Below are 57,671 nucleotides of genomic sequence, written 5' to 3' on the forward strand. Positions count from 1 at the left end.
GCTTTAGATGTGCCATATATACCTGCACCAGGACCTCCTGCGGTCCAACCTGCATTAGAGGTATAATTGATGATAGAAGGGTGTTCTCCTTTTTTTAGGTAAGGTATAGCTGCTCTTGATGCAAAGAAAACTGAGTCTAAGTTTAGAGCCATAACAAACCTGTAAAATTCAGTTGTCATTTCTTCGAATCTAGATCTACCACCTAGACCACCAGCATTGTTCACTAGGACGTCTATTCTTCCATATTTCTCACCAATTTTAACTATGTTATCTGTTACAAGATCTTCTTTTGTTACATCAAAACCAACATATTCAGCTGTTATTCCTTGTTTTGTTAGTTCATTTACTCTATCAGCACCTGCTGTATCATCAATACCATTTAAAACAACAGTATATCCATCTGATCCCAATCTTTTTGCAACTTCAAAACCTATTCCGCCTGTGGCTCCTGTAACAATTGCTACTTTTCCTTTATTTTTACTCATTTTTATGTGTTTAATTTTTATTTAATTTGTTTTTCTATGTTTATATTTAATATTATTAATTTTTAGGTTTTAATGGTTGTATTTTAGGACATAATATCCAAACAGCTAATAATGCTATTATTGCTAATGCTCCACCTATTAAAAATGCAGGTGTATAGTTACCACCTTTAGTGATAAAAGTAACTAATAGCGTAAGCCCAGCTGCACCAAGTTTAGCTGCCATACCAGAAAAGCCTGAAAGAGTACCTACTATTTTTCCGCTAAAGAGATCACTTGGTAATGTTTGTATATTTCCAATTGCAATTTGAAATCCAAATAACAAAATAGCCATAATTACAACTGCAATTAATGCTGCTGTATTTCTAGCATTATTAATTTCTGATAAATAGGCAAGAGCTGCAATTCCAGAATCTGTAGGTGCTCCATATTTCGGCAATAAACGTTCTTCTTTTGTTGCTTCTGCTTTTGGTGTTTTCCAAACAGCAGATTGATATGCTTTCTTAAATGTAGGGTTAGATTTAATTTGATTAATATTTTTTCCAGCAATGTCTTGAATAAAATTTTTATCCGCTTTTAAGTCTTTAAATGCGTCATTATCCATTATCTTTTTAACTTGTGGATCAGCCATTGTTAAAGCAGCAGATTTCTCAACTCCAAAAACTCCTAAAATTTGAGGTGCACCAGGGTATTTTAATAGAATAAAACATGGAATCATTATGATACATCCCAATGTAATAACATACTTACGAGTCTTGTCTACAGTCCACGAAGAATTAAGTTTCTTTTGGGCAAGTAAACCTCCATACCATGCACCAATCATTGCACCTACATAAGGAACCCAAGCTGAAAATGCAATTTCTTTTACATTCATACCAAATACTTCAGATAGATATATAGGAATCCAAACTATAAACAACCACCATATAGGATCAAGTGCTGCCGAAGCAATTATTACACCCCAACTTTCTTTATGCTTAAGTAATTCTCCTGTATCAGGTACATAGCCATCATCATGATTACCATCTTCATCAAGATCTTGATTTTTTTGACCAGAGAGGATGTATTTTTTTTCGTCATCTGTTAGCCAAGGATGAGTTTTTGGTCCAGATTTAACAATATATAACCAAGGTAATAACCATAATAATCCAAGCAATCCTACCACTATAAATATTGACTTCCAATCTAAGTATGCAGATAACAGTCCAATTACTGGATAAGCTATAATACCACCAATTGCTGCCCCTGAATTAAAAACTCCTTGTGCAAGTGCTCTTTCTTTGGTAGGAAACCATTCTGCATTAGCTTTTGCCGCCCCTGGCCAGTTACCAGCTTCTGCTAAACCTAATATTGATCTAAAAATAGAAAAGCTTAACATTCCTTGAGCAAAGGCGTGCAGCATAGTTGCAACGGACCAAACCCCAATAGAGATGGCAAACCCAATTCTAGTGCCTATCCAGTCAAAAATTTTACCAAAAAGTGCTTGACCACTAGCATATGATATTATAAATACCGTAGATATTGTACCAAATATAACTTTATGTCCATCCTTATCCATTTCTGGGAATAAGTCTTGGGCAATGTCAGACCAAAGTGCACCAAAGGCTTGTCTGTCTATATAATTAATAACTGCAGCCAAAGCAACAAGTCCTACTACCCACCATCTTAATCCTTTTACTTTCATATTTTTTAATATATAAAAGGAGTGTATAGAATGTATAAATAGATGAATAACAATGATAATTTGTTACTTTTCTAATTATTTTTACTTCCCTCCTTAATGTGTTTTTTTATAAAAAGATACTACGTGCAATAGGTATCTCTTTACTATCATTTTTTATTTAATATTATAGCAATATTGATATAATGCATTGAAGTGTTCCTTCATTTTTTGTTTACCCAATTTTGGATCTTGTTTTTTTATAGCTTCATAAATAGCTGTATGTTCTTTAATTCCTTTAACAGTTTGGTCTTTATCACAGACGTGGTATTTTTCGAAATCTATAATTATCTGCGGTGTTATAGTTAACATAAAAGTGTTAATAGTACTATTGCCACATGCTTTTGCAATTGCTAAGTGAAACAATAAATCTTCCTGTACCGCATCTTCATTACTTAAAGCTTTAGCTTCGTAAGCGTCTAAAGCAGCCTTAATATTTATTAAATCCTCTTCTGTTCTCCTTAATGCAGCTAAACGAACCGTTTTTAATTCTAGTAAAATTCTAGTTTCTACTAGAGATTTAAAGTCTTGATTTTCTAATCTTAAAATGTCATCAATCATTCCGTTTAAAGCAATAATACCTATTTTAGCTACAAATGTTCCGCTTTGTGGAATTGATTTTAGTAAACCATAAAATTCTAATTTTTGAATAGCATCTCTTACGTTACTTCTACTAACTTCAAATTTTTCAGATAGCATACGCTCTGAAGGTAATTTATCCCCAGGCTCCAAATTTTTTAAGTTTATTAAATCTCTAATATTGCTAATTATTGAGTTTAATATTTGCTTATTATCATTTGTAGTTTGTACATCTAACTTCATAATTCAAAATTTTAAATGGCTTTAAATTGACGTCTAAAATAGTTAAGTTTAATGAGTGTTTTTCTATTTTTAATAGTTTTGTTAACACCAGGACTAACTAGGAACTGGTGCTAACAAAAACTAGAACTAACTCTACGTTTTAAACGTAACTTCAACTTTATATTTGATTTATTACTCTGTTATTTCTAACTCATAATATTTAACTTTAGCATAAGAGTTTTCATCTCTTGATTGAAAATAATTACCAGCTTTAAAATAGTTTTCAAAAACACCCCATCTTTTCATATGAATATTTTTGTATACTTTAAATTCATTATTATTTAGTGATACTATCATTTCTCCATCAGACACTTTAACTTCTATTGTAAATTTGCCAAAACCTACATTTTCTTTAAAAGTATGTCCTTCATCATCTGTCCAAGCTGTGTCATGTAAAATTTCTGTATCTGTTAAACTTAAGCTTATTAATTTTTTTGTTTTTACTCGTACTTTACCATTTTGCCAATATATTTTTAACATTGGAGGCGCATTATTGTCTTTTTGACCAATAAGTTTTTTTTGTTCATTGGTTAACCTACCGTGTATTTGCATAATAATGGTCTTGTGATATTTACCATTCCTATCTCTAGAAATATCTTCAACAGCAAGTTTTCCTTTTAAGCCTCTACCTTGTTTAAAAGTCCAGTTTACATTATTATTGCCTGGTTCCATTTGCTCCCTTAGTTCTGTTCTAGAATACTTAGTGTTAGCTGTTGTAGCAGCAGTAGGATATGCATAGAAAACAAGCGCACCAGAAACAGAATCATTATACATAAATGGCTTTAGTGTTTTGTTTGTGGCATAATTTAGTATCTCTGGTGGCTCTACTTCTATGGGTTTGCCAATAGGTAAGGTTACTTTCCAATGGCTTAAATCTATTTTTGGTAATCTGTATTTTTTCTTCTTATTTTTCTTTTTTAAAATTTTAGTATCCGATTCTACTACGCTACTTTTTGTTGTTTGGCAAGCAGCGTTAGTAGTAAGAAATACAATTGATATTATGGTTATTATTTCTCTTCGGAAATTCATTATTTTATATATTATGGTGCAGGTATAATACTAACATTATCTAAGTAAGTATCGCCAGTACTTACATTATCAATCCAAATAGCAATTTCACCTGTAGCATTTGCTTCAAATTCAAATGTAACTTCTGTAAAGTTATTTTTACCTAATGCCACATCACCATCAGCCTCAGCAATAAAACCAGTAGCTTCTAATTCATTTGCATTATCCATCCATCCGTTTAGGATACCAACTCTAACTTTATCTCCATCATTTTTAAGTGCGTAATGAAAAGTTACAATATATTTAGCGTTAGGGGTAACGGTTAAAGCTTGATAAGAAGCTCTGTCATTACCAGCGCCAGTTGCAGGGTATTTAGCACCTTGAGTTTTACCAGAAGTATTGTCAAAAGGAACAGTATAGGCACCATCACTAGTAGTTTGGTGTACTGTTGCCCCTATAATTCTCCAACAATTAGTACCGTCGTTTTTTGGGGTTTTAGGTGTACCATCTGATTGAATAAATATGCAGCCAAGTGTGTCTCCACCTTCATCAGTACCGTCTTCAAAAGCCCATTCTGATATTACTGGTGTAATTACAGTAGGAACTATAGGTTCTACCACCGTAACTGTTTCTGTGTACACACTTTTTACACCTAAATTATCTGAAGCAGTTAAGCTTACTACAAAATCACCTTCTCCAGGAAAAGTATGTTCTGGTTCTGCCTCAGTAGATGTTATTATTTCTCCAGAACTATGTGTAAATTCCCAACTGTATTGCGTTGCGCTGTTAGATTGATTACTAAAGCTATACGTTTTCCATGCATCATCTGAACCAGTATTTTGGGTAGCAGCAAAAAATGCAGTAGGAGGGGTAGCGTCTTCTATGGATGCAGTATCAGCTATATCATAATCTAAATCACAAGATGAAAAAGATATGGTTAGTAAAAAGATGGCAGTCAATAGTCCTGCTGTACCTTTTAATTTATTTATTTTTCTATTATTTTTCATAATTATATGTTTTAACTATTGTTTTTAGTAACCAGGATTTTGTGTTAATACACCTTTACTTAATCCAATTTCTCTTTGTGGAATAGGTAATAACAAATCTGTAGAAGAAAAACTATAGCCATTTTCTGTGGCAAATGCAGATAATACATTTGTTGCTTCTCCCATTCTAATTAAATCAAATAAACGCTTGTTTTCAAATGCAAGTTCTACACGTCTTTCATTTAATAATTCTTCCTTTGTAATGACTCCGTCTTCATCATCATTTAAACCAGCTCTTTCTCTAATTGCATTAAAAGATGCAAGCGCACCGCTGTTAGATGTAGATTCACCACCACCTAATATTGCTTCAACATGCAGTAAAACAACATCAGCATATCTTAAAACTATCCAATCATTACCAGATGCTTGTGCATCAGCGCTAAATGTTCTACCATTATCTCCACCATCTTCACCATTAGGCAAGTATTTAATAGCTTGGTTTTCTGTAGGTTGAAAAGGATCTATTCTGTAGGTATGTTGCGTTCTATCTCCTCCCATTTCTTCTAGAGCAGCAACTACATTTGTAGTAGCATAGTTAACGCCACTTGTTCTCCCAACAGAGTTTAACCATTCTGCTGAAAAATTTTGACTGTTATTGTTATCGCCTTGCTCGTAACCAATAGCAAAAATGATTTCATCATTACGCTCAGAAAAGAATATATCACTGTAATTATCTAGTAGGGTAAAACCTCTAGCAGGATCTAATATCTCTTCACATAATAATTGTGCTTGAGCGTAGTTTGGTGTTGGTAGAGTTAAATAGACCTTAGCTAGTAATCCTTGAGCTGCAGCTTTAGATGCTCTATCTTTAAAAGAATCATCTAAATTATCTACAGCAGTCTGTAAATCTGAAACAATTAGACTATAAATTTCAGAAGAATTAACTCTAGTAAAAGCAGTTTCAGTATCTAAAGGAGCAATAACATTTGTAACTAAAGGTATATCACCATATAGACGTACAAGGTTAAAATAAGCATATGCTCTTAAAAATTTTGCTTCACCTTCTAATTTTCCTGCAGCAGCATCAGATGCAGCATTTATGTTGTCTAAAACTATGTTAGCTCTAAATATTACATCATAAAAGCTTCTGTAATAATCTGCAACAATACCATTTGTAGATTCTATAGCAAAGCTTTCAAACTGAGCAGCTTCACCTTCCTGGCTTTTAGACCTTGTATTATCACTACGCATTTCTGTTACGTAAAACTCTACTTGAGTTGCGTGATTTAAGTTAGAGTTTGTAATTTTAGCTGCGTTTACACCTTGTAATCCGTCATAAATATTAATTACGGCAGCCTCTAGTTCTTCATCATTAGAATAAAATGCTTCTCCACTTGTTCCAGTTTTTAAGTCTGGTGATAAAAATGAATCTTCACAAGATGTAGATAAAATTGTAATGACTATTAATGTTAAAAATTTTAGTTTTTTCATGATTATATATTTTTAAATTAGTAGTTTAAAATTCTATGTTAATACCTGCTGATAGTGTACTAAACACAGGAGAACCAGCTCTTTGGTAACCATAAGTTGTAGCAGATGTTGTATTAATAGACTCTGGGTTAAAACCAGTATAATTATCTGCTGTTAGGTACATTACATTTTGTGCAGAAAGATAAATTCTAGCGCTTCTAATTTTTAATTGAGATGTAACATCTTTACTAAAGTTATATCCAAGGTTTATATTACGTAATGCTATATATGATGCATCTTGTATAATATCATTTGTAAATATTTTTTGTTTGATAAATTCTTGGTTTGGAGTACCTAAAATATAGTCTCCGGTAGGACCAGTAACAAAATCTTGAGAGCTATTAAAATGGTTAAAAATATATTGATCTCCCATATTTCTTATTTCAGCTCCATGACTTCCTTGGAACATAAAACTAAAGTCAAAATTTCCTATTTTAAAGTCATTAGACATACTCCAAACAAACTCAGGGTAAGGATTTCCTAAAATTGTTTTATCATCATCATCTATTATACCATCACCATTTAAATCTTTTACATATACATCTTGTGCTTCTGCTCCTACAGGGTGAAAAGGGTTTTTTAGAAATTCTAAAGGAATATCTCTTTCTACAACCCATCCATAAAATGATGAAATAGGGTTACCTTCTAAGTTAATCCATTCTGCAGCTCTTTTAGAATCTACATTTTGAATTTGTCCGTTGGAGTCAGCAAAGTCTGTTAATTCATTTTTATTAGTAGATGTAATAAAAGTTGTAGTCCATTTAAATTTAGGGCCAGCAACATTTCTTGTTCTTAATTCTACTTCTATACCAGAGTTTTCTACTTCTCCTATGTTAACAAGAGCATTTGTAAAGCCTGTTGTAGATGCAATAGGGTTGTTTAACAGTAACTGGTCACTAGTTCTTTTGTAGTAATCTACAGAACCAGATAATACATTGTTAAAGAAACCAAAATCAACACCAGGATTAAACTCTACTTGTCTTTCCCATTTTAAATCTGGATTAGATATGTTTAAAGGGTTAGCAGCATTTGTAACAGCTCCGCCGGTTACACCAGAAGCAATAGAGTTGTCTATTAAAGATAAATAAGGGTAATTGTTAATTAAGTTGTTTCCTGTTCTAAAAGAGTTATTACCAGTTACACCATAACTAACCCTAAATTTAAGGTTGTTAATTACATCACTATTTTTTAAGAAATTTTCTCTAGAAATGTTCCAACCCAAAGAGCCGGCAAAGAAATTACCATATTTATTATTTGGTCCAAATACAGATGCACCATCTCTTCTAAAGCTAAAAGAAGCTAAATATTTATCTGCATAAGCATAATTTACTCTTGTAAAAAAAGATAATAAAGTACTTTCGTATTCTTCTTCATATTCGTTTGTAATATCGTCTTGGTTAATGTAACGAGAACTATCATCTGTATAACCTTGAGAACTAATAGTTTCAAACTCTGTTTTATATTTTTCGCCAGAAGCACCTAAAACAACACCAAAGTCATGCTTATCAAATGTTTTATTGTATGATAATACGTTATCTAAGGCTAAATGCTGTGTTCTTGTATTTGTGCTATCTAATTGTGCTGCACTAGCACCGTTTCTGTTAGATTCTACACCTTGCCATCTTTGTTGTCTGTATCTTTGGTAATCTCCAGATAACGTTGTTTTAAAGCTTAAATCGTCGTTAATTTTGTATTTAGCGTAGAAGCTTCCTAAAATTTTACTTCTGTAATCTCTTCTATCTCTTTCTAATACTTTAGCAGCAGGATTTGTATTAGAGGTATTACTAATGTTTGTGCCACCACTATCTGCATTAACAGGAGCCCCAGCATCTAAGTCATATCCATCAAAATGGTATTGTAAAGCATAATCACCTACTTGTACGTCTGCCCATTTACCACCATCTTGTACTCTGTTTACAAATTGTATTGTGTTTTCATCGTGGTATACTGGCAACCAAGATGGTTGTCTTAATATATCGTGTGTAGATCCATCAAAACGTCTACGTTCTGTGTAAGATGGAGTAGCACTAAGACCAACTGTTAAATTATCTGTAACATCATAATCTAATCTAAGTTTTACACTGTACTTTTTAAAATCATCAGTTAATAAAACACCTTCATCATGATTGTAGTTTAAGTTTGTGCTAAATCTTAATTTATCATTACCACCTCTAATACCTAAAGAATGATTTGTAATAATACCACCATCAAAAATAATATCTTGCCAGTTTGTATCTACACCTATTAGTTGCTTGTATTTAGTACGATCTGATAGGCCATGCGTAAATTGTAATTCTGCAGCAGCAGTAGCCGCGACAGTAGAGTAATAAGCATCACTTTGTCTAGCAGTTTTAACACCAGTTAAAGTAGAGTAACTAAATCTAGTTTCTCCAGATTTACCAGATTTTGTTGTAATCTGAATAATACCATTACCACCTCTAGAACCATAAATTGCACCTGAAGCAGCATCCTTTAAAATCTCAAAAGATTCTACATCATTCATATCTAAAGAACCTAAGTAATCGTTTGGTACAACAACACCATCTACAACAACTAAAGGACCAGAGTTACCAGTAATAGAACCCGTACCTCTAATTCTAATAGTAGGGTCAGAACCAGCTTCACCTTCTGTAGCTTGTATGTTAACACCAGATACTTGCCCTACTAAGGCATCATCTACCCTAGAAACGGCAATCTGACCTAAATCTTCGTTTAATACCTTAGAAATAGACCCTGTTAAGTGAGATTTTTTTTGTGTTCCGTAACCAATAACTACAACTTCTTCTAGTTTACTAGCATCTTCTTCTAATGATACATTTAAGTTTTTTTGATCTGCAATTGTAATAGATTTTGTAACAAACCCTATGTAAGAAAACTGTAGTATGTCTCCTTTTTTTACTTTAAGTTCATAATTACCATCAAAATCTGTTGTAGTTCCTGCAGTAGTGTTTTTAATAATAATGTTAACACCAAGAATAGGTAAGTTGTCTGCCGTAGAAACGACCTTTCCTTTTACCGAAAAACTTTCTTGTGCTAAAGTTATAACACTGTAAAAGAGTGTTATGACTAAAATTAGCTTTGTTTTTAAGTTCATAATTAATTGTTTAGTTTAATTGAGTTAATATGGTGCAGTACTTAAAAAACCATTATCTCTAGGCCTAAAGCAAAATATTATTACTTTTGCAAAAGAATATGTTTTTTATACTACATATTTAATACTTCCCTCCAAAGAAGTAGTTACTAAAAAGGATAGGCGTGCACCTGTCCTTTTTTTTGTGCTCATCTTAATTTGGTTAACCAAACTGGTTAACCAGTTTATACTTTTCGAATATATGCAAAAATTTTGTTAAAAAAAAATTAAATGCTCATTAATAAGTTTTTTTGTAAAACTCTCTATATTAGGGCTAAAGGCATTTTATTTTTTTCATATCAATAAATTATGTTAATTGTAAGTGTAAGGACCTACCCAATTAAATTCTTTATTATTTATTGTGATTGAATGTGCTGTAGATTTGTCTGGGTTTGTATTAGATAAAATAAATAGTTTAGATTGTTTGTTGTTATTTGTAATACGTATTGCGGTATAGTCTTTACTATTTAAAAGGGTTTCTATTTTAGCTATACTACTATATGCATTTACAGAGAACTCTGATACAGGACTGTAGCTACCATGTGCTTCTATGGCATTTACGTATAATGCATTTTTAGTATTATTTTTTCTGATGATTAAAGTAGGATCTCTTCTTAAGTTATACTCTGGATCGTTAGCACCAATTCTAGCAAAAATAATTTTGTCTGTTGCTTGTGTAGCAGATGTTAATGTATAAAATACATTATTGTGCATCCAATTAAATTTTAAATTACTATTTGGTGCATCTGCTAAAGCCTCTACAAATAAATGTTGGTAACCATTTTTGTCTCCCAATGTTTTTAATGTAGCTTGTTGTGTATACTTAAAGTTTGTTTGCATTATTTGACCTTTGTAATAAAAAGGCAAATCGTACTTGTTTGATGAGCTACCAGTAACATTAAAAATATCTAAAACAAATGGCTCATTAATAAACAAAGAGTCTGAAACTATAGCCAAAGTTCTGTGTAATTCTGTGTTAGGATATGCGTTATTTTCTTTAGCGCTAACTACTGTAATTTTTTTAGAAACATTAAATAAGTATTGGTTAGAATGGTTTTTACTACCTAAACTATACTTACCATTAAAATGAGAAGTTTGGTTTTGTATAATGGTATTATGTGCTATTGTTTGTTTTGCCCAAGTAGTATTTTCTTTTAAGTAATTACCACCACCTTTTTGTTCTATGTTAACAAATCTTGCTAAACCATAATCTTGTACAACCTCTGTACCATCATTAAACATAAAAAAAGATAATTTGTCATAATGACCGTGACTAAGACCTTGTGCTGTATATTTAAATATAACTTCTAAATTGTTGTTACGCAATACACTAATGCCACCTTGTTTACCATTGGGACCATCTGTTAAAGTAATAGATTTTTTTGTAAAAGGTTTCTCTAAATTATTTTTTAAACCTAATGCAACAGCTAAACCCGTATCATCTAAATTAACTTTATTTTGTTTTTTAGCAATACTTAGTAGTTCTGGGTTGTTGCCTCCGTAATGATAAGCAATATCTACAGCGGTTACTAATTCTCTAGAGTAGTAAGACATTCCTTTTTGCGCATCATTAATTGTGTAAAACTCTCCGTCTTTATCAGTAAGGTTTATTAATGCTTCTACTGCTTTTGTTAACACTGCGTTTTTATGCTCAAAAATTTTAAGTTCTGGTTTTTTGTTTTCTAATGCTTGTGCAAAAATTAAAAACGGGTACATAGCATATCTTTGGTAATAAGGACCTTCAGTATAATATCCGTCAGGAGAAAAAGGCTCATCTAAATTTGCTAAAAAGCCAACTTTTTGATCTTTATTTTTTATAAATCCACCATCATCATCTTTTAAATTAGCAGCAATAGAATCTGTTTTTAATCCGTAAAGTGCTTTTTGCAAAAGCTCATCATTATCCATAACCAATGCAATCATCCCAACTGCAACATTACCCCAAGTACTGTGGTTATGTACTCTATTAAAAAATTGAGGATTTTCTTTTGATATAAAATTAGCAAACGGAATAAATAAATCGTTTTCTAAATGTTCTCTTTCTTCTTTAGATAACCAATTGTAAATACAATCGTAAGCTTGACTAGCATATACCAACCAATTAGAGTCATTTAAACATTGCCAAAAAAGTTTACCTCTTGCATAAGACCTTTCTTGTGGGTGTAAAGGTAGTGTAGGGTACAACTTTGCATACTCTAAAAACATATCTCTAACGTATACTGCGTATTTCTCATCATCTAAAATTTGATAAAGCACACCAGCTTTTTGTAGTATTAGAAAGTTTTTTTTGTGCTGTTCATGTGTATAACCGCCAGAAAAATCTTTTGGAACAGGAACGTCTATACCTTTACTAATTTCAGCATCTACTTCTTGTTTAACATCTTCTAAAGTTTTGTCAAACAAAGGAATTGTTCCTAACTGAGCTTTAATATTTTTTACACCTTCTTTAGTTAGTATTAAACTTGGGTGATTAGTTGTTGCTTGTTCTGTTGCTGTTGTAGCAGTTACTTTATCTTTTTTACAAGCAAAAAGACTTAATACCAATACAAAACAGATGTATTTTTTTAAAAACATTAGTTAGTTGTTTATAATTAAGCCTAAATTTTTACCATCTGTAGCCTTACTAGCAAGATCAGAGTTGGTAGATAATGCATAAGAACCCTCTTTAAAGCCAGGATCTAAGGTCCATAAGTTTTCTACATTATATTTTTGGTCTCCTGTAATTTCTAAACCTTCAGACTTGTAAAAATTATTATTTAAAATATTTACAATAGGTTCACCAACCACCAAATGCATTTTTAAAGACTTGGTTTTATTAAAAATATTATTAGTAATGGTGTTTACTTGTACTCCATAAAGATTAATTGCGGCATTATACTTGTTTCTTTTACCGTAACCAATAGCATCAAAAGTATTGTGGTCTAATTCTAAAAACGGCCCAAAAGTACTCTCGTCCTTGCCGCCTCTATGTAAACTTAAAACAGCACCATTTACATTGCTAAAGCTATTATTTTTTAAAATTACATACTCAGCATTATAAATTCCAATATCCTCTGTCTCTTTGTCTAATGCCAAAACATTACCACTAATAGTATTAAATTTAGAGTTTTTAATACTAATTGTATCTGCAAATGTGTTTTTGTAAACCATTACAGCATCAAAAGAATGGTTAACATCTAAATTTACAAAGTCACAATTATCTATAAACAATTTGTAATTTTTGTTCATAGAATATTTACTGGTCGTAATAACAGAATTTCCTGTCCTGTCAGGGGCGTTTTCACCATCAAAATTAATTCCTTTTAGATTTAAACTACCTCCATTTTTAATTTCAAAAAGTGTTTTCTTTTCAAATAAAATAGTTGGTTTTTCTGTTGAGTTAGAAACAAAACTCAAAGGATGATTAATGGCTATTGTTTTAGATAACGTGTAAGGTTCGCTAGCGCTAAGTTCTAATACATCTCCTGCTGAAGAGTTATTTACTGCCTCAAACAAAGTGTTTAAACCAGCTTTTACTTTTATGGTTTGTCCAGAGCCAAAAGCAACTGTTGTATCTTCTTTAGAGTACCAATTTACGCCAGTGTTTTCTTTTTTTAGAATAGCAGCTGGTAATGTAGCTCCAGTATTTAAATTAGTATTAGTAGGAACCAACAAGCCATCTGCATTCTTGTTCCAACTTATTTCTTTAGCCTCAAAACCAGTTTCACTAATTGGTTTAATATTTTTACTTATGATGTTATTTTTAAAGGCAATACCACTTATGTCATCATAAACAGTAAAAATATTATCTTTATTTTCATTATAAAAAATGTTGTTTTCCATAACACAGTTTTCTGGTGGAGCACTACGTTCTGCATCACTACCAGCGCAAAGTTGTATATGATTACTGTTTACAAAAGTGTTATTTTTTATAACAGCATCTTTTGCTTGATCATATCTGTTAATAGGGGAGTTGTAAATTCCGTTCATTATTACAAACGCACCTCTAAAGCGATAACCAGTTAATCCAATACCATAATTATTAACCACAGTTTGTTCACCATTTATTACTCTTATACCACCGGTACTAGGTTTGTTGTTACCAATAAAAATATTACCATCTACCATTGTTCTATTTCCGTGGCGCATAGTAAGTGTACCTGTACATTCGTAAAAAACGTTACTTTTATATGTGTTTTGACAAGATTTGTTTGATATTATTTCATGTTCACCATTACATCTATCAAAATAATTATTTTCTACAATAGTGTTTGAGTTTGTTCTAGAAAAGTGACTAGTTCCTATACGTAAAGTTTCTCCGCCGTTAGAACCTAAGTTTTGTCTAGGGCCAAAATAATTATGGTCTATTTTATGATCGTTTTCTTGACTTTCCTTTGTATTTAGTCTCACCGTCATAGTTACACCTCTGTTTTTTTTACCAGAAAGATGATTATGATCTATTCTATTGTTTTTACCATAAATTGCAACCCAAGTATCTGGTTCATGACGTTCTGGGTTACTAAAGTTATCTATAACACATTCTGTTAGCCTAACATTATTTGCTAGTGTTTTAGAATCTTCTTTAAAAGAGATTACTTCATTAGTAGGAGTATAACCATTTTTAAAAACTAATCCTTTAATAATTAGGTGTTCTCCAGAAATACGTAAATTAGATTGTCCTTCTAATGTAACTTTTCCTTTTTCTTCTACAGTCAAAGTAATAGGCTTTTCTGCAGTTCCTTTAGCAGCAAAAAGAAGCTCGGTATTATTCCATACACCATTTGCTAGTGTTAGTACATCGCCAGGTTGTGCTTTTTTTACTGCAGAGTTAAATTGTTCTACATTAGATATTGTATTCTTTTTTTCGGTACAAGATATAATACTAAAAAGTACTATAAATGCTATATATAACGTATGTTTTTGCATAAAAATATAAATTGGTTAACCAGATTGGTTTACCAAATATAAAAATTATAAATTAAAAACGTAATTTATTGGCTTTTAATTTATTAAATACATAAAAAATAAGCCCTAAAAATATGTAGTTGATAATGCGTTATTTAGGTGTTAATTTTACGCTAGTCCTTTGTTAATACTAAGGTAGCGGAAGATATCACTCTTATGAATGGCAAAATTATGTAAATAAGAAATTTAACTTTATAACAGAAAAGTTATAGAAAGTTAAAAAATGTTTGGGGTGTATTTTTGTGAGCGAAACATTAAAAAGAGTACTGGTTTTATTTTATCTCCTAATTTAGACCTTAAAATTTTAAAAGCTTTTGTTATTTGGCCCTCTACAGTTTTAATAGTAACATCCATTTTATGCGCTATTTCCATATTAGATAGTCCATCTTCTTTACTTAGTAAAAATGTTTTTTTACAGCGTGGAGGTAAGTTTTGTATTTCTATTTTTAGTAATTCAATTTGCTTTTTTAATAAGGCTTCGTTTTCATCTTTAATAAGTTCTTCTAATGCATTTACATGTTCTACTTCAAAAGCTAATATTTTTTTATCTTTTCTATATTGACTAATAAACTCATTATAACAGCATTTGTACAAAAATCTTTTTAGAGAAGTAATGGCTTCTATTTTATCTCTTTTTTCCCAAAGTCTAATAAAAATATTTTGCACTATATCTTTAGCTCCGTCAGAATCATTACAAAAGCTGTAAACGTATAAACATAGGGGGTGGTGGTAGGTATCCATTAAATAAGATAGCGCTTTTTCGTTCCCATTTTTTAATTCTTTTTTTAACTCTTTTTCATTAGTAAACATCTCTTTCATTTTGTTAAAAATTAATATTAATCGTTGCAATGTAAAAAAAAAATTAAAAAAACGTTGGGGTAGTGTTAAATAGTTGCGTCATTTATATAAAAGCGCATAGGAATGCCAAAATCAGAAAAAATAGAAAAAATAATAACCAAGTATTTATCAAAATCTACCACTAAAAAAGATTTAGATAAATTATTAGACGCATTAAAAAGTGAGTCTACTAAAGAACTATTTAAAAGCTATATAAAGACTAATTATTTAGTTGATTATCACATGAAAGATTTTCAAACAGAAGAAGAAAAAGAAAAATTATTTAAGTTATTAAATAGTAACACTAAAATTTTAAAAAAGAAAAAGCAATTTCAGTTTTTAAAATATGCAGCTTTATTTGCTGTTTTGGTGAGTTTAGCGAGTTATTATTGGATTTCTAAGAAAAACTTTAATATGGCTGATGATGTAATTGTATCTCAAGAGCAGAGTGTATTACCTGGCTCTTCTAAGGCTATTTTAACTTTAGAAGATGGTTCTGATATAGTTTTACATAAAGACAGTGTATATACTAACACAAATAGTAGTGCTGTAAAAAATAAACTTATCTACTCTAAAAAAACAAGTGAGGAATTAGCTCAAGTAAAGTATAATTTTTTAACTGTACCAAGAGGAGGGCAGTACTATGTAAAACTTGCAGATGGTACTGCAGTGTGGATTAATTCTGATTCTCAGTTAAAATACCCAACAAGTTTTAAAAGTGGTGAGACAAGAAAAGTAGAGTTAGTGTACGGAGAAGCTTATTTTGATGTATCCCCTAGCACAGAACATAATGGTAGTAGGTTTAAGGTTTTATCTAAATACCAAGAAGTTGAGGTTTTAGGAACAGAGTTTAATATTAAAGCTTATAATGATGAGTCTTATGTGTATACCACATTAGTAGAGGGCAAAGTATCACTAACAGCAAATGCAAAACAAGATATTTTAAAGCCAAATGAGCAAGTTACACTTAATGTAGATACTAAAGAGTATGCTAAAAATATAGTAGATGTTTATGATGTTACCTCTTGGAAAAATGGAGTATTTAGTTTTAAAAGAAAGCCGCTAAAAGAGATAACAAAAGTCTTGTCTCGTTGGTATAATGTAGATTTTAAGTTTACTAATAAAGAGATAGAAGACGTTAAGTTTATGGGAGTAGTTAGTAAAGATTCTCCTTTAGAAGATATATTGTTATCAATTAAAAATTCAGGATTTATTAAATCATATCAAATAGATAAAACAAGTGTAACCTTAAATTAAATATAAAAAAGTAGCGAAAAAAAAGAACAGAGTCTATGCCGTGGAAAGTTAAGACCCTGTCCCTTAAAAAATTATTAATTAATTAACCAAATGGTTTAACCAACTAACACTCAAATTTATGAAAATAAAAATTATTAACCCCATTTACTTTCGAAAGAGAGCAGGTGTCTTGAAGTTTATTATGAGAATATTTCTGTTTCTATTTTGTACAACCGTATTTAGTTTTACTTCTAATGAAGTATTTTCTCAGAACGCCAAGGTGTTTATAGAAAAAGACAAAGTAATATCTGTAGACGAGGCATTTACTATTATTAGAAACCAAACCGACTATACATTTCTTTACCACGAGGATTTATTTAAAGACTTTCCTTCAATAGTGGTAAAAAAAGGAAGTATAAGAACCAATGAGTTATTAAGTAACTTTTTTGAATTGAAAGGGTACCATTTTTCGTTGACCAAAAACAACACTATTATAATTAGTTCTAAACCAGCTTTAAGTCAGCAAAAAATTACAGGTAAAATTACAGATGTAAACGGTGTACCATTGTTAGGCGTTACAGTTTTACTAAGAGGAACTAGAGATGGTGTTGTTACAGATTTTGATGGTAATTACAGTATAAATGTAAGTAAAGGTAATACTTTAGTGTACTCATATATAGGCTTTGATACAGTAGAAAAAATAGTAGGCGCAGAAACTACTTTAAATATTGTAATGAAAAGAAATGCGACACAGTTAGACGAAGTAGTTTTAAGTACCGGTTACCAAAAAATATCAAAAGAACGAGCTACAGGTTCTTTTGACAAGGTAGATTCTAAAGTGCTAGATACTAAAGTGTCGCAAAGTATTTTAAATAAAATAGAAGGAGAATTGTCTGGCCTTTTATTTGATGATGTAGATGGCCCAGTAATTAGAGGTATAGGTTCCTTAGAAGTTGCACCTACACCATTAATTGTTGTAGACGGTTTTCCTATATCTCAGGGTATAGAATCTATTAACCCTAATGATGTAAAAGATATTACAGTGCTAAAAGATGCCGCAGCAGCATCTATTTGGGGTATTAGAGCAGCAAATGGTGTTATTGTAATTACTACTAAAAAAGGAAATAGAAGTAGAAAACCAGTAATAGAGTTTTCAACAAACTACTCTATAACGCCCAAAAATAATTTAGAGGATTTAAAATATGCTTCTACCAATAGTTTTTTAGAGTTTGAAAAGCATAGAGCAGATAATGAGTGGAGTTTGTTACCAGAGGGTAATAATCAGCCTGCATTAGGAGCTGGTATAGAAACATATTTAAAATTAAATGAAGGATTAATTTCCCAGGCAGAAGCAGATGCTATTATTAATAGTTTAAGAGGGTTAGATAGTCGTAAAGAGTTTCAGAACTTGTTTATGAACGATTCTTATTGGTCTCAGTATAATTTTGCAATTAGTGGAGGAGGAAAAAATAGTGTGTATAGAAGTTCTATATCATACAATAAAAATGAAAATAATAATTTTTTTAAGAATAATGACTCAGACCAACTAATTGCAAATTTAAGAGGCATTTTTAACGTAACTCCTAAGCTAACAATTTCTAATGATTTTAATTTTACTTCTAGTAAAAGAGAATCAAACGGTATGTCAAGCGGAGATTATAGTAATCTTTTTCAATACCAAAATATTTTAGATGCTAATGGCAACCAAGTAGCGCAACCATATGGATTAGGACAAGATTTTAAAGATGAAAAAGTAGCAAGTGGTTACCCATATAATTGGGATCATAATTTAATGCAGGAATTTAATAATAAAGATAATTCTATAGAAGGTACCTCTATACGTATACAAACTGCTGTAGATTATAAAATACTAGATAATTTATCTGTTAGAGGATCTTACCAATATGAGTGGAACAATTCAGAAGGAAATTCTCTTTTTAATGAAAATACATATTATGTTAGAGACCTTGTAAATACATATACAAGAGTAGAAAATGGTGAATTTATTAACCATGTAAATAAAGGAAGTATTTACCGTTTTAACAACGCAACAAATAAAACAAGACAAGGAAGAATACAATTAAATTATAACGAGTCTTTTAATGATAATAAGCATAGAGTAACAGCATTAGCAGGGTATGAACTAAGGCAGGTTAAAAATACATTTAATAATAATACATTATATGGTTTTGATCCACAAGCATTAACTTCTGCATCTATAGCATTTGGAGAAAGGGTGCCTGTTACAAGCAGTGGAGTAAACCCTACTAGGGCTTTATTAAACCCATCATCTGTAGCATATGAAGAAAATAGATATGTGTCTTACTATGCAAACGGTGCGTATACTTATTTAAACAAGTATACATTAACTGGTAGTATTAGATTAGATGATACCAATTTGTTTGGAGCAAGTAAAGATTATAGAAACATACCTCTATACTCTATAGGTGGTAAATGGGATATTAATAATGAAGGTTTTTTTAAAGGAAAGGTATTTAATACCCTTTCTTTAAGAGGTACATACGGTGTTAATGGTAATGTAGACCGTAATACAGGTCCTTATTTAATTGCAGGAAACTCTAGAAACTATGTGACAGATGTAGAGTTTGCTTACATTAGAAATGTTAAAAATCCTGAGTTGCGTTTAGAAAAAGTTTATGTAACTAATTTAGGAATAGATTTTGGTTTGTTTAATAATACCATAAGTGGTAATGTAGATTATTATCATAAAAAAAGTACAGATTTATTATCTCCAGTTTCTTTTCCGTCTGTTTATGGGTTTAATAATGCCACAATTAATGTTGGTGAAATGGAAAACGAAGGTGTAGATGTTAATTTGAACATTAATGTTGCTCAAAAAACAGATCTTAAATATAATACAACACTACGCTTTAGTCATAACAAAAATACAGTTACAAAAGTAGATGTTCCAGAGGAAACAGTAACAACATATTTAAGAGGGCAACCTTTAGTTGGTAATCCTTTAAGATATATTTATAGTTATAAATCTGCAGGTTTAGACGCAAACGGAGATCCGTTAACATTAAACGAAAACGGAGAATTAGTAAATGTAGATGGTAAAGTAAATGTTGCTGGGACCTTAGAAGAAGCTGCTATAGAAAATACAGATGCTTTAGTATACAGCGGTACAACAACACCTAAATATTATGGTTCATGGGTAAACAATATTAGTTACAAAAACTTTTATGTAAGAACATTAGTTACCTATAAGTTAGGACACGTATTTAGAAACACTAATATTCTAGATTATACAAATGCGTCATCTTATATAACAGCTAATATTCATTCAGATTTTGAAAATAGATGGCAAAACCCTGGAGACGAAAACACTACAAGTATACCTAGGTTACCATTGCTTCGTTCTGATGCTTATAAGTTAGGTTACTCTTATTACGCTTCTGGAGATCAATTTGTAGATTCTGCATCACACATTAGATTTAAAGAAATAATTCTTGGTTATAATTTTGATAAAAAGGTATTAAAAAATACAGGGATAGATGCTTTTAAGGTTAGTTTACAAGCAACAAATATTGGTTTAATAAACTTTAATAAATGGAATGAAGATCCAGAAAGTTTTGTCTTACCTACCACACCTACTTTTACTCTAAACTTTTCATTTAATTTTTAAAATACAGTATATATGAAACTAAAATATTCAGTATTAATACTTGTATTAGTATTAATTTCAGCTTGTAATAAAGAAGAATGGTTAGATATTAAGCCTAAAGGGCAAGTAATACCTACAAATGTATCAGATTATAGATTGCTTTTAGATCAAGTAGACCGCAACGGAGAAGGGTTTCCTAAAATTTCTCCTGGTTTTGGAGTTACGTATGCCAACACAGATCTTATGTCTGATGATTTTACAATTAATGACAATATATTAAATCAATTTTCTCCACAAGCAATAAGAGAATATACTTGGGATAACGATTTATATTTACCTAATGAAGAAGATGGCGATTGGGCAACATTGTATGGGCAAATATACCCAGCAAACATTGTTATAGATGAAATAATGTCTGCAGAAAATGGGTCTGAGTTAGAAAAATTAGAAATTTTGGCAGAAGCAAAAATACAAAGAGCATTTAGTTATTTTGCTTTGGTAAATATGTATGGTTTGCATTATAATGAAAATGCAGCTTCTAACCCAGGAGTACCAATGCGTTTAGACTCTAATCTAGAAGGGACAGATTTATCTAGAAAGTCAGTACAAGAAGTCTACAACTTAATAATAGAAGATGTAGAGAGTTCTTTACCTTATTTGCCAGACCTGCCAGAATCTAATAACCACAAACACAGGCCATCTAAATCTAGTGCTTATGCGTTTTTAGCAAGAGTTTATTTGTATATGGCAGAGTATGATAAAGCTTTAAAAGCAGCAAATAGTTCATACGCAATATACAATGCCATAAATAATTATAATGATTATGGTTTTTATTTTGATGTTTTATATCTAGATCAACCACAAAATGACAAACAATTATTATGGGTAAAAGGATCTCCTAATCAATATGATTTATTAATTGCTAGCGATGAATTGTTTTCTATGTATCAAGATGATGATTTACGTAAAACAATGTTTTCTCCAATTTCTTTCTTTTTTGGTATCCCTGAAGATGGCTATGTACTAGGTGCATCATTTTTTACAAACTATAGAGGTTCTGGTTTTACAGTACCAGAAGTGTTATTAATTAGAGCAGAGTGCAATACACGCCTAAATAATTTAGACTTGGCTTTAGCAGATATAAACTTAATTAGAGAAAATAGATTTAAAACAGGAACGTACACACCTTTAGTAAGTACAGATAAAACAGAGGTTTTAAATATAGTTAAGAATGAAAGAAGAATGGAGTTAGCGGGCGCTAGCTTACGCTTGTTTGATCTTAAACGTTACAATGAGTTTGATAATGCAAATATTTCATTGTCTAGAAACTTAAACGGACAAACATACAGCTTACAGGCCAATGGTAACAACTGGGCTTTACCAATTGCAAGAAAATATATTAACGCTACACCAGAAATAGGTGAAAACATAAGAGATTAATTTAATCTCTTATGTTTTAAAAAAAACACACATTTAAGATGAAAATAAAATTTATAGCACTTATGCTATCTGTATTTCTATGCAGTGTAGTTAGCTGTCAGTCAAAAGAAAAAGTTAGTAAAACACAAGAATGTATTATTACAATACAAACAGGAGAAGTAAAAGAAGGTAAAGTAGTAATTTACCCATATCAAAGTCTATCTTCTAGAGAAGAGGCAGAGAGGTTAACAATAACTAAAGATATAAACTCTTCTAAAACCATACTAAAGTTAGATGGCTCTAAAGTACTACGTAATGTAAATATACAATTGGCCAATAAAAATTATAGGTTAGAAGTATTTACGGGTCCCATAGCTATAAATATTAAACTAGAAAATGGAGAATTTATAATTGATGAAAATGAGTACCAAAAAGAGTTTTTAAGTATTAGTGAAGAATTGGGATACCAAAGAATGTCTAACTTAAAATATAAGAGAAATTTAGCAACTAATGATTCTATTTTTATGGCAGACTATGCCCAATCTTTATTAACAGCTATAGACAAGTACCCTAATAGTTATGTTTTGCCAGCAATAATTAATAAGGAGTTTTGGGCAGCAAAAGCAGTAACACTACAACAAATACTTAATGGTTTCTCCCCAGCAGTTAAAGATTCTTATTACTTAACATCTTTAGATAAAAGACTTAAGTCAGAATTAACTACTGCAGTTGGTCAAAAAGTTCCTTTGTTTACAATTCCTTATGCAGAGAAAGAAGGCAATTTTAAAATATCTGATTATAAAGGTAAGTATGTTTTAATAGATTTTTGGGCGTCTTGGTGTGGTCCTTGTCGTCAAGGAATTCCTAATCTAAAAGAAATACATAAGTCATTTAAAAATAAAAATTTAGAGATTGTTAGTATATCTACAGATGCTGTAAGAAAAGATTGGGAAAAAGCTGTAGAGCAAGAAAAAATGCCTTGGATACAATTACTAGACACCAAAGAAGTATCTAATAGTTTTAACATAACGGCAATTCCTCACATTGTTATAATAGATCCAGAAGGTATTATTGTTTCTAGAGGTAACTTTCATGAAGAAAAACTCTGGGAAGAGCTTGCAAAATATGGTTTTAAAAAATAATCTAATAGTTAAAAATGAAAGAAATAATATATATACTTTGTGCTTCGTTTTTAATAGCGTCTTGCAAAAATACTAAGCCAGAAACTATAGATTATGTTATAGTTTCTGGTAAAATAGAAAATGCATCTGTGCCTAGTTTAAAAGTTAAAAAAAATTATAAACCAGTTAAGGAAATAACATTAAATAAAGATGGTTCTTTTACAGACACATTAATGTTAGATACTGGTGCTTATGATATTCAGGCAGGTAAATATTTTTTTCCGGTTTACATAAAAGAAGGTCACAATATTAATATTAATGCGAATGCAACTAATTTTAAAAATAGTTTAACTGTTACTGGTATTAGTGCGCCTGAGACTAATTTTTTAATCTTAAAATCTAAAGAAAAAGAACAGTTTTACGGCGAAGCAGGACAAAAATTTTATGCTTTAGGTGAAGATGCTTATAAAAACAAAGTAGCATCCTACAAAAAAAGTTTAATTAAAAAGCTAGATGAAAATCCAGAATTTAATAAAAACTTTATAGAGTTAGAAAAAAGAGATTTAAACTATTATTACATAGATATGCTTTTAAAGCATCAAAGAATGCACAGGTACTTTGCAAAAGATTCTCTTTATACAGTATCTGATAGTTTTTTAAAAGAAACAGAAAGTTTGTCTTATGAACTAGAGGAGGATTATAAATATTCACAAACATATCAAAATCTGGTTAGAGGACATTATCAAAATATAGCAAAAAAAGCGAGTGAAAAAGGAGAAGATTATAATATTACTTACTTAAATGCTTTAGGAACTAATAAAAACGATTTTATAAGAAATTCTCTTTTAATAGATGTTGCTTCTGGCTCTATAACCTATGTAAAGGACAGAACCACATATTATAATAACTTTATGAAATTCTCTACTAATAAAGAGGATAAAAAAGTAATTACAGATTTGTATAATAATTTACAATTAACTGTGCCAGGAAAAATATCTCCTAAATTTACCAACTACGAGAACCATAAAGGAGGAACAACCTCTTTAGAAGATTTTAAAGGTAAATATGTGTATATAGATGTTTGGGCTACTTGGTGTGGACCTTGTTTATATGAGGTTCCTTATTTACAAGAAGTAGAAAAACAATACCACGGTAAAAATATAGAGTTTGTAAGTATTTCTGTAGACGCAGATAAGGACCACGATAAGTGGAAACAAATGGTTACAGATAAAAAAATGGGAGGTGTACAGTTGTATGCAGACAATTCTTTTGATTCAGATTTCGCAAAAGATTATATTATAAAAGCTATACCTAAGTTTATTTTAATAGATCCAGAAGGAAAAATTGTGAAAAGCAATGCACCAAGACCTTCAGATAAAAAATTAATAGATTTATTAGAAGAACTAGGAGTTTAGCTACATTTTTTTAAAAATTAAAACGCCTGAAGAAAATAAATTCTTCAGGCGTTTTTTATAAAAAAAATCTTTATTAAAAGTCTATTTTTAAACCAATAGGGCAGTGGTCAGATCCCATTATATCACTAAAAATAGTTACTTCTTTTATTTTATCTTTAATAGATTTACTCACTAAAAAATAATCTATACGCCAACCCGTATTTCGTTCTCTAGACTTAAAACGATAACTCCAAAATGTATATGCAACTTCATCTGGGTGTAATAGTCTAAAAGAATCTACAAACCCATCAGCAATAAAATTATCCATACCATCAATCTCAGTTTGGGTGTAGCCAGCCGTTTTGTTGTAGTTGCTTTTATCGTTCTTTAAATCTATAGCTGTATGTGCTACGTTAAAATCGCCACAGGCAATAACAGGTTTTTTCTTTTCTAACTCCTTTAAATAGTTTAAAAAGTCTTTATCCCATTGTTTTCTATAGTCTAGCCTGTCTAATTTTTGTCCTGAATTAGGTACATATACATTAACTAGGTAAAAATTTTCATACTCCGTGCAGAGTACTCTGCCTTCTGTATCGTGTTCTTCTATGCCGATATCTGCTTTAACGCTTGTGGGTTCAATACTACTTAATGTTGCAGTACCAGAATACCCCTTTTTATCAGCAGAATTAGACGCTAAATTAAAGTTTTCTAATGGAGAAAGTGCCTTGGCAACCTCATTGTCTTGTGCTTTAGTTTCTTGTAAACAAATAATATCTGGTTTCATAGATTTTACAGATTCAAAAAACTCTTTTTTTACAACAGCACGTACACCATTTACATTCCAAGATACTATATGCATTAGTTTATACTTTAGGGATTAAAATAGAATATTATATTTCTAGGTTGAAATTAAAAAATTGAATTGATTTAACCTTAAAAATAAGCGTATTTTAAGTGATATTATTTTAAAAGTGAAGCAACAAGTGCTTAATATTGTATTTTAGAAAAATTGATTATGAAAGTTGACAAATTTGTATTGTTTATAATTGGTGTTATTATTTTCTCGTACTTTTTTCCACAATGGGGATCAAAGGAAATTATAAATACAATTAGCAGTGTTGGTATATCCTTAATTTTCTTTTTCTACGGGTTAAAATTAAGTCCAGCTAAGTTAAAAGCCGGATTAAAAAACTGGAAACTACATATAGTAATACAAGCATCTACTTTTTTATTATTTCCGCTGTTGGTTTTATTGGTTAAACCATTTTTACAAAGTCAAGAACAAGAAACTATTTGGTTGGCCTTCTTTTTCTTGGCAGCCTTGCCATCTACAGTTTCTTCCTCTGTAGTTATGGTATCTATTGCCAAAGGAAATATGCCTGCAGCCATTTTTAATGCAAGTATTTCTGGCTTAATAGGTATTTTAGTTACACCCTTATGGATGGGGTTATTTGTTACTAATGAACAAGCAAGTTTTAGTTTTATAGATATTTATACCAAGCTAATTGTGCAAATAATAGTACCTGTAGTAATTGGTTTATTATTGCAGCGTTACTTTGGAACATTTGCGCAAAAACACAGTAGTAAAATTACCTTGTTTGATAAGTTTATTATCTTATTAATAATATATAAGAGTTTTGCATCATCTTTTAAAAACAATATTTTTAGTGCTGTTTCTGTTTTAGATTTAGTTTTGCTTTTAATTGGTGTACTTGTACTTTTTACTATTACTTATTTTAGTACAGGTTTTATAGCTAAAAAGCTAAATTTTAATACAGAAGATCAGATAACAGCACAATTTTGCGGTACAAAAAAGTCTTTAGTACACGGTACGGTTTTTTCTAAAATTATATTTGGTAATATGGCAGTTATAGGAATTGTGTTGTTACCTATTATGCTTTTTCACGCAACTCAAATTTTAATAATAAGTGTAATTGCTAGTAAATTAGCTAAAAGAAAAGTATAAAAAAACCTAGCGCATTATGGCTAGGTTCTATTCATATTATAAGCTACTCGCTATCTATTATTTCTTCAATAGTTTTGGCTAGTACAAAGTCTTTTTCTGTAATGCCATCTGCATCGTGCGTATTTAAACGTATGGTTAATGTGTTGTATACATTGGTCCAATCTGGGTGATGACCTTGTAATTCGCATTCAAAAGCAATACGGGTCATTACGCAAAAGGTTTCTTTAAAATTTTTAAATTCAAAAGTAGTTTCTAAAGCACCATCGTTATAATCCCAACCATCTAAATTGTTTAATTTACTCGTTATTTCTTCTGTTGTATATTTTTGCATCAGTATTAAATTTAGTGTTTTACAAAGTTACAAGAAGTAGCAACGTTATATCTATTATTAAGAAAAAAGATGATGGTCTATAGTATCTTGGTATGTTGTACGTAAATGTTTTGGTAATTTGTTACTCTTTGGTAGTACAGCTAAATACCTGTCTTCATTAGATGTAAATACCCTTTTATACACAGGATTATACAATCCAATTTTAGAGATTATTTCTTTTATAAAATCTTCATGATGTACTAAATCTTTACTTCCTAAATGAAAAATTCCAGTTTTTTTATGATTAATAATGTAATGCAATTGCTGGGTAAGCTTGTTTATATGCGTAACATTAAAAACCAAATTAGGAAAAACCTCTATTGGTTCTTTATTTTGTAGTAGAGTTCTAATCTCTTTAATTCTGGGAGTGTTGTTACCAAAAACCATTGGTAAACGTATAATTATGGCTTTGCTTTTAGGTAGCCTAAGTAGCATATTTTCAATCTTAATTTTTAAGCGCCCATAAATACTTAAAGATAAAGTTTTGTCTAACTCGTATGATGGGTATTTGCTATAAGCATCAAAAACGTTAGCAGAAGATAAAAATAAGAGCTTGGTCTTGTGTGTGGCAACATATTCTACCATATGTTGATGAGCCAATACTTGTGCTGCAAAATTACCACGAATGGCAGATATAATATAATCTGGCTTTACAATTTCTAATAATTCGTATATATCTGTTTCTTCAACATTATAATAAAAAAACTGACCGTTATCTTTAAATTCTTTTTCGTTAAAGCAATAAGTACCATAAGTATCATAAAAGGCATATAGCTCCTTATATATAGCATTACCTATAAAACCACTTGCACCTAGAATTAATATTCTATTTTTAGATTTTTTTTCTTTCATTACTCAGTTATCGTCTTAAAAAATAGAGAGCTTAGTCTGAGTCGTAAATTGTTCTAATGCTTGCATTCCTAACAAAGAATTTCCTTTAGGATTAAGACCTGGGGCCCAAGTAGAAATAATAAAATTATTGGGTAAAAAAGCAACAATACCTCCGCCAACACCACTTTTGCCTGGTAAGCCTACTCTAAAAGCAAATTCACCTGCCTCATCATAAAAGCCACAAGTTAGCATAATGGCATTTATACGTTTTGCTTGGCTAACAGGTATTTGTTGTACATTATTTACGCATTTACCACCATTTGCAAACAAATAAAATGCTTTGGCTAATTGTGCGCAAGTCATATCTATAGAGCATTGATGAAAATAAAAATCTAAAACATCCTCTACATTATTTTTAAGATTGCTAAAAGATTTTAATAGGTTAGCTGCTGCAAAGTTTTTGTAGCCTGTTCTTTTTTCTGACGCAGCAACATCTTTATTGTAATTAATAGTTTGGTCATTGGCAATAGTTCTTACGTAGTTTAAAAAATCTTCTTTCGGGTTTTTTAAATGTGTAACTAAAATATCTGCAACAACTAAAGCACCAGAATTTATTAACGGATTTCTAGGAATGCCGTTTTCTAGTTCTAAAAGAGATAAATGATTAAATGGGTTACCAGATGGCTCTACGTCTACGCGTTGCCAAATACGGTTATCTTCAAAGGCTATTGCTTTAGACAACGCTAAAACTTTAGAAATACTTTGTATTGAAAACGGAATATCTGCATCACCAGCCGCAAAAGAATCGCCGTTTAAATGTTGTAAAAAAATACCAAGGCTGTTTACACTTTGTTTAGATAGTTCTGGTATATAACTAGCAACAACACCCTTAACCTCCTCTTTACTAAGGTGGTCATGAATGTTGTTGATAATGCCTTGAAAATCTGTCATAAAAAATTATGCCTTGTAAAAAGGTAACTTTACTACAGTTGCAGCAACTGCTTTTTTTCTAATCTGTATATAAATTTCAGAACCAGCTGTAGCTACCTCTGTTGGTACATAGCCCAAGCCAATACCTTTGTTTAAAGAAGGAGACATAGTACCAGAAGTTACAATGCCTATTTTAGTACCATTGGCATCTACAATATCATAATCGTGTCTAGGAATACCTCTTTCAGTAAGTTCAAAAGCAATTAATTTACGTGTAGGACCATTTGCTTTTTGCTCAGCTAATGCTTCACTATTTACAAAGTCTTTTGTGAATTTGGTAATCCAACCAAGACCAGCTTCAAAAGGAGAAGTGGTGTCATTAATATCATTGCCATATAAACAATAACCCATTTCTAAACGTAAGGTATCTCTAGCAGCTAATCCAATAGGAGCAATACCAAAATCTGCACCTGCTTTAAAAACGTTATCCCAAATTTGTTTAACATCTTCATTTTTGCAGTAAATTTCAAATCCTCCAGAACCAGTATAACCAGTAGCAGATATAATTACATTATCTATGCCAGCAAAATCGGCAACCTCAAAAGTATAAAATTTAATAGCAGCTAAATCTACAGATGTTACAGACTGCATAGCTTCAATAGCTTTAGGACCTTGTATAGCTAAAAGCGAATATCCTTCAGATATATTACGCATTTCAGCATTTATAGTTTCATTGTATTTAGAAATATGATTCCAATCTTTATCTATATTAGAAGCATTAACAACTAGTAAATATTGCTCATCTTTAAGTTTGTAAACAATAAGATCATCAACAATACCACCAGTTTCATTAGGTAAGCAGCTATACTGTGCTTTTCCTATAACTAATTTAGAAGCGTCGTTAGAAGTAACTTTTTGTATTAAATCTAAAGCATTTGGACCTTCAATTAGAAACTCACCCATATGAGATACATCAAAAACACCTACACCTTTGCGTACAGTTTCGTGTTCTATATTTACACCAGCATAAGAAACAGGCATATTATAACCAGCAAAAGGAACCATTTTAGCGCCAAGAGCTTCGTGAGTAGATGATAATGCAGTATTTTTCATTAAAACAATTTATATAATTAGACTATTGTTAGTTTTTTGTCAAAGGTATCGAAAATTGTTTGTTTTATAAATCTGCTGTAGCATTAAAATAAGTTGTTTTTAGGTTGATGTAACTGTAACTTTTAAGAGTAATTCTTTAGTAAACTATACCCTTAACTACTTTGTTAATTTATATTAAACTAACGTTAAACAAGTTAAAACGCTAGGAATTGGCACTATTGAAAGTTATACTAAGGGTATGGAAAACATATTAGTAGCCGGTGCCAATGGTACCACAGGAAAACAAATAGTGAACCTTTTAAAAGAATCTCAATATTTTAACCCTATAGCAATGGTTAGAAAAGAAGAGCAAAAAGAATATTTTAAAGCAAAACAAATAGATACAGTTCTTGGAGATTTAGAGGGCGATATTAATAAGGTATTTAACGAAGTAGAAAGTGTAGACAAAGTTTTGTTTGCTGCAGGGTCTGGTGGAAAAAAAGTAATAGAGGTAGACCAAGAAGGAGCAAAGCGATTAATTGATGCATCTAAAAAAAATAACATTAAAAAGTTTGTAATGTTAAGTTCTATGGGAGCAGATAAGCCTGAAGAAGCAGAGCAATTGCAAGAGTATTTAAAAGCAAAGCACAATGCAGATGAATATTTAAAAACAAGCGGATTAAATTATAGTATTGTACGTCCTGGATCTTTAACTAACGAGAAGCCCCATAATGAAATAGAGCTCCAAGAAAAGTTAAATAAAAGTGGTGAAATTAGTAGAAACGATGTTGCACAAACATTGGTGAGAACACTAAATGATGATGTTGCCAACAAAGCTACCTTTGAAATTATTAAAGGTGACACTTTAATTGGTAAAGCATTAGATAAATTCTCTACTATTAAGGCTTAATTATTTTTTAGTAAATAAGATTTTAACTCATTGTAGCTGCCAATTTTGGTGGCTACTTTTGTTTTATGCATTACTGACTGTATTTGCGGTGGCAATGGCTGTTTTTCTTTAATTACTTCTTCAACCACATCTAAAAATTTAGTTGGGTGCGCTGTTTCTAAAAATACACAATGTGTATCATCATTATTATTTAAATACGCCTTGCAACCTAAATAGCCAACAGCTCCGTGTGGGTCTGCCACATAGTTGTGCTCTTTGTAAATACTTGCTAATGCATTTTTAGTTTCTTCATCAGTAAAGCTAAAAGACGATAAATTTTCTTTTAAGGCTGAAAAATCATTTTTATGTAACTCCTGTATACGTATAAAATTACTTGGGTTGCCAACATCCATTGCATTACTTATAGTTTGCACAGATGGTTTAGGATTATAATCTTCGGTTTTTAAATAGTTGGTTACTACGTTATTCTGGTTGTTAGATGCTATAAAATGGTAAATAGGTAAGCCTAATTTTTGTGCAACCATACCAGCACATATATTACCAAAATTGCCACTTGGTACAGAAAAAACTATTTTTTTATGAGTTTTATGTAACTGCTTATAAGCAAACATAAAGTAGAAAAGTTGAGGTAACCAACGCGCTACATTAATAGAATTAGCAGAAGTTAATTGCATTTTGCTGGTTAACTCTTCATCTAAAAATGCACGTTTTACCATATCTTGACAATCGTCAAAAACACCATCTATTTCTAAAGCAGAAATATTTTCACCTAAGGTAGTAAGCTGTTTTTCTTGTATATCACTTACTTTTCCGCTAGGGTAAAGGATAACAACATTTACACCTTTTACACTTAAAAAGCCATTTGCCACAGCACCACCAGTATCTCCAGATGTAGCTACCAATACAGTAACCTCATTAGTATTATCTTTATTAAAATAACCAAGGCAGCGCGCCATAAAGCGTGCGCCAACATCTTTAAAAGCCATTGTTGGCCCGTGAAAAAGTTCTAGTGTAGATATATTTTTATCTAACTGAACCACTGGAAAATCAAAAGATAATGTTTCCTCTACAATAGTTTTAAGAATATCTTCAGGAATTTCTGGTGAAACAAATTGTTTAATGGCAGTAAAAGCAATTTCTGTATAAGATAAGTTATCTATATTTTTAAAGAAATCTGTAGGTAAAGGTGTAATACTTTCCGGAAAATATAGTCCTTTATCTGGAGCCAAACCTTTAACTACTGCATTTTTAAATGTAGTATTAGGAGTTTTTTTGTTTAACGAGTAATAATTCATTTTTAAGGTATTCTAATTTATTATGTGTGCTAACTGTTCCAGATTCTCCAAGATTCTTCGGCTTGGTATTCTAGCATATGTTGCCCGTTACTTATAGTTGCGCCTTGTGTTTCCCCAGCTTTTAAAAAGGCGGTTTTATTAGGATTGTAAATTAAATCGAACAATAAATGTTCTTTTCCTAAATACTCATAAGGTAAAGCCGCTTTGTCTGTAATATTTGGGTGTGTGCCTAAAGGCGTACAGTTTATAATTACTGTATTTATTTTAATTATATTTTTGTCTAAATCTGTATACGTAAATTGATTTTCTTTAGCTTTTCTAGAAACATAAGTACAGGTTATTCCCAATTCTTCTAAAACATATTTTACTGCTTTAGATGCACCACCTGTACCTAAAATTAATGCTTTAGTATGGTGTTTTTTAAGATGAGGTTCTATGGATTTTTTAAATCCGTACGCATCTGTATTGTAACCCACCAGGCCATTTGCTGTAAACTTTATAGTATTTACGGCACCAATAGCTTTTGCTTTAGCATCTAAACTAGTTAAAAACGGAATAACACTTTCTTTGTAAGGTATAGTAACGTTACAACCTTTAATATTAGAGTTGTTTTCTAGTGTAGTTTTAAACTCATCAATATTCTGGTAATCAAAATTTACATACTCACAGTCTGTTAATCCAAGATCTTTAAACTTGTGTGTAAAGTAATTTCTAGAAAAAGAATACTCAATATCTTTTCCTATTAAACCATATTTATGCTGTTTTTTTTCTGTTTTTTCCATACCAATCTAGGCCTAATAAAATACTTATTCCTATAACTACAAAAAAAACAGCCCACCAAGTTTCAGAAATCACAAAATCGGGAAAATAGCGAGAATAATTCTTAATAATTTCGTTTCCGTTAGAGTCTATTAAAATATTCCCAAGAGCATCTACTTTATAAACCGTTTTTTTCCAAGGCCAAACAACGCCTAAAGATCCTGTTATAAAGCCCAAAATTACAGCTGTAGTTATGTGTTTAAAGTGTTTTAATACGTAACTTATAATATGAGACAAACTTACCAAGCCTACCGCAGACCCAGCAGTAAAAACACCAAGTATTGTTAATGTATTTAAGCGTTCTGTATTTTTTGTAAAACTAAAATCACCTTTAAATATTTCAGCAAAAGTATCATACAAAGCATTTACAGAATCTACTAAAAGCAATACGTAGTTGCCTAGTAATATTAGTATAAAAGAACCAGATAAGCCAGGAAGCGTCATACCAGAAACACTAATAATACCACAGAAAAAAATAAAAAACAGATTGTCATTTTCTTTAGCAGGATTTAAAAAACTGATAGATACACCTATGATTAACCCAATTATAGCAGCAAAAATGGTTTTCTTATTCCAATAGTCAAAGTCTTTAGCAATGTAATATATAGAGCCAATTATTAGGCCAAAAAACCAAGCCCAAACATTAAGTTCATTATGTTCTAAAAAGTAATCTAAAATTTTAGACACACTAAAGTAACTTACAAGCATACCAAAAATTAGCAGCGTAATAAACGTACCATTAATATATTTGTAAAAACTTTTTAATCTGCCGTTTAAAAGTAATTTTAAAGCTTTAAAATTAAACTTTTGTAGAGAGTATATAAACTCTTCGTAAAAACCACCAACAAAGGCAACAATGCCACCAGAAACACCTGGTACTTTATTTGCAGCACCCATACATAGCCCTTTAACAACAAGGAGAAACTTGTCTATAAATGTTCTAGTATGTTCCATTGTTTAGTTGTTTTTTGAAGCTACTTTTTCTAGTATAAAAATAGTTAAAAAACCAGTAACCATTAACGCAATAGCAACCATTGTTTGTGGATCTATATAATGGTTTAATTCTGAGTATTTTATTGGTATAATACTTTGTTCTGTTACTGTTTTTAGCGATTCAAAATTATTTATATTTTTTTGATGAACAGCTAGTGTGCCAAGGTCAGATATTGATGCAAAAGGAACAATTTCTCCTGTTTCATCTATCATTACGGTTATTGTTTTTTTCCAAGGCCAAACTTTGTTTAAAGAACCTAAAATAAAACCAGTTAAAAGAGCTAGAGTAGTGTTGTGGTAGTTTTTAAATAACCATTTTAAAATTCTACTAAAACTCAATAATCCTATTAAAGCCCCTGTTGCAAACAAAGCTATTTTTTTTAAATCAAAATCATGAAACGCATCACTTAGTGTTTTATAGGCGCCCATTATTACCAATATAAAAGAGCCGGATATACCAGGTAAAATCATTGCACAAATTGCAACAGCCCCAGCAAATAGTAAATAATAAGGATTAGAATTAGCTGCCAATGCAGGTAAACTTGTAATATAGTAGGCTAAACCAGCACCAATTATTAATGCAACTATAGTTAGTGCATTCCATTTTGTAATTTGCTTACCAACAAAGTAAATGCTCACTACAATTAAACCAAAAAAGAACGACCATATTAAAACAGGATGGTATTCTATTAAGTATTTAGCCAAACGCATAAACGAAATAAAGCTAATTATTATTCCGGTTAATAAAGCCAATATAAAGTTACCATTAGCTTGTTTCCAAAATGCTTTTAATCCATCGTTTTTTAGAGTTTTAAATAATGATAAATTAATATTGCTAATACTATCAATTAACTCTTCATAAATTCCAGAAATAAAAGCAATTGTACCCCCAGAAACTCCAGGTACAGCGTCTGCTGCTCCCATAGCTAAACCTTTAAGAGTAATAATTAAATACTGTAGTAAGTTACGTTCTTTCATAATTATAATAAAAAACGTAAAAATATAGATTTATTTGGAAGAGTTGCTAAATTCTAGAATAATGTTGTTAATCCAATCATTATTTTTAAACTGAGGAAAATCTGACATAAATACACTAGCTTTTTTAGCGTTAACTCCTAATGCTTTAACCAGATACTCTTTTGTTTTAATGGTTTGATCTAGTATCATATGCGAGCCAGCTATTTTAAATAAAATGCTTGCATTATTAGGGTAGAATTCTAAAGCTTGTTGAAGAATTTGAATAGCGGAATGTGGATCTCCTTTTTTTATTGCTAGACTGCTCCATTTTAACCACGTTGTTAACTCACAATCTCCCAGGTCTACCATTTTTTGATAGCATTGTTCTGCATCTTCAACTAAGCCAAGTGCTTCATTAATTAATGCATTTTTCTCCCAGTAGAACAAGTTTTCTTCTTCTATATTAATAGCTTTGGTAATGTATTCTTTAGCCTTAATGTAATTTTCTTGTTTAATATAAAAGTTAGTAATTGCAAGCCATCCTTTATCTAATAAAGGGTCTTCATGTACTGTTTTATAGTAATTTAGTTTGGCTAATTCTGTGTTACCTATTTTCTCATGACATTTTCCTATACGTAAGTAAGCAAAAGCAGAAGGGTCTTCAATTTCTATAGTAATTTCATAATTTTCTATAGCCTCGTTGTAACGTTTTAATTTTTCTAATATTTTACCTTTTTCAAAGTAAGCACCAACAAAACTATCATCAGAAATAATAGCAAAGTCAAAAGCAGAAATAGCTTCTTTAAACATTCCTTTTTCTATGTATTGTTTTCCTAATTGATGCCAAGCAACTTCGCAATACGGATTTTTCTCTAGGTATTCATTTAAAAATACAATAGCACCATCAAAATCTTCTAAAAAGTCAAAACAGTAAATAATATTGTAAAGCGATGCATAATCATGCTCATCAAACAAAACACATTGTATAAAGTGCTTTTTAGCCTCTTCAAAATTATCCATAAAAAGGTGCTCCATACCAAGTAAAGAGTGTATATCTATAGAATCCTCAGATAAAGACAATGCTTTTTCTAAAAGTTCAATAGCCATATTATGATTATCTTTTTTAGAAAATATATTTGCTCTTTGTATGTATATTTCTTCGTTATTGCTGTCTATAGTTTGTAAACTATCTAACATACTTTCAGCAAGTTCAAGGTTGTTTTCAAAAACGTGAACCTCTACTTCTAAAAGTTTTAACTCTATTGTACTTGGGTGTTGGGTTAGTCCAATTTTAATGGCTTTTTTTGCCAATGCCATTTTACCATTATTTAAGTAATGGTGAATAATGTCTTCAAAATCTTCCGCGTCAAAGAAGTAGACGTCATCTGTCTTTAGCATTGACTCAAATTTTGCTATCGGTCTGTCTGGTCTTTCTTCAGCTTCAAATGCCATATAAATTCTTTCTTGCTTGATAAGATTAAAATAAAAGTAAGGTTTTAGGTTACTTTTTTTAGACTGTAGTAGTCTATATTATTAACAAAGTAGTTAACAAATTACTTTTTGTAGGAATTTAAAGCTTCTATAATTAGCTTACATCCTAAGGTAATTTCTTGGTTAGAAATGGTTAAAGGAGGGGAAATACGTACCGCCTTTGGCTCAAACAATAACCAAAATAATATTAGTCTGTTTTTAGCACAGTGCATTACAACATGATTAGTTATATCTGCATTTGCTAACATAACAGCTAACATTAAACCTTTACCACGAATCTCTTTTATATACTCGTGTTTTAATAGCTTTTTAAATAATTTTTCTTTTTCTAAAGTATCATTAATTATGTTACTTGTAGTTAATTCTTGCAATGTAGCTAAACTGGCAGCTGCAATAACAGGATTACCGCCAAAAGTAGTTATATGGCCTAGTTTAGGCTGTGTTTGCAGGTTTTTCATTAGTTTGTTAGACGCAACAAAAGCACCTACAGGCATACCAGAAGCCATACCTTTACCAATTACTAAAATATCTGGAGTACAATTGTAATGCTCAAAAGCAAATAATTTACCTGTTCTACCAAATCCGGGTTGTATTTCATCTAAAATTAATAAAGCGCCAACCTCTGTACACCTAGCTTTTACTTTTTGCAAATAGGTGTTTTTTGGTACTATAAAACCAGCACCACCTTGTATGGTTTCTAAAATTACAGCGGCTGTTTCTGTTGTAATTTTTGCTAAATCTTTTTCAGAATTAAAAGTGATAAAAGTTGTGCCAGGAACTAAGGGTCTAAATGCACTTTTTTGAGATTCTGCTCCAGAAACACTCATACTACCCATAGTATTACCGTGATAAGAATTGCATGCGGCAACTATTTTGTGTCTTCCTGTGGCTCTTTTAGCTAATTTTAAGGCGCCCTCAATGGCTTCTGTGCCAGAGTTAACCAAATATGTGGTTTCTAGATTAGAAGGTAATAGTGACGCTAAAAGTTTAGTGTAAGCTACCGCAGGCTCTTGCACATATTCGCCATATACCATTACGTGCATGTATTCTGATGCTTGCTTAGTTATTGCGGTTACTACTTTTGGGTGACAATGACCTAAAGTGCAAGCAGAAACACCCGCTACAAAATCTAAATGTGCATTGTTGTCTTGATCATAAATATAACTGCCGCTAGCTCTAGAAACTTGTAAAGTTAAAGGATGCGGACTAGTTTGTGCTTGGTAGTGTAAAAAGTCCTTTTTCACCTGTAATTTATTTTTGTTGCTTTAGTTTTGTACTTGGTACTGGCTTAGATAGTGTAGGTTTAGGTACTCCTTTTTTTCTTGTTGCCTTGGTATTGGGCGGGTTATTTATTGGATCTCCTTGGTTTTTATGACGCTCTTGTTCTTCTGCATCTATATCTATTGGGTTTGTAATTCCCCTTATAACTGGCAGAACAAGGTTGTTATCATCTTCGCCAAAAATATCGTCCTTAGTGTAAATGCGCTGATCACCATACCAAACAAAACCTTTTAATTTTACACCTCTTTCTGGTTCTTGACCTTCTGGAAAAGTTTGGCCACTAGGGTTTATAAAGTAGGTAATAACATCTATAGCATTCTCTTGCATAAGCATACTTACTTTGCCACAAAGAGATTCATCTATACCTATAAATTCATTTTGATCGTTATAGGAATAGTAGATAACCTCTACGTTTTGTACAAGGTCTATCATATTTAGCTCGTTATTTATAAACTTGCCAAATAAATTTTTACCTTTTGCTTGGTTATACCTCGTTTTGCTTATAGTATCTAGTGATATTATAAATGCATTATTTATCACTTTTAAGGAGTCTAATTTATCAGTCTCTAAATCGCTAATTAAATGTATGCTGTCCCCTGTCATTTGGTTGTCAATATTCCAAATAATAGGATTGGTAATAAGTTGTGTTATACCAGTTTTTTGATCAAAGTGAATAGAATCACATTTACCACTTATATCAGTTTTAAAAAATTTAGCATCTCTAAAAGCACGTATAACTCTATTGTCTGGTTTGCCAGTAATCATTAATGTATCTCCGTGCATATACAAAGAGTCTTTCTCCATTACATTAATAGCAACTGCTCTTTTTGTGGCAAATATGGAATCTTTTTCTTTGTAAACTTCTGCATAATGAGCTCTAATAACACCATCATTAACTGTGTCTGTAACCACTATGTTATTGGTAGCAGAGGCAAATTTTTTGCGTTTATTAAAGTAAACGCTATCGCCTTCAATAATTTTATTACTATAGTCTATGCGTGTATTTTTTATGCCATAACCAGTTTCTACTCTAGAGTCATAATAACCACGCTCACAATACATAACATAGTCTTTACCTGTAATTGTAGAAGGACCATACATATATACGTGCTCAGAATCTGTGTAATAATCCATTTGCTCAGACAAAACGTGGTATTTAGGATTTTCTACTGTAACACTGTCTTGTAATTGGTATTTGTTGGTTTCCATAAAAAACCTGCCAATTCTACTTTTTATAACGTTAGCAGTATCTACAATTTTACCAAAATGTCTGTAGTAAGACTCTTGTTTTTCTCTGTCAAAATATAAAGTATCTGTAGTAAGTGTGGCATCTGGACTTTGTAAAACTACATTTTTAGATGCTTTTGCTAATTTAATGTCACCAAAATATTCTAGTTTGCCACTATCCATTTGTATAGAGTCTCCCTGTTGCATACGAACATTATCTATAGCAATAAGCTTATTTTTTTTAGGATAAAAAACAGCAACATCACACCAAAGTGTAGCACCTTGATGCTCAAACTCTACCTGTCTTTGGCTATCTCTACTAAATATAGATGCGCCTGGGTACTTAACTTCATTCTTGGTAAAGTTAGCACCATGCACTATGTTTATTTGTTTTTTTTCTACGGGTTTATCTTGTGCGTTAACACCAAAAACAAATAAGATTAAACCAATAACTAATTTATATTTAAGCAATTCTTAAAATTTTGGTCAAAAATAGGTTTTTTTTGATTGTTCTGATAACAGATTGGCATAGATTTATGAATATGAAGCTATGTGCCTAAAGAAGAGCAAAAAAAAAGCCACATTTTAAAAATGTGGCTTAGTATGTTTATCTATTAATTGTCTGTTTTCTATCTGGACCAACAGAAACAATTTTAATAGGAATTTCTAATTCTTTTTCTAGAAAATCTATATACTCGTTTAGTTCTTTAGGGAACTGAGAAGGATCTGTCATTTTAGTTAAATCCTCTTTCCAACAAGGGAACTCTGTGTAAATAGGGTTTACATTTTCTGGCTCTATGTTGTATGGTAAATGAGATATGGTTTCACCTTTATACTCGTAAGCAGTACATACTTGTAGGCTGTCAAAACCAGAAAGTACATCGCCTTTCATCATATTTAATTGTGTAACACCATTAACTTGGCAAGCATATTTTAACGCAACAAGGTCTAACCAACCACAACGGCGAGGTCTACCTGTTACAGCACCAAACTCATGACCAACTTTAGCCATATTAGCACCAACTTCATCAAACAATTCTGTTGGGAATGGGCCAGAACCTACACGTGTGGTATATGCTTTAAAAATACCATATACTTCTTTTACTTTATTAGGAGCAATTCCTAAGCCAGTACAAGCACCTGCTGCTGTTGTGTTAGATGATGTTACAAATGGGTATGTACCAAAATCTATATCTAATAAAGAACCTTGTGCACCTTCTGCTAATATAGTTTTTCCATCTTTAATAGCTTGGTTTAAATACTCTTCACTATCTATAAAAGTTAATTCTTTTAAACGCTCTACAGCATCAAAAAACTCAACTTCCATTTCATCTAAGTCATATTGTATATCTACATTATAGAAACTAATCATAGTTTCATGCTTGTCTGCTAAATGACGATATTTTTCTTTCCAAGATTCTAATTCTAAGTCTCCAACACGCATACCATTTCTACCAGTTTTATCCATATAAGTTGGACCAATACCTTTTAATGTAGAACCAATTTTTGCTTTTCCTTTAGATGCTTCAGAAGCTGCATCTAGTAAACGGTGCGTTGGTAAAATTAAATGTGCTTTTCTAGAAATAATAAGTTTAGCCTTATAGTCAATATCAAACTGGTCTAAACCTTCTAATTCTTTTACAAAAACAACTGGGTCTATAACAACACCGTTACCAATAACGTTCATTGCTTTTTTGTGGAAAATTCCTGATGGAATAGTTCTAAGTACGTGTTTAATACCGTCAAATTCTAAAGTATGTCCAGCATTTGGACCACCTTGAAAACGCGCAATAATGTCGTAATCTTTAGTTAATACATCAACAATTTTTCCTTTTCCTTCGTCTCCCCATTGGAGTCCTAGTAGTAAATCTACTGCCATTACTTGTAATTGGTTAGTTGTTTTCTTTTTTGTTTTTTGTTCCGTAGAAATATAGTGAGTGGTTTGTTATTTTAATATCAAACACATCTTCTATTGTTTTTTTAATTGACTGTATTCTAGGGTCACAAAATTCCATTACCTCTCCCGTATCTGTTAGTATAACATGATCATGTTGTCTATCAAAATACGATTTCTCATACTGAGCCTGATTTTTTCCAAACTGGTGCTTACGTACCAATTTGCAATCTAATAAAAGTTCAATAGTGTTGTACAAGGTTGCTCTACTTACTCTATAGTTTTTGTTTTTCATTTTGATATAAAGAGATTCTATATCAAAATGATCTTCACTTTCGTAAATTTCTTGGAGTATAGCGTAGCGTTCGGGAGTTTTTCTGTGTCCGTTTTCTTCTAAAAAAGTCGTGAAGACATTTTTTACAATGTCTTGATTTTTGTTACTACCCATAGTATTTCTACAGCTTTTCGGTTTGCAAATGTAGTGTAAATTTTAAAGTCTAACTACTTTATCTATACCGTTAATTTTCTTTAAATTGTTAATAAGTTTAATTAAGATGGAATTATTTTTAACTACAACCGTAATTTTTCCCGAGAAAGTACCGCCATCTGTACTAAAGTTAACACTCTTCATGTTAACGTGCATTTGTTGAGAAATAATTGAAGTTAAGTCACTAATTAAACCAATGTTGTCTATTCCTGTAAGTTTTATATTGGCAGTAAATTCTTGCTGAGAAGAATCTATCCATTTGGCCTGTATAATTCTGTAGGCATAGTTAGACTGCAAAGATATGGCATTTGGACAGTTTTTAGAGTGTACTTTAATACCTTCGTTTACACTAATAAAGCCAAATACATCATCACCAGGTATTGGGTTACAACATTGTGATAGTTTGTATTTTAGTTTTTCTTCTTCTTTACCAAAAACAAGCTGATCATATTTTGCTGTAATCTCTTCCTTATCTATATTCTCTGGAGTAGGATTTCTTCTAATTCTATTTTTAAAAAAACTGATAAAAGCATTACTATATGACGATGCAAAATCTTTTATTTTGTTGTTGTCTATAGAGCCAGTAGCTATTCTGTAAAATAAATCTAAACTTGTTTTTAACTTAAAGTGGGCTACCATTTTATTAATAGTATCCTCATTAAAAGCAATTTTTTGCGATTTTAATTTACGACGTAAAATTTCTTTACCTTCTTCAGCAATTTCTTTTTTCTCTTCTCTTAAAGATGATTTAATTTTAGATCTGGCACGTGCTGTAGTTGCATAATCTAGCCAACTTTGATTGGGTTTAGATTTGTCTGATGTTATTACCTCTACCTGGTCACCACTATGTAAAATAGTATTTAAAGGCACAAGCTTACCATTTACTTTAGTCCCTCTGGTTTTTAAACCAATTTCTGAGTGTATATGAAAGGCAAAATCTAAAGACGTAGCACCTTTTGGCAACGATTTTAAATCTCCTTGTGGTGTAAAAACAAATATCTCTTTAGAATATAGGTTTAGCTTAAATTCTTCAACAAAATCTACAGCATTAGTATTTGCATTTTCTAAAGCCTCTTGTAGTCTGTTTAGCCAAACTTCAATGCCTTGTTCTTTTTGTTCTCCGTGTTTGTATTTAAAGTGAGCAGCATATCCTTTTTCTGCAATTTCATGCATACGCTCACTACGTATTTGTACCTCTACCCATTTGGCATCTGGTCCCATAACAGTAATATGCAAAGCTTCATAGCCAGTAGATTTGGGAGAAGAAATCCAATCTCTTAAACGCACTGGGTTTGGTGTAAAGTTATCTGTAACTACAGAGTAAATTTTCCAAGCTAAAAACTTTTCGTTTGCTTTGTCAGACTTATAAATAATACGAATAGCAAACTTGTCATAAATTTCATCAAAAGGTACATTCTGAACTTTCATTTTTCTACGAATAGAAAAAATAGACTTCATTCGGCCTTTAATGGTATAATTTAAACCTTCTTTATCTAAGGAGTCTTCTATAGTATGTGAAAAAGAGTCAATATATTCTTGTTGCTCTTCTTTTGTTTCTTCAATTTTATCCTGAATGTCATTATAAACTTCAGGTTCTGTATACTTTAAACTTAAATCTTCTAATTCAGTTTTAATATTGTAAAGTCCAATTCTATGAGCAAGTGGCGCATAAATATATAAAGTTTCAGAAGCTATTTTTAATTGCTTGTACTCTGGCATAGAATCCATAGTAAGCATATTGTGGTAACGGTCTGCAATTTTTATAATAATAACCCTAACGTCATCATTTAAGGTTAGTAGCATTTTTCTAAAATTCTCTGCCTGTTGAGATACGTTCATATCTTTTTTAAGGTGAGCAATTTTTGTTAAACCATCTACAATTTTAGCAACCGTTTCTCCAAACATACGCTCTATATCTGCAAGTGTATACTCGGTATCCTCTACAACATCATGCAATAGGGCAGAGGCTATAGAAACAGCATCTAAACCAATTTCTGAAGCTACAATTCTAGCAACAGCTATTGGATGAAAAATATAGGCTTCGCCAGATTTTCTACGTTGGTCCTTGTGTGCATCCACAGCAATCTCAAACGCAGATCTAATAAGCTTTTTATCATCATCAGAAAGTGTTAAGTAACTAACGCGCAGTAATTCTTTATACTGGCGTGTAATTTCTTTATTTTCTTTTTCTATTTCCGCTTCCGTCATATAAACTAAAATTACATTAAAGTTTGGTAATAATCAACAAAAATTATTTTTTTAAATTGTTAATTCGGTCAATTAGCGTAGGGTGGGAGTAGTTCATAAAAACATACGCAGGGTGTGGCGTAAGATTGCTTAAACTAGTTTTAGATAGTTTTTTTAAGGAGGTAATTAACGGGGAAGAAGCATATGTTTTTTTTGCGTAATCATCTGCTTGGTATTCAAATTTTCTAGATAAGTAATTCATTATTAGGCTTGTAATTTCTGATATTGGACTGTATAATATTCCAAATCCTATTAAAGCCGCATGAAAACTAGGTACAGTAACACCAATTGCCAAAGAAATACTTGGGGTATTTATAAAGATTGATAAAATGTACAATGTTAAACCAGTAAGCAAAATTGAAGCCGTTAAATTAAATAGAATATGCTTGCGTTTGTAATGACCAACCTCATGCGCTAAAACGGCAATAATCTCTTCTTCATCTAAATCTTTAACAAGTGTATCATACAACGTAATTCTTTTTTGTTTACCAAAACCAGAAAAGTATGCATTTGCTTTTGTAGATCTCTTAGAGCCATCTATTATAAAAATATTCTGTAGTTCAAAGCCAACTTTTTTAGCATACGCTTCAATCTTTGTTTTAAGGGTTCCATTTTCTAAAGGTGTTTGCTTGTTAAAAAGCGGTACAATTAGCTTGCTATAAAACATATTCATAAAAATAGAAATAGTAGCAATTACTGCCCAAGCATACACCCAAAAATTAGTGCCAGCCCAATTATAAAACCATATTACTAATGCCAAAAGTGCACCGCCAATAATGGCAGTTAAAAACCAACTTTTAATTAAATCTATAAAAAACAGTTTTTTAGTGGTTTTATTAAAGCCAAATTTTTCTTCAATAACAAAAGTGCTATAGTAAGATAAAGGAACATTTAGTATACTGTTGCCTATCATTATTATCCCAAAAAATATAGTGGCAATTAAAATAGGGTTGTCTGTTATGCTACGCGCAAGATTATCTACCCAAGCAAATCCTCCAAAAAGCAAAAAGGAAAGTGTTAATAATACAGAAAAACTACCAGAAAAAATACCGAACCTGTAATTAGCCGTTTTGTATCGTTGAGATTTTATGTACTCTTCTTTATTAAAGATACCATCTAATTCTTGAGGTATAGCTTCTTTAAATTTTTTAGCATTTAAATAATCTACAATGGCATCTATTAAAAATTGAAGTATAATAATACCAAGTATTACGTAAAAAAGAATACTCATAAATATAGTTATAGGTGGTGGTTTGGTTTCGTTTTGTAAAAATAGTAAATACTAGCCTCTTTGTCGCTTTGCTTCAAAAATAACTATAGCAGCAGCAACAGAAACGTTCATAGAATCTATTTGTCCTTCCATAGGAATTATAATATTCTGGGTAGAATTGTCTAGCCATTGGTTAGATAAGCCAGTTGCTTCTGTACCAACTACAATAGCAGAGCCACTAGTGTAATCTATAGTAGTATATGTTTTTGAAGCAGTTAACGCAGCACAATAGGTAGCAATATTATTTTCTTTTAAATAAGTTATAATTTCTGTTGTTGTGCCAGTTGCAATTTTAGTAGTAAAAACACAACCAACACTAGAGCGTATAATGTTTGGGTTATAAAGGTCTGTTTTAGGGTTAGCAATAATAACAGCATCTAAATTTGCTGCATCTGCCGTACGTAACAATGCACCAATATTACCTGGTTTTTCTGGCGCTTCTGCTATTAAAATTAAAGGTTTTTTAGTGCTAAGTTGTAAACTGTTTAAGTTGTGTTCTTTACTATTTACAAGTGCAACAACGCCTTCTGTAGTAGATCTGTATGCTATTTTTTGATATACATCTAAACTTACTTCTATTACCTCTGCAGAGCTGTTTTTTATAAGTGAATTTAGCGCTTCATTAGAAATTAAATCTTTACAAAAAAACAAAGTTTCTATAATATAACCACCTTTTAAAGCGAGTTGAAGCTCTCTAGCGCCTTCTAAAACAAATATGTTAGTTTTTTTGCGTTCTCTAGACTTATCTTTAAGTACTAAAGTTTTCTTAATTAACGGGTTCTGGAGGCTGGTAATTTGTTTAAATGTATTCATTGCAACAAAAGTAATGTAATATTGTAAATTATATATTAGCATTACGACTATTTGTAACTTATAATTATAGATAACTAATAATTTAAATTTTAAAGAATGAAGTATTTAGCATTGGCCTTATTTTCTATTTTTATTGTTTCTTGTAAACAAGAGAAAAAACAAGCTCCAAAAGAAGAAGCAAAACAAGAAAAAACTTTAGAGGTAGAGGTAACAGCATACCCACAAGAGTTACAAGAAGTTTTTAAAGCTCACGGAGGTTTGGATACTTGGAAAAGTATGAAAAGTTTAACTTTTGATATTCCAAAGCCAGATGCTAGAGAAACACATACAATTAATTTACACACCAGAGAAGACAAGGTAGTTACTCCAAACCACACTATAGGTTTTTCTGATGAAAAAACGTGGTTGTTAGATGAAAATAAGGATTTTAAAGGCGATGCAGTATTTTACCATAACCTTATGTTTTATTTTTACGCAATGCCATTTGTTTTGGCAGATGACGGAATTATTTATGGAGAAACAGAACCTGTAGTATATGAAGGTAAAAGCTACCCAGGAGTTAAAATTAGTTACAATCCTGGTGTAGGGGCATCATATAAAGATTTGTATTTTATACATTTTGACCCAGATACTAAGCAAATGGCTTGGTTGGGATATAGTGTTAGTTACAGAAGCGGAGAAGTTTCTAATAATTATAGTTGGATACATTATAACGATTGGCAAACAGTAAATGGTTTAGTGTTACCAAAATCTATTAGCTGGCATAAAGCAGATGAAGGAGTTATAAAGGAGGTAAGAAATACAGTTCCTTTTGAAAATGTAACGGTAAGTAAAGAAGCTAAACCTGCGTCATTTTTTGCAAAACCTGAAGCCGCAGTTTTTGTTGAAGGTAAAGTGCAAGAGTAATATACTCTAGCAACAAAATAAAAAGCCTCCAAAACAATAAGTTTTGGAGGCTTTTAAGTTTAGTACTATAAACAGCTATTCTCCTCTGTTGTATTTACCCATATACCTTTTGTACAATTCGGTTTGGTGTGTTTCTAAAGACACGTCTCTACCATCTATAAAGGCTTTTTGTAACTTATTTGTACGCATTTCTAAAGCGTCACCTTCAGATATAAACAAGGTAGCACTTTTGCCAACAGCTAATGTACCGTGAGTTTTATCAATACCTAAAATCTTTGCAGTATTACTCGTAATTAATTGTAAGGCTGCTTCTTTATCCATACCGTAAGCAACTGCATGACCTGCATAAAATGGCAAGTTTCTGTTCTGGAAATTAGCTTCGCCATTATTTTGTATACCTACAAGTAAGCCTTTATCTGTTAATAGCTTTGCCATTTTGTATGGTAAGTCATAATCATCATCATTGTTACTAGGTAAATTGTGCATAGCTCTAACTAAAACAGGAATATTATTCTCTTTTAAAAAGTCTGTTATTTTGTAAGCATTATAGCCACCAACTAAAACAACATTTTTAATCTTGTTTTCTTTTAGGGTAGTAATAGCATCAATAATTTCTTTTTCGCCATCTGCATACACATACATTTTTTGCTCACCAGAAAAAAGGCCTTCCATAGCAGCAAATTCTTGATGAAATGGTTTTGCAGTAGTTTCATTGTATGCCTTTGCGTTAACTATAAAATCTACAATTGAATTAATATCTTTTTTATAAGTTTTGTTAGGCTGTAAACCTCTTGGCTCACCCATCCACCAACGACCTCTTCTGTAAGAACTTGGCCAATGTAAATGTATACCTTCATCTGTTTTTACAGCAGCGTCTTCCCAGTTCCAAGCATCTAATTGTACAACAGAAGATGTACCTGGTATAACACCACCTCTAGGTGCTATTTGTGCCATAAGCACACCATTAGGACGCATACTTTCAATTACTTTAGATTCAGAATTGTAAGCAATTAAACTTCTTACGTGTGGTATCATTCCGCCAATTTCTGCTTGGTCATCACTAGCTCTAACGGCATCTACTTCTACTAATCCTAAAACGGTACAAGCAGCAATAAACCCAGGGTATACGTGCTTGCCTTTAGCATCTATAACTTGCCCTTTACGAGCAATTTTCATTTTAGCATCTCCTACAAAGGTAATTTTACCACCTTCAAACATAATAAGAGAGTTTTCTATAACAGTACCATCTCCTAAATGTGCAACTGCACCTTCTATGGTAATAGCTTCTTTTTGTGGACTAGCAGGTGTTTGTTGCGCAAACCCATTTGCTGTAAAGCAAAATACTAGCAGTATATATATAATTTTTTTCATTTTTATTATTTTATATGTTGTCTATTAGATTTACCACTCCGTATCCATAGTGTCACAATGGAACTTAGGTTTTTGTTTCTTAATAGGCTTTTGCGTTGGTTTTCCACCTTCTTTTTCTTCAAGCATCATTGCAATAAGCTTGTTTCTTTCGTTTTTAATAGCCGCTCTTTGTTGTTTGTCTTTTTCTAAATCAAAATAAACAACACCTTCTATTAATGTTTTTTCTGCTTTTGCATAAACAGATAATGGGTGGTTGTTCCAAAGTACTAAATCTGCATCTTTACCTTCTTTAATACTACCTACGCGGTTGTCTAAGTGTAATAATTTGGCAGGATTAATTGTAACCATTTTCCAAGCTTCTAACTCGGTCATATCTCCGTACTTTACAGTTTTAGCAGCTTCTTGATTTAATCTTCTAGACATTTCTGCGTCATCACTATTAATAGCAACGGTAATACCTTGACTTTGCATTATAGCAGCGTTATATGGTATAGCATCGTTAACTTCGTACTTATAAGCCCACCAGTCACTAAATGTAGATGCACCAGCTCCGTGTTCTTTCATTTTGTCAGCAACTTTATATCCTTCTAAAATATGCGTAAAAGTATTTACTCTAAAGTTAAACTTTTCTGCAACCTTCATTAACATATTAATTTCTGATTGTACGTAAGAGTGACAACTAATAAAACGTTCTCCATTTATAATTTCGGCAATAACTTCCATTTCCTCATCATAACGATATGGTTGTCCGCTTTTCTTTTTTTCATCGTATTCCTTACCACGCTGAAAATAATCTATAAACATCTGCTCAACACCCATTCTAGTTTGTGGAAAACGAGAACGGCTACCCCAGTTACTTTGCTTTACATTTTCACCAAGCGCAAACTTTATGTACTTAGGAGAGTTGTCATAAATCATTTCATTTGCACTTTCTCCCCATTTTAATTTTAATAAGGCAGAACGTCCTCCAATTGGGTTTGCAGAACCGTGTAATAATTGAATAGATGTTACGCCACCAGCAAGGTTACGGTAAATATCTACGTCTTCATTATCTACTACATCTTCCATTTTAACCTCTGCAGAAGAATTTTGCCCGCCTTCATTAATACTTAAACCAGCAATATGTGAATGCTCATCTATAATACCAGCAGTTAAGTGTTTGCCTGTAGCATCTACAACTGTAGCACCACCCGCACTTAAATTAGAACCAATTTTTACAATTTTACCTTTTTTAACAAGTACGTCTGTGTTTTTTAAAATACCAGCATCTTCACTTGTCCAAACCGTAGCATTTTTAAATAAAATGTTTTCTTGTTTAGGTTTAGTTGCGTAACCATAACCAACATTAGGGTAAGTTATAGGTAATAACTCTGGAGTATCATTATCCTTTTTAGTCTTATCTTTTTTGTCTACATCACCTGTTTTTGTAGCAATAAAAGTAGATTCTGATCCATTTGGTAATACAAGCTTACCACTAATATTATCAGATGCAGGCGACACAACACCTGTCATTCTATATCTTTTTTCTCCTTCATTAGTAGTAAAAGCAAGATCTATCCAGTCTTCTTTATAAGAAAATTTAGATTTTATAGTTGTAGAATCTTGTTTTAAGGTTGCAGAAGGTTTATCAGCAGCACCTTTAATTTCTAACTTATATGTAATACCATTTATAGCAAGGTTATACTTGCCACTAATATCTTTAACATCTTTGTTTGTAATTACATTTTTTTGACCTTGAATCCAGTTTTCATGAAGAGCAGTACTTTTATCAAAAATATCACCCGAAGTAATTAAAAAGTTAGCATAGCTACCTTTTTGTAAAGAACCTATTTGATTAGATTTTCCAAGTATTTGTGCAGGTACCGTTGTTAAAGCTTCTAGAGCTTTAGTTTTTGGTAAACCATAAGCTATAGCTCTTAATAATTTATCTTTAAAAGCCGCTGGCGACTTAAGATCGTGAGTTGTAAAGGTAAATGGTACACCATTATCTGCTAATACTTTAGGGTTAGATGGTGCTTGGTTCCAACCTCTCATATCAGCCAAAGAAACATTGTCTGCTTGGTATGGGTTAGAAACATCGTAAGCTACAGGGAAATTTATAGGTAGAATGTAAGTGGCATTTGTTGCTTTAATGTCAGCAATGCTTTCGTACTCATTACCACCAGCTAATATTACATATTGTATGTTATTAGCGTCTCCTATTTTATCAGCTCTTAGCGCGTGCCCTTTGTCTCCAGCTTCAAAAATTTGTACCAAACCTTTGTTCTTATTAAGAGCTTCTAAAGACAAATCTTTTGTGTCACTATTGCCGTTTGCATACCAAGCAGCATCAGAATACATTTGTCTTAATAAGGCCAAAGATCCCATTAACGAAGATGGGTAAGATTGATTTTTTACAGCACTTCTTGTTAAAGAAAAGTACTGAGCAGATCTGTCATCTAAAATACGGTCACTATTAGTACCGTCATCATTTAACGTAACAAGTATACCAGTACCACGAGCAATACCATCTTGTATATGCGAGTTTACAACACCAAAGCCTGCTTTTTGGTATTCAGCTGCTTTTTTAGCATCAAACTTAAAAACAGATAGCGCATTGTTTTCTGGCATAACGTGGTCATTCCAATAATAACCGTGTCTTGTAGCTTCATATTGTGTAGATCTTCCACCAGAGGCTTTTGGTTTAGCAATACCAAAATCCGAGTAAATATCAATAAAAGAAGGGTAAATAGATTTTCCTTTTAAATCTACAGTAACAGAATTTTTAGGAACAGTTACACTTTTGCCTACTTGTATAACTTTTCCGTTTTTAATAAGTAGTGTACCGTTTTCTACAATTTGTGTAGGAGTAACAAATATTTTTGCATTTGTAAAGGCGGTGTAATTGTTGTTTTTAGATTTTACACCAGTGTTTGTAGGGAAATAATCCTGTGCAAACACAGTAGCACTTGCCAAAAATAAGGCAAGCGATAGGAGTCGTATTCTCATATCGGTTTCTTTTTGAGTTGATTAGTAAATTAGTCTGTCTAAAGATATGTAAACAGGTATTTGAAAATCGTAATAAAATGTTAAAATTACTGATAGTAAATGTGTAAATGCACCACTATAACAGAGGATTTCTAATTATAAGGGATATTTTTGATGATAAGCCACGAGTAAAGTTACTACTCTACTATAGCTTTTCATTCCGTCTTTTTGGTTATTTGCTTTTAAAAAAGTACTGTACACAGATTTTAAAACTGGCTCCATTGGGTTTTCATAATTATCCCAAAAAGTACTTAGCTCTTGGTAATTTTTTTTAACTCCAACATTTAAATTAGCATATAATTCATCAAATAACTCGGGATTATTTCGCCTAATATCACTTAAACAATAACTAAGTGCATAAGAGTATGCAGCATATTTAAAGTACGTATCGTTGTTGTTAACAGTTACCAAATACCCAATAAAATTGGTTTCATTTTCTGCAGAATATCCAATTTGGTGACCAGCTTCATGGCCGGCAACTACAGGAAACCTATACAGAGGTATTTTGCCATTTACTTGAGCTTCATTAGTAAACGGATTTAAATATCCGCCATAACCAGCATAGCTTAACCCGGTGCTAAATAATGACGTTTTTAAACTAGAAGTTTGGTAATTAAATAATGGGTATGTTTTTTGTAACTCTTTGTATCTTATTGTGGTTAAATTGTAAATTTCGTCTTTACTATAAGGCATAACAACAGCTTTAGTGCTATCTTTTGTAATAGTCTTATGTATCGTATTTGTTTTTTCTATCAACCTATAAACAAAAGACTCTAGTTCTGGTAAAGAATGGCTCTCTTTAATTTGTAACGTTTTATATAAAGGTTCTCTGTAGTAATTTAATCCCCAACAAAAATGAAATGTAAAATAGGCTATAGACAATACTACCCCTACATTTCTTAAAAAAATGAGAGGTTTTTGCTTTATATATTTTCGTTTTGTGATAAGGTAATTAATGGTAAGTACAATAAGAATAGCGTATAAAATGTCGCCAACAGAAAAAGGAATCCACCCCAGTAAATATCTAAAAAACTTAGAAGTATATTGATAAATACCATTGCTATAATATTCTTCAATAAAAGTAGGGTAGTTAGCTAACCATTTTACCAATACTATTTGTAGCGGTAAAAATAGAACAATACCATTTTTTAGTTTAGACTTCATTATATCAAAAATAAGCAATACAGGGCATAAAATCGTTTTCTATTATGTAATTTTGAAGCTTAGAAAATAAAACGAAATGAGTAAAGATATAAGAGAGTTAGAACCAAAAGCAGTTTGGAACAAATTTGCAGATTTAAATGCAGTACCAAGACCTTCTAAAAAAGAAGAGCGTGTAATACAGTTTATGCTAGACTTTGGAGCTTCTTTACAATTGGAAACTTTAAAAGATGAGGTTGGTAATGTTATTATAAGAAAGCCAGCTACTCCAGGTTTAGAAAACAAAAAAATGGTTACGTTGCAGTCTCATTTAGATATGGTACACCAAAAAAATAACGATACTGTTTTTGATTTTGATACTCAAGGAATACAAATGTATGTAGATGGTGACTGGGTTAGAGCTCAAGGAACTACTTTAGGTGCAGATAATGGTATGGGTGTTGCTGCAATTATGGCTTTGTTAGAAAGTACAAATATACCACACCCTGCTTTAGAGGCTTTGTTTACTATTGATGAAGAAACTGGTATGACAGGTGCAATGGGTTTAAAAGGAGGTGTTTTACAAGGCGATATTCTTTTAAATTTAGATACTGAAGAGGATGATGAAATTGATATAGGTTGTGCAGGAGGAGTAGATGTTACTGCTAGAAGAATTTATGAGTTAGAACCAGTACAAGCTAATTTTACAGGTTACAAAGTAACGGTTAAAGGTTTAAGTGGCGGTCATAGTGGTATGGATATTCACCGTGGCTTAGGTAACGCTAATAAAATAATGAATAGGTTACTTTACAACACAAGTTTAGCCACGGATTTGGCTATTTCTGAGATTGATGGTGGTAGTTTACGTAACGCTATACCAAGAGAAAGTAATGCTATTGTAGCTATAAAAGTAACAGATACATTTTTGACTAATTTTGAAGAGTGGGTTACTACAATAAAAGGTGAATTAAAAGTTACTGAGCCTAACTTAACTATTACATTATCTGAGGTAGCATTGCCAGAAAATGTAATGGAGAAGGATGCACAGCATAAAATGCTACGTGGTTTATATGCAGCGCATAATGGAGTGTATGCTATGAGTGCTAGTATTGTAGATTTAGTAGAAACGTCTAATAATATAGCAAGAGTTATTGTTAAAGATGGTGCTGTTAAAATAGGTTGTTTAACTAGATCTTCTGTTAACTCAGGCAAAATGGATTTAGCCAATGCCTTAAAGTCTGTTTTTGAATTAGCAGATTTTACAGTAGAGTTTAGTGGTGAATACCCAGGATGGAATCCTAATCCAGATTCTGCTATTTTAAAAGTATTAAGCGCACAGTATGAAACTGTTTTTGGAGCTAAAGCTAAAGTTGTGGCTTGCCACGCAGGTTTAGAATGTGGTATTTTAGGACAAAACTACCCAGATATGGATATGATTAGTTTTGGACCAACTATAAAAGGAGCGCACTCACCAGATGAACGTGTAAGTATTTCATCTGTACAAAAGTTTTGGAAATTTACTTTAGAGGTTTTAAAAAATAGTCCAGAATAAGAATATATAACTATAATATAAAAGCCCCATTTGGAAATTTCCAAATGGGGCTTTATAGTAAACTTCATTTTTTACCCTAATTAGAACTTAGGATTTTTTTCTATTAATTCTGTTCGTACTAATTTTCCAGATTCAGTTACTTGGTCTAAACTCCAATTACCATTTCCACTAGCTCCAGGAGTTAATGCAGCAGATTTCTCGTTTTTATCTGCAATAGACCAGTTACACCATGATATTTTGTTATCATCTAAAAATTTCCACCATGTTTTACTTTCTGCAGAGTCTACATAACCATCTCCAGTATATTGTGTTGTTCCGTATTCTGTAACAAAAATAGCCAAGTCATTATCTATAGCTTGCTTAGCAACATCTCTAAGATATTGTTTGTGACTTGCAGCATAATAGTGTAATGTATAGGCAACGTTATCATCATTAATTTCGTTACCAATTACTTCATCTACACGTTGAGACCATACTCTTGTTCCACATATTACAATGTTATCTGGATCATATTTTCTAATCTCTTTAATAACAGCTTCGTGGTATGGTTTAAGTGTGTTATTCCAAGAAACACCATCTAAAGGTTCGTTATAAATTTCGTAAATAATGTTTGGCGCGTTACCATATTTTTGAGCAACTTCTGCAAAGAATTTTTTAGCCTCGTTTAAGTGATCTTCTGCGTGGTGACTATGCCAATCTACAATTACATAAATACCTTGTTCTATAGCAGCGTCAATTACTGTAAATACTTTAGCTTTTTCTCTTTCAGGGTTACTAAGATAACCATCGTTATCTTCTACAGCCATAGCTGCTCTAACAATAGTAGCGTTCCAGTCATTTTTTAACCAAGAAACAGTACCTTTTGTGTAGTATTGAGGCATCCATTGGCTCCAAAATAAAGACATTCCACGTAATTGAATAGGTTTGTCGTTTTTGTTTACAATTTTACTGCCTTTAACGCTTAATTGTCCGTAAGCATCTACAACTGTTTTTGCTCTTGCGCTACTTGTTTCTTCTTCGTCTGTAGTCTCTTCTTGTGTATCGTTACCATTAATTATATCTGATAAGTCGCTGGACGAGTTGTCACAGGACAAAAAAGATAGTATAAATGCTAATAATACTGTTTTTAATGCAATTGTTTTCATAGTAAAGTTATTAAATTAAAGGTTATATGGGGAGAATTAATTTGTAGTAAATGTACTACAAATAAAAAGGACCGCCAAACGCGATCCTTTAATTTAATGGTAAATTTTGTTAAGAGAATTCTACTTTATTGAATGCCAGTAATTTCTACATCAAAAATTAAATCTGCATTTGGAGGTATTGGTCCGCCACCTTGTTCACCGTACCCTAAATGTGGAGGAATAAACAAACGAACCTTGTCTCCAACCTTCATACGTAATAAGCCTTCTTTAAAACCAGCAGTTAGCCTAGATTCTGGACTGTACTCCATTGGATAAGGACTTAAGTCGTTACCGTGCATTTTATAAATAATATCATATTGGCCAAACTTTTTAGCTACGTCCTCCATTGTAGTATCAAACAAAGTACCGTTACTTAACCAGCCAGCATAATTAACTAAAGCTTTTTGTCCTATTCTTGGTTTTTTCCCAGTTCCTTCATTAAGTACTAGTACTTTTAATCCAGAAGGTAATGTTTCTGCTTTTTTAATTTGTTCTGCAGTTTCCGCAGCAAAAGCAGCTTCAGTTTTTTTAGCTTCTTCCGCTAGGGCAAGTTGTTTTTTCTCTTCTTCTTTTTCCTCATCAAAATAAGCTGTCATCACTTTAATAGCGTCGAACTTTTTAGCTTCTTTACCTTTTTTTACTATTTCTATAGTAGAAATTACAACATCTTCTATAGGTCTGTTTTTTGCTGCTACTTTTACATTTGCAATAGAATCTACAACCTCTATGCCTCTAATAACTTCGCCAAAAACAGAATGACAACCAACTCTTGGGTTATCGCAATTTTTTAAATTTCCAAATTCATCTAAACCATCAAGAAAAGGAGTAGGGGCGTGAGTAATAAAAAACTGGCTACCGTTTGTTTTTGGACCAGAATTGGCCATAGATAAAATACCTTTTTTAGTATGACGAAGAGAATCACTAAACTCATCTTTAAATTTATAACCAGGGTTGCCCATACCACTACCAGTTGGGTCACCACCTTGAATCATAAAATCTTTCATTACTCTATGAAAAATAATACCATCATAATATTTTTTTCCTTTATATTCTTCACTAACAAACGGACTTTTTCCTTCTGCCAATGAAACAAAGTTAGCAACAGTAACTGGTGCTAATTGGTATTCTAATTTAACTAACATATCACCTTTATTGGTTTTTATGTCAGCATATAAGCCATCTTCTAAATCTGCATATTGTCCAGATTTACAACCTACTATTGCAGTAGCGGCCATTAATAATATTAAAAAACTTTTTCTCATTTTACTTTTTTTGTTTGTTGTTAATTTAGAATACTATCCTTTTCTACTTTTAATATTGATACAACTGCTTTTAAAGGAACATTAGTGCCAATTTTATGGTCATCTCCGTGGTAACCATAACCTAACGAAGACGGAAAAAAGAAGGTAGCAGTTTCGTTTTCTTTTAAAAGTTTAACGCTTGTGCGTAAGCCTAAAAAAAGTTCTTGCTTGTCCACCTTATATTGTATAGTTCCAATATCATTAAAGCCGTAAATAGTATCGTTATTTAAATTTAATAAGCTATAGCGCATTGTAACCAAATCATCTGGTTGTATGGTCTGTTTTTCTTGCTCATTTTTAGTATTGTAATAATACCAAGAACCATTTGTACCACTTACATAGGTATTTGTAGAGTCTTTTTTAATAATAGCCTGTATAGCAGATTCTTCTTTAGCTAGTAATAATTTATTACGTTCTATAGATTGTTTAATGTAACTACCTGTTTTAACTTTTATTGGTCTACGTGGTTCTGGACCGTCACAACTAATAAAGCATAAAACTAAAACTAAGTATATAATTTTTTTCATCCTTTTAATTGATCTTTATATTTGTCTAACAACCCAACAAACTTGTCTGTTGTTTCCTGTAGAGATATATCACTTTTTCCGCCAGCTGCATTATCGTGCCCTCCACCTTCAAAATTAGCTCTTGCAAATTCGTTCACAGAAAAATTTCCTTGAGATCTAAACGATATTTTTATAATTCCTTCGTCTTTATTTTCAATAAAAATAACGGCAAAAATAATATTGTCTAACGTGAGTCCGTAATTAACAATCCCCTCTGTATCTCCCTTTTTAAAGCCATTTTCATCTAATTCTTCTTGGCTAAGAGTAATGTATGCGGTATTGTAATCTTCTAGAATAACCATATTTTTTAAGGCACAACCTAAAATATGTAGTCTACTAGGAGAGTTGGTGTCAAATACCTTATTATGTATGGCCATATTCTCTGCACCCTTATCTATTAGATCTGCAACAACACGGTGTGTTCTACTTGTTGTAGATGAGTACTTAAAAGAGCCAGTATCTGTCATTATGCCTGTATACAAGCAATTGGCAATATCTGCAGTAATTTTAGAAGTATCTTCTATAGCTTCAATAAAATTGTAAACCATTTCGCAAGTAGAGCTCATATGCACATCAGAATAGGTAACTTTTGCATAGTCTGATGGTGCTTGGTGGTGGTCAATCATTATAAATGTACCTTCTGCAGCTTCTAAGCTTTCTTGCATAAAGCCTACACGAGATAAATGATTAAAATCTAATGTAAAGATTAAACCAGCCTCCGTAATATGTTTTTGGGCAAGATCTTTATCATTCTCAAAAATGATAATTTCTTCTTGTCCTGGCATCCATTTTAAAAACTTAGGAAAATCGTTAGGAGCAATAACTACAGCATCTTGACCTCTGTTTTTTAGGTAGTGCATTAAGCCTAAAGTAGAGCCAATTGCATCACCATCTGGATTTTTATGTGGTATTATAACTATTTTTTGTGGTGAGCTAAGTAACGACTGCACCACTTTACTATCTTCTATATTCATAAGCACCAAAGATAGTGTTTTTAGTAAATGCTCAAAATACAGAACAGTATTTATAAACTTGCAATCTTATGTTTAAGTTAATACCTTATATATTGCTTTAGTATGTAAAAAAATAGTCTTAAAATTGTTACTTAAATTATAAATTCAATATTTTGAAGAAAACTATTTTTGTTCTTGGTTTGTTAGTTGCTTTTGCATCTTGTAAAACAGTAAAAACTATAGAACCAGCAGTAGCATTAAATACTAAAACAGATTTTACAATTGCTTTTGGATCTTGTAATAAGCATGATGAGGTAAACCCTTTGTGGGATGATATACTTTCTACAAACCCTAATCTATGGATTTGGGGAGGAGACATTATCTATGCAGATACAGATAATATAGAAAAAATAAGAGCTATTTATGCTGCTCAAGATAATGTTCCGGGATATAAACAATTAAAAGAAAAGGTTCCTGTAATTGGTACTTGGGATGATCATGA

The 57,671-nt window shown here is 31.6% G+C and carries 44 protein-coding genes (2 of these 44 only partly in view); 10 read left to right on the forward strand and 34 right to left on the reverse strand.

Features of this window, described 5'->3' with window-relative positions; genetic code table 11:
- From AX016_RS09355 to AX016_RS09400, 10 genes are all read right to left on the reverse strand, one after another.
- Positions 1-485: the 5' portion of an SDR family NAD(P)-dependent oxidoreductase gene (locus AX016_RS09355; RefSeq protein WP_100895346.1), read on the reverse strand. 280 nt of this gene lie to the left of the window's left edge; 485 of the gene's 765 nt are visible here — the first part of the coding sequence; it begins with the start codon at positions 483-485; its stop codon lies off the left edge, out of view.
- 55 nt (positions 486-540) lie between these two features.
- Positions 541-2,166, reverse strand: a complete 1,626-nt coding sequence (locus AX016_RS09360) for an MFS transporter (RefSeq protein WP_100895347.1) — start codon at positions 2,164-2,166, stop codon at positions 541-543.
- A gap of 153 nt (positions 2,167-2,319) precedes the next feature.
- Complete coding sequence (locus AX016_RS09365) at positions 2,320-3,024, reverse strand: FadR/GntR family transcriptional regulator (protein ID WP_100895348.1); 705 nt, start codon at positions 3,022-3,024, stop codon at positions 2,320-2,322.
- A gap of 171 nt (positions 3,025-3,195) precedes the next feature.
- Positions 3,196-4,095, reverse strand: a complete 900-nt coding sequence (locus AX016_RS09370) for a polysaccharide lyase family 7 protein (protein WP_232732658.1) — start codon at positions 4,093-4,095, stop codon at positions 3,196-3,198.
- Between the two features lie 8 nt (positions 4,096-4,103).
- On the reverse strand, positions 4,104-5,078 hold the full coding sequence (locus AX016_RS09375) for a PKD domain-containing protein (RefSeq protein ID WP_100895350.1): 975 nt from the start codon (positions 5,076-5,078) through the stop codon (positions 4,104-4,106).
- A 24-nt stretch (positions 5,079-5,102) separates the two neighbouring features.
- Positions 5,103-6,548 carry a RagB/SusD family nutrient uptake outer membrane protein gene (locus tag AX016_RS09380; RefSeq protein WP_100895351.1) on the reverse strand — a complete coding sequence of 482 codons (1,446 nt, stop codon included), beginning with the start codon at positions 6,546-6,548 and terminating at the stop codon, positions 5,103-5,105.
- Positions 6,549-6,573: 25 nt separating this feature from the next.
- Positions 6,574-9,681, reverse strand: a complete 3,108-nt coding sequence (locus AX016_RS09385) for a SusC/RagA family TonB-linked outer membrane protein (protein ID WP_100895352.1) — start codon at positions 9,679-9,681, stop codon at positions 6,574-6,576.
- Between the two features lie 348 nt (positions 9,682-10,029).
- The gene (locus AX016_RS09390) at positions 10,030-12,291 is read right to left on the reverse strand and encodes a heparinase II/III domain-containing protein (RefSeq protein ID WP_100895353.1); all 2,262 of its coding nucleotides are present in this window, start codon (positions 12,289-12,291) and stop codon (positions 10,030-10,032) included.
- A gap of 3 nt (positions 12,292-12,294) precedes the next feature.
- Positions 12,295-14,622, reverse strand: a complete 2,328-nt coding sequence (locus tag AX016_RS09395; RefSeq protein ID WP_100895354.1) for a polysaccharide lyase 6 family protein — start codon at positions 14,620-14,622, stop codon at positions 12,295-12,297.
- A 255-nt stretch (positions 14,623-14,877) separates the two neighbouring features.
- Entirely contained in the window at positions 14,878-15,480 is a 603-nt protein-coding gene (locus AX016_RS09400) for an RNA polymerase sigma factor (RefSeq protein ID WP_100895355.1), read from the reverse strand.
- A gap of 102 nt (positions 15,481-15,582) precedes the next feature.
- Here AX016_RS09400 and AX016_RS09405 point away from each other — a divergent pair, with 102 nt between their 5' ends.
- The 5 genes from AX016_RS09405 (at position 15,583) to AX016_RS09425 (ending at position 24,317) form a co-directional block, all read left to right on the forward strand.
- Entirely contained in the window at positions 15,583-16,755 is a 1,173-nt protein-coding gene (locus tag AX016_RS09405) for a FecR family protein (protein ID WP_100895356.1), read from the forward strand.
- Positions 16,756-16,873: 118 nt separating this feature from the next.
- Positions 16,874-20,383: a SusC/RagA family TonB-linked outer membrane protein gene (locus tag AX016_RS09410; protein WP_100895357.1), complete on the forward strand. Its 3,510-nt coding sequence runs from the start codon at positions 16,874-16,876 to the stop codon at positions 20,381-20,383.
- 12 nt (positions 20,384-20,395) lie between these two features.
- Positions 20,396-21,802, forward strand: coding sequence for a RagB/SusD family nutrient uptake outer membrane protein (locus tag AX016_RS09415; protein WP_100895358.1), 1,407 nt, complete (start codon positions 20,396-20,398; stop codon positions 21,800-21,802).
- A 38-nt stretch (positions 21,803-21,840) separates the two neighbouring features.
- Entirely contained in the window at positions 21,841-22,923 is a 1,083-nt protein-coding gene (locus tag AX016_RS09420; protein WP_100895359.1) for a TlpA family protein disulfide reductase, read from the forward strand.
- Between the two features lie 14 nt (positions 22,924-22,937).
- Positions 22,938-24,317, forward strand: a complete 1,380-nt coding sequence (locus AX016_RS09425; RefSeq protein ID WP_100895360.1) for a TlpA family protein disulfide reductase — start codon at positions 22,938-22,940, stop codon at positions 24,315-24,317.
- Between the two features lie 73 nt (positions 24,318-24,390).
- On the opposite strand, the gene AX016_RS09430 is transcribed toward AX016_RS09425, so the two are convergent.
- Complete coding sequence (locus tag AX016_RS09430; RefSeq protein WP_100895361.1) at positions 24,391-25,155, reverse strand: exodeoxyribonuclease III; 765 nt, start codon at positions 25,153-25,155, stop codon at positions 24,391-24,393.
- 156 nt (positions 25,156-25,311) lie between these two features.
- Between AX016_RS09430 and AX016_RS09435 the strand changes: the two genes are divergently transcribed.
- A complete protein-coding gene (locus AX016_RS09435; protein ID WP_100895362.1) occupies positions 25,312-26,262 on the forward strand; it encodes a bile acid:sodium symporter in 951 nt (316 codons plus the stop codon).
- A 43-nt stretch (positions 26,263-26,305) separates the two neighbouring features.
- On the opposite strand, the gene AX016_RS09440 is transcribed toward AX016_RS09435, so the two are convergent.
- The 4 genes from AX016_RS09440 to gcvT are packed head-to-tail and all read right to left on the reverse strand — an operon-like array spanning position 26,306 to position 29,506.
- Complete coding sequence (locus AX016_RS09440; protein WP_100895363.1) at positions 26,306-26,593, reverse strand: 4a-hydroxytetrahydrobiopterin dehydratase; 288 nt, start codon at positions 26,591-26,593, stop codon at positions 26,306-26,308.
- Positions 26,594-26,650: 57 nt separating this feature from the next.
- The gene (locus AX016_RS09445) at positions 26,651-27,484 is read right to left on the reverse strand and encodes a sugar nucleotide-binding protein (protein WP_100895364.1); all 834 of its coding nucleotides are present in this window, start codon (positions 27,482-27,484) and stop codon (positions 26,651-26,653) included.
- 15 nt (positions 27,485-27,499) lie between these two features.
- Entirely contained in the window at positions 27,500-28,414 is a 915-nt protein-coding gene (locus tag AX016_RS09450) for a glutaminase (protein ID WP_100895365.1), read from the reverse strand.
- Positions 28,415-28,420: 6 nt separating this feature from the next.
- Positions 28,421-29,506, reverse strand: a complete 1,086-nt coding sequence (gcvT, locus tag AX016_RS09455) for a glycine cleavage system aminomethyltransferase GcvT (protein WP_100895366.1) — start codon at positions 29,504-29,506, stop codon at positions 28,421-28,423.
- A gap of 238 nt (positions 29,507-29,744) precedes the next feature.
- On the opposite strand from gcvT, the gene AX016_RS09460 reads away from it, so the two are divergent.
- The gene (locus AX016_RS09460; RefSeq protein ID WP_100895367.1) at positions 29,745-30,395 is read left to right on the forward strand and encodes an SDR family oxidoreductase; all 651 of its coding nucleotides are present in this window, start codon (positions 29,745-29,747) and stop codon (positions 30,393-30,395) included.
- Here the strand turns inward: AX016_RS09460 and thrC are convergent.
- The 12 genes from thrC to AX016_RS09520 form a co-directional block, all read right to left on the reverse strand.
- Positions 30,392-31,690 (reverse strand): threonine synthase, encoded by a 1,299-nt coding sequence (gene thrC / locus AX016_RS09465; protein ID WP_100895368.1) that lies wholly within the window; start codon positions 31,688-31,690, stop codon positions 30,392-30,394. The two genes, AX016_RS09460 and thrC, sit on opposite strands and share 4 nt — an antisense overlap.
- A 29-nt stretch (positions 31,691-31,719) precedes the next feature.
- Complete coding sequence (locus AX016_RS09470; protein WP_100895369.1) at positions 31,720-32,472, reverse strand: shikimate dehydrogenase family protein; 753 nt, start codon at positions 32,470-32,472, stop codon at positions 31,720-31,722.
- Positions 32,444-33,463: a DUF368 domain-containing protein gene (locus AX016_RS09475; protein ID WP_100895370.1), complete on the reverse strand. Its 1,020-nt coding sequence runs from the start codon at positions 33,461-33,463 to the stop codon at positions 32,444-32,446. The genes AX016_RS09470 and AX016_RS09475 overlap by 29 nt, the downstream gene beginning before the upstream one ends.
- A gap of 3 nt (positions 33,464-33,466) precedes the next feature.
- Complete coding sequence (locus AX016_RS09480; protein ID WP_100895371.1) at positions 33,467-34,480, reverse strand: DUF368 domain-containing protein; 1,014 nt, start codon at positions 34,478-34,480, stop codon at positions 33,467-33,469.
- Between the two features lie 30 nt (positions 34,481-34,510).
- The gene (locus tag AX016_RS09485; RefSeq protein WP_100895372.1) at positions 34,511-35,911 is read right to left on the reverse strand and encodes a tetratricopeptide repeat protein; all 1,401 of its coding nucleotides are present in this window, start codon (positions 35,909-35,911) and stop codon (positions 34,511-34,513) included.
- A 101-nt stretch (positions 35,912-36,012) separates the two neighbouring features.
- Complete coding sequence (locus tag AX016_RS09490; RefSeq protein ID WP_100895373.1) at positions 36,013-37,194, reverse strand: aspartate aminotransferase family protein; 1,182 nt, start codon at positions 37,192-37,194, stop codon at positions 36,013-36,015.
- 7 nt (positions 37,195-37,201) lie between these two features.
- Complete coding sequence (locus AX016_RS09495; RefSeq protein ID WP_100895374.1) at positions 37,202-38,929, reverse strand: OstA-like protein; 1,728 nt, start codon at positions 38,927-38,929, stop codon at positions 37,202-37,204.
- 136 nt (positions 38,930-39,065) lie between these two features.
- Positions 39,066-40,337 carry an adenylosuccinate synthase gene (locus tag AX016_RS09500; protein ID WP_100895375.1) on the reverse strand — a complete coding sequence of 424 codons (1,272 nt, stop codon included), beginning with the start codon at positions 40,335-40,337 and terminating at the stop codon, positions 39,066-39,068.
- A gap of 13 nt (positions 40,338-40,350) precedes the next feature.
- A complete protein-coding gene (locus tag AX016_RS09505) occupies positions 40,351-40,800 on the reverse strand; it encodes a Fur family transcriptional regulator (protein ID WP_013619861.1) in 450 nt (149 codons plus the stop codon).
- A 42-nt stretch (positions 40,801-40,842) separates the two neighbouring features.
- Entirely contained in the window at positions 40,843-43,047 is a 2,205-nt protein-coding gene (locus AX016_RS09510) for a RelA/SpoT family protein (protein ID WP_100895376.1), read from the reverse strand.
- 43 nt (positions 43,048-43,090) lie between these two features.
- On the reverse strand, positions 43,091-44,317 hold the full coding sequence (locus tag AX016_RS09515) for a M48 family metallopeptidase (RefSeq protein WP_100895377.1): 1,227 nt from the start codon (positions 44,315-44,317) through the stop codon (positions 43,091-43,093).
- A 51-nt stretch (positions 44,318-44,368) separates the two neighbouring features.
- A complete protein-coding gene (locus tag AX016_RS09520) occupies positions 44,369-45,169 on the reverse strand; it encodes a TrmH family RNA methyltransferase (protein ID WP_198519422.1) in 801 nt (266 codons plus the stop codon).
- Positions 45,170-45,265: 96 nt separating this feature from the next.
- On the opposite strand from AX016_RS09520, the gene AX016_RS09525 reads away from it, so the two are divergent.
- A complete protein-coding gene (locus tag AX016_RS09525) occupies positions 45,266-46,075 on the forward strand; it encodes a DUF6503 family protein (RefSeq protein ID WP_100895379.1) in 810 nt (269 codons plus the stop codon).
- Between the two features lie 75 nt (positions 46,076-46,150).
- Here AX016_RS09525 and AX016_RS09530 read toward each other — a convergent pair whose 3' ends face one another.
- The 3 genes from AX016_RS09530 to AX016_RS09540 form a co-directional block, all read right to left on the reverse strand.
- The gene (locus AX016_RS09530) at positions 46,151-47,446 is read right to left on the reverse strand and encodes an amidohydrolase family protein (protein WP_100895380.1); all 1,296 of its coding nucleotides are present in this window, start codon (positions 47,444-47,446) and stop codon (positions 46,151-46,153) included.
- Positions 47,447-47,476: 30 nt separating this feature from the next.
- Complete coding sequence (locus AX016_RS09535) at positions 47,477-50,434, reverse strand: amidohydrolase family protein (protein ID WP_100895381.1); 2,958 nt, start codon at positions 50,432-50,434, stop codon at positions 47,477-47,479.
- 135 nt (positions 50,435-50,569) lie between these two features.
- Positions 50,570-51,637 carry a DUF3810 domain-containing protein gene (locus AX016_RS09540; RefSeq protein ID WP_100895382.1) on the reverse strand — a complete coding sequence of 356 codons (1,068 nt, stop codon included), beginning with the start codon at positions 51,635-51,637 and terminating at the stop codon, positions 50,570-50,572.
- A gap of 76 nt (positions 51,638-51,713) precedes the next feature.
- Between AX016_RS09540 and AX016_RS09545 the strand changes: the two genes are divergently transcribed.
- A complete protein-coding gene (locus AX016_RS09545; protein ID WP_100895383.1) occupies positions 51,714-53,165 on the forward strand; it encodes an aminoacyl-histidine dipeptidase in 1,452 nt (483 codons plus the stop codon).
- Between the two features lie 80 nt (positions 53,166-53,245).
- On the opposite strand, the gene AX016_RS09550 is transcribed toward AX016_RS09545, so the two are convergent.
- From AX016_RS09550 to AX016_RS09565, 4 genes are all read right to left on the reverse strand, one after another.
- Positions 53,246-54,310, reverse strand: coding sequence for a glycoside hydrolase family 5 protein (locus tag AX016_RS09550; RefSeq protein WP_100895384.1), 1,065 nt, complete (start codon positions 54,308-54,310; stop codon positions 53,246-53,248).
- A 125-nt stretch (positions 54,311-54,435) separates the two neighbouring features.
- The gene (locus AX016_RS09555) at positions 54,436-55,611 is read right to left on the reverse strand and encodes a peptidylprolyl isomerase (RefSeq protein ID WP_100895385.1); all 1,176 of its coding nucleotides are present in this window, start codon (positions 55,609-55,611) and stop codon (positions 54,436-54,438) included.
- 20 nt (positions 55,612-55,631) lie between these two features.
- Positions 55,632-56,177 (reverse strand): gliding motility-associated peptidyl-prolyl isomerase GldI, encoded by a 546-nt coding sequence (gene gldI, locus AX016_RS09560; RefSeq protein WP_100895386.1) that lies wholly within the window; start codon positions 56,175-56,177, stop codon positions 55,632-55,634.
- On the reverse strand, positions 56,174-57,190 hold the full coding sequence (locus AX016_RS09565; RefSeq protein ID WP_100895387.1) for a DHH family phosphoesterase: 1,017 nt from the start codon (positions 57,188-57,190) through the stop codon (positions 56,174-56,176). The genes gldI and AX016_RS09565 overlap by 4 nt, the downstream gene beginning before the upstream one ends.
- A 152-nt stretch (positions 57,191-57,342) precedes the next feature.
- Here AX016_RS09565 and AX016_RS09570 point away from each other — a divergent pair, with 152 nt between their 5' ends.
- On the forward strand, positions 57,343-57,671 hold the beginning of the coding sequence (locus tag AX016_RS09570; protein WP_100895388.1) for an alkaline phosphatase D family protein. 706 nt of this gene lie beyond the right edge of the window; only the first 329 of its 1,035 coding nucleotides appear in the window; it begins with the start codon at positions 57,343-57,345; its stop codon lies off the right edge, out of view.

This window comes from Cellulophaga sp. RHA19 (assembly GCF_002813425.1).
Taxonomy (GTDB): domain Bacteria; phylum Bacteroidota; class Bacteroidia; order Flavobacteriales; family Flavobacteriaceae; genus Cellulophaga.

Coding starts and splice junctions, on each gene's coding strand:
- AX016_RS09400 (WP_100895355.1), bottom strand. CDS start 15,480: ATGAAAGAGATGTTTACTAATGAAAAAGAGTTAAAAAAAGAATTAAAA.
- AX016_RS09555 (WP_100895385.1), bottom strand. CDS start 55,611: ATGAGAAAAAGTTTTTTAATATTATTAATGGCCGCTACTGCAATAGTA.
- AX016_RS09475 (WP_100895370.1), bottom strand. CDS start 33,463: ATGGAACATACTAGAACATTTATAGACAAGTTTCTCCTTGTTGTTAAA.
- AX016_RS09445 (WP_100895364.1), bottom strand. CDS start 27,484: ATGAAAGAAAAAAAATCTAAAAATAGAATATTAATTCTAGGTGCAAGT.
- AX016_RS09565 (WP_100895387.1), bottom strand. CDS start 57,190: ATGAATATAGAAGATAGTAAAGTGGTGCAGTCGTTACTTAGCTCACCA.
- AX016_RS09450 (WP_100895365.1), bottom strand. CDS start 28,414: ATGACAGATTTTCAAGGCATTATCAACAACATTCATGACCACCTTAGT.
- AX016_RS09425 (WP_100895360.1), top strand. CDS start 22,938: ATGAAAGAAATAATATATATACTTTGTGCTTCGTTTTTAATAGCGTCT.
- AX016_RS09460 (WP_100895367.1), top strand. CDS start 29,745: ATGGAAAACATATTAGTAGCCGGTGCCAATGGTACCACAGGAAAACAA.
- AX016_RS09360 (WP_100895347.1), bottom strand. CDS start 2,166: ATGAAAGTAAAAGGATTAAGATGGTGGGTAGTAGGACTTGTTGCTTTG.
- AX016_RS09385 (WP_100895352.1), bottom strand. CDS start 9,681: ATGAACTTAAAAACAAAGCTAATTTTAGTCATAACACTCTTTTACAGT.
- AX016_RS09365 (WP_100895348.1), bottom strand. CDS start 3,024: ATGAAGTTAGATGTACAAACTACAAATGATAATAAGCAAATATTAAAC.
- AX016_RS09405 (WP_100895356.1), top strand. CDS start 15,583: ATGCCAAAATCAGAAAAAATAGAAAAAATAATAACCAAGTATTTATCA.
- AX016_RS09535 (WP_100895381.1), bottom strand. CDS start 50,434: ATGAGAATACGACTCCTATCGCTTGCCTTATTTTTGGCAAGTGCTACT.
- AX016_RS09435 (WP_100895362.1), top strand. CDS start 25,312: ATGAAAGTTGACAAATTTGTATTGTTTATAATTGGTGTTATTATTTTC.
- AX016_RS09530 (WP_100895380.1), bottom strand. CDS start 47,446: ATGAAAAAAATTATATATATACTGCTAGTATTTTGCTTTACAGCAAAT.
- AX016_RS09395 (WP_100895354.1), bottom strand. CDS start 14,622: ATGCAAAAACATACGTTATATATAGCATTTATAGTACTTTTTAGTATT.
- AX016_RS09550 (WP_100895384.1), bottom strand. CDS start 54,310: ATGAAAACAATTGCATTAAAAACAGTATTATTAGCATTTATACTATCT.
- AX016_RS09500 (WP_100895375.1), bottom strand. CDS start 40,337: ATGGCAGTAGATTTACTACTAGGACTCCAATGGGGAGACGAAGGAAAA.
- thrC (WP_100895368.1), bottom strand. CDS start 31,690: ATGAATTATTACTCGTTAAACAAAAAAACTCCTAATACTACATTTAAA.
- AX016_RS09510 (WP_100895376.1), bottom strand. CDS start 43,047: ATGACGGAAGCGGAAATAGAAAAAGAAAATAAAGAAATTACACGCCAG.
- AX016_RS09430 (WP_100895361.1), bottom strand. CDS start 25,155: ATGCATATAGTATCTTGGAATGTAAATGGTGTACGTGCTGTTGTAAAA.
- gcvT (WP_100895366.1), bottom strand. CDS start 29,506: ATGAAAAATACTGCATTATCATCTACTCACGAAGCTCTTGGCGCTAAA.
- AX016_RS09545 (WP_100895383.1), top strand. CDS start 51,714: ATGAGTAAAGATATAAGAGAGTTAGAACCAAAAGCAGTTTGGAACAAA.
- AX016_RS09415 (WP_100895358.1), top strand. CDS start 20,396: ATGAAACTAAAATATTCAGTATTAATACTTGTATTAGTATTAATTTCA.
- AX016_RS09480 (WP_100895371.1), bottom strand. CDS start 34,480: ATGAAAGAACGTAACTTACTACAGTATTTAATTATTACTCTTAAAGGT.
- AX016_RS09375 (WP_100895350.1), bottom strand. CDS start 5,078: ATGAAAAATAATAGAAAAATAAATAAATTAAAAGGTACAGCAGGACTA.
- gldI (WP_100895386.1), bottom strand. CDS start 56,177: ATGAAAAAAATTATATACTTAGTTTTAGTTTTATGCTTTATTAGTTGT.
- AX016_RS09520 (WP_198519422.1), bottom strand. CDS start 45,169: ATGAATACATTTAAACAAATTACCAGCCTCCAGAACCCGTTAATTAAG.
- AX016_RS09380 (WP_100895351.1), bottom strand. CDS start 6,548: ATGAAAAAACTAAAATTTTTAACATTAATAGTCATTACAATTTTATCT.
- AX016_RS09515 (WP_100895377.1), bottom strand. CDS start 44,317: ATGAGTATTCTTTTTTACGTAATACTTGGTATTATTATACTTCAATTT.
- AX016_RS09505 (WP_013619861.1), bottom strand. CDS start 40,800: ATGGGTAGTAACAAAAATCAAGACATTGTAAAAAATGTCTTCACGACT.
- AX016_RS09410 (WP_100895357.1), top strand. CDS start 16,874: ATGAAAATAAAAATTATTAACCCCATTTACTTTCGAAAGAGAGCAGGT.
- AX016_RS09420 (WP_100895359.1), top strand. CDS start 21,841: ATGAAAATAAAATTTATAGCACTTATGCTATCTGTATTTCTATGCAGT.
- AX016_RS09540 (WP_100895382.1), bottom strand. CDS start 51,637: ATGAAGTCTAAACTAAAAAATGGTATTGTTCTATTTTTACCGCTACAA.
- AX016_RS09390 (WP_100895353.1), bottom strand. CDS start 12,291: ATGTTTTTAAAAAAATACATCTGTTTTGTATTGGTATTAAGTCTTTTT.
- AX016_RS09440 (WP_100895363.1), bottom strand. CDS start 26,593: ATGCAAAAATATACAACAGAAGAAATAACGAGTAAATTAAACAATTTA.
- AX016_RS09470 (WP_100895369.1), bottom strand. CDS start 32,472: ATGGAAAAAACAGAAAAAAAACAGCATAAATATGGTTTAATAGGAAAA.
- AX016_RS09485 (WP_100895372.1), bottom strand. CDS start 35,911: ATGGCATTTGAAGCTGAAGAAAGACCAGACAGACCGATAGCAAAATTT.
- AX016_RS09525 (WP_100895379.1), top strand. CDS start 45,266: ATGAAGTATTTAGCATTGGCCTTATTTTCTATTTTTATTGTTTCTTGT.